The following is a 45,732-nucleotide window of genomic DNA, read 5'->3' on the forward strand; positions in this document are numbered from 1 at the left end:
CCCGATCATAGGACGTACAGCCACAGATGCCTTCTTTGACCTGTTCGCCTACATTATCACCTGCATAATGCGTGAGCAGAGATTCAATGATGGGTTTACATCCACCGCAAGAAGCGGAAGCTTTTGTACAGGATTTAATTGCGCCGAGGGTATTGCAGCCTTTGTTCAAAACAGCGTCTCCGATGGTAGCTTTCGTAACACCATTACAGCCACAGACAATTTCATCATCAGGCATACTTGCCATGCGTTCAGCTACAGAGGGGCCAGCGCCTGAACCACCAGAGGGTACGCCGAGTAAAATTTCTTTTTCGCGGCCGCTAATGTCCTCGCCGCTTTTAATGAGGGAGAAGAGTGAGGCTCCGTCGGTGGTATCTCCGAACAATACTGCACCAATGAGCTTTCCTTCGCGGATGACCATCTTTTTGTAGACACCATCCACGTCATCTTGAATGCGAATGCTGCGTGTATCGGGGGAGTCTTTGAATTGCCCTGCGGAGAATACGTCGACGCCGGACACTTTCAGCTTGGTCGAAGTAACAGAGCCTTCATAACCCTCGGTTGCTGCTCCTGCCAGACGTTTAGCTAGCACCATACCTTGTTCATATAATGGAGCTACCAAGCCATAAGCGATTCCGCGGTGCTCTGCACATTCACCAACAGCAGAGATTCCTGGGATGTTGGTGTTCATATAGTCATCTACAATTACGCCACGATTAACATCCAGTCCAGCTTGACGAGCTAATTCGACCTGAGGACGAATGCCGACAGCCATAACGACCAGATCCGTCTCCAGTACGGTTTGATCTGTGAAGCGCAGTGATTTCACTCGGTTCTTGCCTGTGATTTCTTCGGTGTGTTTGTTCAAAAGGAATTTCATACCTTGCTCTTCTAACTCCCGTTGGAGCATCAAGCCTGCAGGTAGATCCAGGTTTCGATCCATCAAGTGGCCGTTGATGTGAATAACAGTGACATCCATACCGAGGTTGAGTAGACCGCGAGCTGCTTCTAACCCGAGCAATCCGCCCCCGATGACAGCAGCTTTGCGATATTTCTGCGATGCTGCCATCATCGTTTCGCAATCCTTTATGTCACGGAAACCAATAACGCCTTCTTTATTAGCCCCGGGGAGGGGGAGGATGAATGCCGAAGAGCCAGTTGCCATAATAAGCTCATCATACGAGGCGCGAACACCGGACTCCGATACGACCTCTTTGCGCTCAGCATCAATCTGTACGACCGGATCACCAGGGTACACACGAATGTTGTTCTCCTCATACCAGTTCCAGTCATTAATGACGATATCTTCGATGCTTGTGCCGCCTGCCAGCACAGAGGATAGCATGATCCGATTGTAGTTCGGATGCGGCTCTGCGCCAAAGATCGTAATTTCATATGCATGCGGAGCAAGCTTAAGGATATGTTCGATTGTGCGTAAACCTGCCATACCATTTCCGACCAACACCAGTTTTTTTGTTGAACTCATTATGATTAGCCCCCTTAGATCCATTCTGCAAAATACTCACAACAATCATGTCCAGTAATCATGTCCAGAAAAATATAAAAAGCCTGTCATGCCTCGGTGGATTGCGTAAGTACACACGCATCCCTTGCTCCGAGATTGCAAAACAGGCTTCATTGCCGTTTCAACCAGCTACGCCGTTGTAACTGTGATCGATTCAAATATGGAGTTGTTATGGCATAACTATAAAAGATCCTTCTTCTCATGTCAAGATAGTTAACATAAAAAAGTGTTTGAAATTTAAAGTTAATTATGTTTACATGTGTGTAATGGAAGTTGAAATGAACGAAGAGAAGTATTGTCTAAATAGGATCGGTAATTCGATCAAATTGTGAGGTAATGTAACACGAATCCGAAGAAGCAGTCATGCAGGCATTTGATTCTAATGGATTTGTTATAGATGTAATAGGGAGGGATTGATCCATCATGCGATCTTTATTGGTCATCCGTGTACAACCAACGATAGCTGCCTCGTCCGATGCAACAATCCCTCTTACACCGGAGCAGTTACTTACAGCGAACGGATATCATGTGCAGGTGACGGATAGCGAAACCGAGGCGCTGAAGTTGATCAGCAAAGCTGAGGCATCCATTCTTCATCTATCTCTGGCCGACGTAGAGCACTGGGTTCACTGCCTGGGAAAGGGAAGGTCGGATGCGCCATTGCTCTGGTGGTGTGCACCAGATACGGCAGCATCTTCGGTAGAATCATGCGAGGTAGAAACTTCTTTTGACGGAATACTTACGCCATCTATGGCTGGATCGGAGATTCATTGGACGCTGCATTTTGCAGCCAGGCGTTATATGGAACGGAAACAATGGGAGCAAGAACGTAAGCAGCTGCAATCCAGGTTAGAGGATCGGAAATGGATCGATATGGCTAAGGCTATCCTCTGTGATCTGAAGCAGATCTCCGAATCGGAGGCTTATGATCTGTTACGGAAGAAGGCTATGGATGAACGCAAACGGATGGTTGATGTCGCTACAGCTATTGTGAAGGCACATCAGTTACTCCAGTCTTAATTGGAAGGAGGGATCATCATGAATATGTCTGAGATTCTCAGGGAAGTCGGACGGGGTAAACGAGGTTCACGGGATTTAAACTATGCCGAGGCGTTGGCTGTTGCGGAGAAGATTCTGAAGCAGGAGGTATCACCAGCCCAGGCAGGAGCCTTTTTGATGGCTGAGCGAATGAAGATGGAGAATGTTGAAGAACTCGAAGCTTTCATTCATGCATGCCGCAACAGTGCGGACAGAATGTCTCTTTTCGATAATGGACTCGATTGTGCAGGACCTTATGATGGACGAACGAAGTCGTTTATGGCGACGTTTCCGGTTGCCTTTGTATTAGCTGCTGCGGGTGTCCCTGTAACATTGCATGGGAGCGAGCCTTTGCCCCCTAAGTGGGGAGTAACACTGCCAGTGCTGCTAAGAGAAGCGGGAATTCATACGTCTACCATGAATCGGGAAGATGCCACGCGTGCAGCCTCTCGTACCAATGTGATGTTTGTTTCCTCAGAGGACTGGTGTCTTCCATTGAAAGAGCTTCGGCCGCTTCGGGAGGAGCTTGGCTTCCGCACGGTGTTCAACACAGCGGAGAAGTTAATTGATTTTAATCACTCGCCTTATCTTATTTTTGGTGTGTTCCATAATACATTTCTAGATCGGATTGCGAAGCTGCTCACCAAATTTAATTACCGCCGAGCATATGTTGTGCAGGGCATGGAAGGCTCTGAGGATCTGTACATTGACCGACCTACACGGGTATACGCGGTGGAAGCTGGGGAGATGAAGCTTGAGCTGATCGATCCTGCTGCATATGAACTGGATATTCCTGTGCCTGATTTGGTCTGGACGGCTGCGAAGCAGTTGGAAGTAGCAGAAGCGGTGTTAAGTGGTTCAGGGCATACAGCCTTTATGAACCAGGTTCTGTTAAATGCTGGATTCCGTTTATATGCTGCTGAGCGTGTTGGGTCTGTCGAGGAAGGTATCTACACGTGCCAGAGTGTGCTGGATAGCGGAGCGGCATATCGCTTATATCAAGAATGGTGCGTCTCGATGGGTGGAGAGCTACCGGATAGCAGAGCGGTGTCTGCCTATCCGGCATCGTCCGGTTAATCTGTAATATATATCAGTCCCAAGGATAACTAACGGTCAGGAAGTCAGCGAATTTCTTGCTCTCTTCCCGCCGCTGCTTCCGCATGGCCGCCCGAGCTGGAGCGGTCTCATACAGTTTCAGTTCTTCTTCCGTCTCCGGGATCAAGCGTGGAACGATGAGTTTGCGGTTGTTTTCGTCCAGGGCAACAAAGGTCAAGAAAGCAGTCGCAGCGATTTTTTTCTCACCTGTCTTCAGATCTTCGCGGATCACTTTCACAAAAATCTCCATGGAACTGCGTCCTGTCCAAGAAGCGAATGACTCCAGTGTCACGGAATCCGTAGGGTTAATGGGATACAAGAAGTCGACAGAATCGGTTGAAGCGGTCACGGTATTGACTCTGCACAGTTTGGAAGCTGCAATGGATGCAATATCATCAATGTAGGACATCAGCTTGCCGCCAAATAACGTATTATGATTGTTACAGTCGGTCGGAAATACCCTTGCTGTCTTATAACAGCGTGTCTCGCGCGCATACTTTCTCTCCACTTGATCTAGCTCTGTAGGTTTAGGGATCTCTCTCATGTCATTTCCTCCTGACAGTATGGATGGTGCTTGTCTGTAACCTTGCCCTGTACTCTTCTGCTAATACTTATCTCTGTTTGTTTTTTTCTCTTGAAGTGATCGTACTTTTTTAGAAGTCGCACTTAAAGCCGCACTTCTAGGAGTGTCTGAAAACTCCGAAGGACGCAGATTTTGCCGAATTTTCGTTCCAGGCCAGGAAGTTTTCCGCAGGCGTGCCGGGGCACGTCAAGGGAAAGTGACGCAGCAGTAGACGAAAAGGGGGTAAAAGATGCACTTCAGCGATTTTTCAGACACGACTTAGTATAGGTTTCGGTCATTTTGATATACAAATGTAGCGAATTTTCAGACACGACCTAGAGTGTGAATTAAAAAAACCGCCAGGCGCGGACCGGCGCGCGGGCGGTTAGTGTATTGATTGTGCACCACTACGAACCTGATACTCTCAAGATAGAGGCCTTCAAGCACATTGCTTGGAGGCTTCTTCTTCGTGGATGCGGATCGCTTGCATGTATGGCTTGCTGGTATGTTAAGCCTTAGGTTTGAAAATGCCCGAAGGGCCTCCGATTGGCAAGAACTCCCGTCCGAAGTGAGCGTTCAGTACAGAAGCACCTGTGCCATACAATGACACGACTCCGATCGCAAGTTCTGCATAAGCTGCGATGGTATGGAAGATGTGCGGAGCTATGCCGAAAGCATCAAAGGTCAGACCAAGGAACAAGAAGTCAATCAGAATAAAGATAATAAGCAATACTTTGTTGGCTTCCACAGCACCCAGGGTCATGAAGAGGGTGAACACGAGATATCCGGCAAAAGCAAATCCGAGCTGTTTACCATCAGTCTGTTCCGCCAGCGTTGAGCCGAATACGCCCATTTTAATCATCCAGTTTGCTCCCATAGCAAACCAGAAGAAGGCATATGCGCCAAAGGCAGTAGTACCAAAGGTATTGTTGCGTTTGGAGTCTTGAATGCAGGCGAACAACTGAGCGAATGCACCCAGGAAGATTGCCCAAGGAATAGCGTAGCTAAGTCCTTCAGTGATGCCGAGCTTCTGAGAAGAAGCAACAAGTGTAACGATAGCCAACCCAAATAACCCCATTGCGCTGGGATCGGCGTTTATGATTTTAACTTGTGTCCGTGAATCAGTTTGCATGGTGTTGATAAGCCTCCAATAATATCATATCAGGATCATGGGCTTGTATAAGCCGTCCTCTAAACTATATCGTTCGTATCCGCCGGGTCCGGACACACACATCGCCCTATTGTACCCGAATGAATCCGTTATGGAAAGGGATTTTATTACCTTATGATGGCCGTTGTGGACAGTTATTAGACAAATGTTAGCCACATGTATCCAAATAATAGGGTTAGGCAAGCTGAATTGAGGTAACGAAATGGGTTTGTTAAGCTCTAAATATATATAGCGCACCTCTGTTTACTAGGAATTAATCCAGTGGGCGAACTTGTAGGCGGGTGGGGTGCTTTTCTTAAAGGGGTACACAATAATGACACATTTGTTAGTAGAGCAATTGAAGGAGTAAATAGGTAAAATAGGGAAGGCAATAAAGGCGTTAGCTTAGGGGTTTGGGGTAAATATTAACCTAACGATAATTCCTACTATCAAAAAATGGAGTAAGATACAAAACATCCATGGCTCTTATGCCATATGTTAAACCAACTATAGATTGACAGAAAAATCTAGAATATAACACAGAAATAAGGAGGTCTTAGGCAAATGGTTATGAGTTTGGATTTAATTAATCGGATCGAGAAAGCCAGACGTAGCCTTCACATGTTGGTCGAACATCATGGGGGCGGGCTAGGGCATCCCGACGTCATTCGGCAGTCCATGGCTTTGGATGAATTAATCAATGAATACAATCGATTAAATCGGAGTCAGACCAGGGCGAGAATGATATAATTCCAAGCGATATCAATGAACATATTCAACCTTTTTACATATAGATTAATATCGTTGTATCCCATATTTGGAGCTGAGATGCTGGCAGGCATCCTTCGCAATCCAAAGCGGATTTTTTGAATAATCTTTATAAATCGTTTATCCCTATGCGGGCATGAAAAAACTGGAACATACAGCACAAGAACAAAGGGCTGTATCATTCCAGTTCGGTCATGTCCGTATTATTGTGCGCTGGCCTCCTAATGTAGCAAGCGCTTGGCTTCCAGATAGAGAACTTGGACAAATTTCTTTGTGTTAATGCGCGTCTGGGACAAGGAGGGTTCCACATTGTTTTGTAGCTCAAGCATTTTCTTGCGGATCTCTGTAAAGTCGAAAAATTTGGATGCGTAATTCTCAAACTTAGGATGGGTGTAATCCGTCAGTCCTAATGAAACGACATGGCTTAACGTCTGGAAGATCGCTCGACGAACACGTTGCTCTGATGCTTTTACCTCCTTGGTTATTTCAGCGGCTGAAGCATCGGCTCCCAGCTTACGGATGGCCACATTGTGAAAAATATCTTTGAGCGACGGCAGCGTATACGTGGATACCTTCTGGTCTTCCGTCTCGAGCTGTTCCAGATATTCAAGCATATCCAGAAGGTCTCTGCTGCCTGCCTCACCAATCATCCCCATCTCGGATAGGAGGAAGTGTCCTGCCGTTGCAATGGTTTTGTCAGGAGCTTGCGAGGCTGTGCGTTCTGGGGTTTGCAGTCGAGACAAGCCTTGAAGTGTACGCTGAATATCCTGAATCGATTGTTGCATGCGCAAACGCTCCTCGACTAAACGCAGAACAGACATAATCTCCAATCGATTAATGGGCTTCGTAACATAGTATTCTACCCCAAGAGAATAGGCTTCCCCAATCATATTTTTGGACTCAATCTGGGAGATCATGACGACCTTTCCGTCGAATCGTCCTTCTAGTGCGCGCACGGTTTGTATCCCGTCTCGTTGCGGCATGAGTAGATCAATGAGCAGGACGTCTACCTTATGCATCTCTAACAGATCAGCATGAATATGAATTCCGTCCTCGGCTTCTCCAGCAATTTCCCCAAGCCCCTCATCTTCAATAATATCAATCAGCATAGAGCGAACTCCCGCATCATCATCCACAATAAAATAACGCATTCTCAGTCTCCTCCCCTCTTGATAAGGGATGTAATTGGCACATCAATAGATAAAGACGGTATTCCCGTCATCGTTGTCGTTGGTTGAACATCATTATTCTTATCATACTTCGTTCCCTATCCCGATGTGAAGACCATGGAATCCCATTACATCATGTTGAACGTTACAAACTCTTATTGAAGATAGCTTAGTGTATCAGATACGGTTCTTTTTTGAATGGTGATGTTAGGTAACGTAACAGCGTTTGAGCCGAAACTCGATTTTTTATAAAAAAATTAAATGATTCGATGTAGGTATTTGTCGATTTCCGTAGTTGAGATTGTAGTATAGGTAACATCTATAAGAGTATAACCATGCTTATGTGTAATGGTACAAACCATATGCACTTAACGACAAGTGTATCCAGATTCAAGCAGCCCATTCTGGGCGACTCATATTGTGCATGAATCTAGGATTGAAACAACATTTCAGTCGTGCAATTAGAGGGGCTATATAACGAACAAAAAAGTAAAAGGGGTGTTGCCGATGGAGCAAGCAATACAAGATATCGTTGTCAATTTCAACGATTTTCTATGGTCTAAGCTATTAATTATATTGTTGGTCGTATGTGGTGTGTACTTCACAACCAAAACCAAGTTCATGCAGTTCCGTATGATCGGTGATATGGTGAAGGTGCTCGCTGAGCCTCGAAGCAAGGAACCGGGTAAAATCTCGCCGTTCCAGGCTTTCTGTATTAGTATGGCCGCACGTGTAGGCACAGGAAACATCACAGGTATAGCCATTGCTATAGCACTTGGTGGCCCTGGAGCCGTATTCTGGATGTGGATCATCGCCATTATTGGTTCCGCCTCCAGCTTCGTGGAGAGTACGCTTGCTCAGATCTATAAAATCAAAGACAATGGTGGATTTCGCGGAGGTCCTGCCTATTATATGGAGCGGGGGCTTGGTAAGCGCTGGATGGGTGTTCTTTTTGCGATTCTCATTACATTGTCTTTCGGGCTTGTCTTTAACGCTGTGCAGTCAAACACGATTACAGTAGCATTCCAAAATTCATTTGGCATGGATCGGTTGACGGTTGGAATTGTTATGGCCGTGATATTTGCAGCCATCATCATGGGCGGTGTGAAGCGGATAGCCAAGGCATCGGAGTACATCGTTGTGGTTCTAGCTGTCTTGTATATTGGTGTGGCGGCATTTGTTGTGCTGTCGAACATCACACAGCTTCCGGCCATGATTGTCCTCATTGTAAAGAATGCCTTCGGCATTGAACAGGTAGCCGGCGGTACGCTAGGAGCGGCATTAATGAACGGGGTTAAACGTGGTTTGTTCTCCAATGAAGCAGGTATGGGTAGTGCACCGAATGCCGCAGCCACAGCAGATACGTCTCACCCTGTGAAGCAAGGACTTATTCAAGCCTTTGGCGTGCTGACAGACACACTGATCATCTGTACAAGTACTGCGATGATTATTTTATTATCAGGCGTGTATCAAGGCTCAGACTTAGGTGGTATTGAATTGACCCAGGCTGCATTGAGTGTGCATATCGGATCATGGGCTTCTGGTTTTCTCGCGATTATGATATTCCTATTTGCTTTCAGTACACTTATCGGAAACTATTATTACGGCGAAACGAATATTGAATTTATCAAATCCAATAAGGGATGGCTATGGCTGTATCGTGTGAGTGTTATTGCTATGGTTCTGTTCGGAGCAGTAGCTAAAGTACAGCTGGTTTGGGATCTGGCAGACTTGTTCATGGGACTAATGGTTGTCGTGAACCTGATTGCAATTCTAATGTTGTCCAAAGTAACGTTCGCCGCTCTGAAGGATTATAAGAAACAGAAAGCCGAAGGACATAACCCGGTCTTTACACGTGATCGAATTCAGATCCCGGGTGAAGTAGAGTGCTGGGAATCTGAGGCGGAAGTAGTGACTAACCAGAGTAAAGCGTAAAATGTAGCTTTGAAGTGGTTTGTATGGATACTAGACCATGCACACTAATGGAGATAAATGAAAATAAACAGGGCTTCTACAATCCCATAAAGGGATAAGAAGCCCTGTTTGTCACATTCCCTATTATGGGGTAGAGATGGCTCTACCCGGGAAGTGCATTTTCGTTTATTTGGAGATCGAGTAGCTGATCAGTTGCTCGGACAAAGTTTTCATCTGTTCGCCGGTCTGGTTCAGCTTATCAATGACATCGGTGAAGGATTGAACCAGGTTAGCTTGTTCTTGGGAAGAAGCAGCAATCTGGGAAACCTCAACCTCCATCTGTTTGATTACCTGCTGAACATCTTTCAGGCTGGCATCAATATCTGTCGTTGCTTGTTTGGCATCCACAGACAGCTTACGCACTTCAGAAGCGACAACGCCAAATCCTGCGCCTGCTTCACCCACGCGTGCTGCTTCAATCGCAGCATTAAGTCCGAGTAGATTCGTTTGCTCAGAGATCTCACGAATGAATCCAGCGACTTTGTTAATCTGGGAGGAATTTTGCACGGCAAGGCGCGCGTTCTCGAGAATCTGTTCACTGGTCGCTTGCAATTCCTCAGCATGAGCCGCGACATGTTGAACCATATCCACCAGATTTGTATTGATATTGTGGTTTTCCTGTATAATATCCTCAAGTTGATTCTGGTTCGTCTGATCATAGGATACGCAGAAAACCGCTACAACGTTGTTGTGGTCATCAAAGATGGGGATGTTCAGTGTATCAAGCTCACGGCCAAAAACTTCGACGGGAAGCTTTGAAAGTGTAGCCTCACGTCCGTTGGTCAGTACAGCAAAGTTTCTATAACTGTCCAACAGATCCATACCTTTACGGAAACCAAGGTCGACGAAATTCTGCGTTGTAAATACCTCTACGACTTTTTCATGATCATAGAGGGTCAAGCTAGCAGGTTCTCTAAGAATCAGACTAATATAAGGCATAGCTTTCGTAAGAGCATCGATTACATTCATGGGTTAAAGCCACCTTTTCTATATTTATAATTTAAATTGGTATTATCGGACGCACGTAACACTGTATATTTCATCGGACGTAAGGAGATAATCCTGAACGCCTTTTTAGATAAAATAATGACAGTTTTCAGTCTTATTTTTAAATTGTCTTCCATTAAAACTGATTTACTGGATATAAGTGTTAGTTGTAACTGTTTTTATATCAAGATATTTGTAGAGATGCATATCAATTTTGGGACATATGTCCGTTTCTGTACGTTATTAGGGTGAGAAGGAGGCTTGGCTGGATGAGAGAAATTATGGATTTTGAGCGGATGCGTCAGCTTGCGCGTGACCATGAATTAGACCAGGTGTTGGATCCATCTGCATTCGCTGAGCTCAGACTGCTTGAGGCTTCTAAAGGGGAAATCATCTGTGCCAAAGGAGAACGACCCGAGCGTCTCTATTTCCTAGTTCAGGGTAAACTCAAAATCTATACCACGCTACCCAATGGCAAATCTCTGTTGCTTCGCTTCAGCACCCCACTTGCACTTGTATGCGATCTGGAACTGGTGAACGGCAAAGAAGCGAAAAATACAGTCGAATCGGTTAACAAAAGTTTGCTGCTCGCTGTCAGCTATCGTTACCTGCAAAACACGTATGCTGAGAATGCAAAATTCCTACATTTCATGCTTGAACAGGTGACACATAAGCTGTACACGTTCTCTAACCTATCGAGTTTAAATCTGTTGTATCCGGTCGAAAGTCGGTTCGCGAGTTATATGCTGTCTATCATGGAGCAGGAGAACGAGGTGACTGAAGAGATTCAGACCTCCAAGCTGACCGAGCTTGCGGACATGTTAGGTACGAGTTACAGACATCTGAACCGTGTGATTCTGGATCTGAGCGAGCGGAATATTATACGTAAAGAGCAGCGCAAGATTGTGATTAACAATCTAGAAGAGTTGCGCGAAATTGCAGGTGGAAATATGTATGAGTGACAGAAAAAAGCACCCTTCTTGCCAGATGCAATGAGGGTGCTAATTCATTTGAAGCGATCCCTATCGTTGGATCTCTGAACTGTTAAATCTCTCCTCGATCCTCGAACAATTGAGCAATCTCCACAATAACCTGAGTGGCTTTGACCATGTTATCAACCGATACATATTCGAATTTACCATGATAGTTCTCGCCGCCTGTGAAAATATTAGGGGTAGGCATACCCATGTAGGAGAGTTGGGAGCCGTCTGTTCCACCACGGATTGGACGAATGATTGGCTCAATATCAAGGCGCGTCATGGCTTCATGTGCAATATCTACAATCTGACGCACAGGTTCAATTTTCTCACGCATGTTGTAGTACTGATCGTTGATCTCGATGGTTATGCTCTTCTCGCCATATTTGGCTTTGAGTTCATTCGTTACATTCAGAAGGTAGGTTTTACGTTCCTCGAACTTCTCGCGATCAAAGTCACGAATAATATAGCTCATTTTGGTCAGTTCAACGTCGCCTTCGATGGACAAGAGGTGGTAGAAGCCTTCATAACCTTCAGTGAATTCGGGTGCTTCTTCTACTGGCAGACGACGATTCAGTTCCATCGCAATTTTAGCGGAATTGACCATTTTGCCTTTCGCTGTACCAGGATGCACATTGGTGCCCCGCACTGTAATCTTAGCTGCTGCGGCATTGAAGCTCTCATATTCCAGCTCTCCGAGTGGGCCGCCATCAACTGTATAAGCATATTTCGCTCCGAATGCAGCCACGTCAAACTTATGTGGGCCACGACCGATTTCTTCATCAGGGGTGAACGCGACACGGATTGTCCCGTGCTTCAGTTCCGGATGTTCAATCAGGTAGGCCATCGCCGTTATAATCTCAGCAATGCCTGCCTTGTTGTCTGCACCAAGAAGTGTTGTACCATCGGTTGTAATTAAGGTGTGCCCTTTGTATTCACGCAGTTCTGGGAAGTCGGTCGTGGACAGAACAACATCCAGCTCTTTATTCAATGTGATATCTTGTCCATCATAATTGGAGATGACCTGTGGTTTAACATCTTTGCCCGTAAAATCGGTAGCCGTATCCAGATGTGCGAGGAAACCAATCACAGGAACGTCTTTGTCTGTATTGGAAGGGAGCGTTGCCATCACATAACCGTTCTCATCCATGGTAACGTCCTGCAGCCCAATGGACTGACACTCCTTAACAAGTAATTCCCCTAGCGCCAATTGACCTGGAGTGGAAGGGCACGTTTCATTGTTTTCATCAGATTGTGTATCCATCTGCACATAAGTGGTTAATCTTTGGATTAGAATGTCTTTCACCATTAATCGCTCCTTTAGATTTAATCTCTACGGGTATAATATCACGTTTGGCAGGGTATTCGCTGATTGGCGCCTGTTTGAAGAAGTTAGGTATAAAAAAGGGTACTAGGGCACAGAAATGTACGTACTTGTATTCCGGTAGGTAAAGTTCATAATAAAAATGACGCAAGCTAACAGGCTCAATATATATATTAGAAGATTTGAATAGGAGATGTAGCCCATATGTCAGAGACTTTATTTTCTCCCTATCAGTTCAAGGGATTACAGTTAAATAATCGTATTGTTATGGCGCCAATGTGCCAGTATTCCGTAGATGCTAAGGATGGTACTCCTAATGAGTGGCACCAGGTGCACTATGTGAGTCGCGCTGTTGGAGGCACGGGTCTGATTGTCATTGAGATGACAGACGTTGACCCAGATGGACGCATTACCGATAATGACCTCGGGATATGGTCAGACGATCACATTCCAGCTTTTCGCAAGCTGATTGATAGCATACATGCCCACGGTTCCAAAGTTGCGATCCAGATCGCTCACGCAGGACGAAAAGCACAGGATGCTGAGCAGCCTGTTGCACCTTCTGTTGTAACGTTCCCTGGAGAGAACTTCAAGACGCCACGAGCGTTAACGACAGAAGAAGTGGAAGAAATGGTACAGAAATACGCAGACGGTGTCCGCCGTGCGGTTCAAGCAGGTGTAGATGCAATCGAGCTACATGGGGCACACGGATATCTGATGCATCAATTCCACTCCAAGCTGATGAACCATCGGGAAGATAAATATGGTCAGAACTTATCCCAGTTTGGCGTTGAAGTGATTCGTGCGGTGAAAAAGGAAATGCCATCAGATATGCCACTTATTCTGCGGATTTCGGCAGTAGAATATGCTGATGGTGGATATGATATAGATCATACCCTTGAGATGTCTCGTGCCTATCAGGAGGCGGGTGTAGATATGTTCCACATCAGCTCAGGTGGTGAAGGGCCTACAGGACAGAGAAAACCAGGTAACTATCCGGGATATCAGGTTCCTTTTGCACGCCGTTTCCGTGAGGAATTGAACGTTCCTGTCATTGCGGTAGGGTTGCTTGATGAGTATGCCTTAGCCGAAGCGGTTATTGGAAACGGTGATGCTGACTTGGTCGCTATAGGTAGAGGTATGCTGCGTGACCCGTATTGGGCAAACCATGCAGCGCTGGCACTTGGCATTACGAAGGATCAGGCAGGAATTGCGGAGCAATATTCTCGCGGGTACTGAGATTTCTAAGGAGGAAATTGAATGGATTCAGCAAGTGCATTGCCGGATATTCGGCAGCAGGTACTACTTCATGCGCCAGTAAATAAGGTGTGGGAGATCGTGTCCACAGCACAAGGTATGGGACGTTGGTTCATGCCTAGTGACCTTGAAGCAACCGTGGGACATGAATTCATACTGGAGGCTGGACCTTTTGGGCAATCCCCATGCAAGGTGATTGAAGTTAAGCCAGAGCATAAGCTTTCTTTTCGTTGGGGAAAGGACTGGACGCTTACATTTGAACTAGAAGATCAGCCTGAAGGCACTCAATTTACGTTAATTCATAGTGGTTGGGATGCGGATCAATTGACCGAATTCGGACAAGCGCATGCCATCGTACGTGAGCGTATGGAGCAAGGCTGGATAGGAATTGTACAGAAACTTGCGCAAGAGGTTCAATAATTTATTTACTGTAATTCCAATGGAATTATAGTAAATAACAGTGAAATAACAGCGTGAATAGAGCCAGAAAGCTGCAAATTCGATGCGGGCGCGCATGCCGGTAGACGAGTTTGTGGCTTTTTGTTTTGCAAAAATAGCTGCCCCAACTATTTCCGTCAACACGAGAAACGTGTAACATGGATTTATAGAGGTAGGTTGTTCAATAAGATCGCCCTTTTTGAACATGGATTCATGATGGTTAAACGACAAATTTAGACGTTCTTCTCTAGAGACGGAAGGATTTAGGATGAAAAAACACTGGATTATGCTCACGATCAGCTTTATATGCATTGTGATATTTCCGCTGGGTTGGGTAGCACATACCTTAATATCCGATCGCACCAATCCAACCGTCCAGGATGGATTCATAGATCTAACGCAATGGGACTTTGACCAAAAAGGTTCTGCAACGCTTGACGGTGACTGGGATTTCTATCCCAATCAATTGTTGACGCCCGTTGATTTGGAAGCTGATCGATCTGGACGTAAGGCGTTATCGCCTCATTCACAGGTGAAGGTTCCCTCACAGTGGAATAAGACACTTGGTCAAGCACATGGATTCGGTACATATCACGTACGCATGAAGATTAATCCTAATCTCATTAAGAACGATTATGGAATACGCTCTCAGAATATTCGCATGGCTCATCGCATTTTTTTGGACGGCAAAGAAATTGGAGGTAAAGGTCTGCCTGGAATAAATCCAGATATTGATATCCAGCTCAATCTGCCTTTCACCGGTTTTACATCGATAGATGGAGAGAGTGCGGATATTCTTATTCAAGTATCTAACTATAGCTACTCCTCCGGCGGGATTGTTGCCTCAATCTTATTCGGGGATGAACGCAGCATCCAGAATAGTCAGCAATGGAGCTGGCTTACCGATCTTATGGCTCTATTCGGTTTTCTATTTCCTGCGGCATTTTTCTTACTCTTATTCCGATTAAGGCAGAACGAGAGAGAACTCCGGTATCTCGGCTTGTTCAGTCTCGCCGGTGCGATGTATGCATTGACCCATGGAGAGAAATTATTAGGTACACTTCTCCCCTTTCTTCCGAATAACGAGATCCTGCGGATTCAATTCCTTAGTGCAGCCCTTGCGTATTATTATCTGCTTCGGTATATCGATGTTATTGTTCCGGGCGCGGTGCATCAATGGTTTGTTCGACTAGGTGTCATATTGGTCATTCTTCAGTGTGTGATCGGGCTTGTGTTACCACCAGCCGTGTTCTCGCGTCTGACGCCGTATATGTTACTTATTTCTCTCATTGTCATCCTATACTCGCTTAGAGCAATGGTATTTTGGTTGAAAAGGAGAGCTGATGATAGCCATTTTGCATTACTTAGCATGATGAGCCTGATGATGGTTGTGGTGCTGCATACCGTGGGTGCCTTTACCACATGGGATACATCGTTTCTAGCATTGTATGAGCTATTATTATTTATTTTCATACAGATGATTTTAACGGCCATTCGATTTGCGGAATCCTTTCGTGAGGTTGAGGCATTATCTGAGCGGTTGCTTGTTATTGATAGTCTCAAAGATGAATTTATGGCTAATACCTCTCATGAGCTGCGCACGCCACTACACGGCATCATCAATATCGCCCAATCCATGCTGGAGGGAGCGGCAGGTGAGGTTACGAAGAAACAGGCCAAAAACCTATCTATGATCACCTCTACAGGCAAACGCCTCTCCTTGTTAATTAACGATATTCTTGATTTTGCCAAGCTCAAAAATAGTGAAATTGAACTGAAACGAGAAGCTGTCGATCTGGAATCCATTGCGCGTACAGTCGTGGAGGTATCCGACTTCACCTTTGGAGACAAACCGATCGTGTTGCTCCAGCAGTGGCCGCAGGCTATGCCGCTTGTGGAGGCGGATGAGGATCGTCTACGACAGATTCTGTACAATCTGCTTGGAAATGCATACAAGTATACGCATCAAGGTGAGATTCGCCTATTTGCGACGGTTGAGGGTGAACAAGTGACCGTCTCCGTTGCAGATACGGGTGTGGGTATCGCTGAAGATAAGCTGGAAGATATTTTTCAATCCTATGAGCAGGGGAATGGGACAAGTGAAAATGTCATGGGAGGTACGGGGCTAGGGCTGAGTATCACACGTAAGCTTGTTGAATTAAGCGGAGGAACGATATGGGTTGAATCCGTTCCCGGCGAAGGCTCAGTATTCCACTTTACATTGCCTGTCGCACAGACCCACCTGCTTCGAGCGAGCTATAAACCCTCAGCCGCACAATATGTAGCTGCCACCCAGAGTGCTGAGAAGACCAATGGATTCGTTGATGAGCTGGATGAGAACGATCATGCTTTTGAGGCTGATCACACGATTCTAGTTGTGGATGATGATCCGGTTAATCGCCAGGTATTGATTAACTTGTTATCGACGCAGCGCTATCGCGTTATTGCTGCCGATAGCGGAGCCGCTGCTCTGAAGCTGCGAGAGAAACACCCTGACATTGATCTGGTGGTAACGGATTGGATGATGCCTGGCATGTCAGGGATTGAACTGTCCCGTAGATTAAGGGAGCGTAGTTCATTGTCTGAGCTACCTATTCTGATGTTGACGGCGCGTGGCTTGCCTGAGGATATTAAGCTAGGTTTCCAAGCCGGAGCGAATGATTTCCTGAGTAAACCTGTAGATGCAGGCGAACTCCGCGCCCGGGTCAGAACACTGATCGAGATGAAAGTGTCCGTACAAGGAGCAATTCGTACGGAGATGGCCTTCTTACAAGCGCAGATTAAGCCGCATTTTCTCTATAATGCACTCAATGTCATCATTGCCACATGTGCGGTTAATCCAGATAAAGCAACCGACTTGCTGATTGAGTTAAGTCAGTATCTGCGAGGGAGTTTCGACTTCCAGAATAGAGACCAGCTCGTTCCGCTGCACAAGGAGATGGAGCTTGTTGAATCCTATGTGCATTTGGAAAAGGCTCGATTCGAGGAAAGACTGGTTGTTCACTACGAAGTAGAGCCTGGCATTCATCTCTATATCCCTCCACTGAGTATCCAGCCTCTGGTGGAGAATGCTATTCGCCATGGTGTAATGGAGCGTGCGGCCGGAGGAATGGTATCTCTGAAGATTGCTAGGATAGGGACGCGTATCCTGGTACAGGTCGAAGATGATGGTGTGGGCATATCGCCAGAGCGGCTAGCACAGGTTCAATCAGGAAGAACCGAAGGGCCAGGGGGCGTAGGCTTGAAAAATATTAATCGGCGCTTGACCTCACTGTATGGCACAGGATTAGAGATTCAGAGTCATTTGGGGAAAGGGTCAGTTATTCGGTTTTATATACCCCTAGAATAGTTAATTAATATAAAATAATAACTATATATTGGACTTTATATGTACATGTACACCAAACCAGTGTTTGGAAGGTTGTTCGGCATTAAAATGTTCCGTGTAAGTCGTCTTTAGCCATTGTATATAGTTAGGAGGTTAGAGGAGCGGTGAGAGCGATTGTAATCGATGACGAGAAACCCGCGCAGTTGCATTTGGAGCGCCTGTTATTGTCGGACGGACGGATTACACCTGTGCAGTGTTTTTCGACAGCTCGTGAAGGTATTGATTTTCTGGCTAAGAATCGTGTAGATGTCGTATTTCTGGACATCGGCATGCCTGAGATGAATGGATTGGAAGCGGCTGAATATATACAGCAATTGGATTATCAGGTTCAGATTATATTTGTAACGGCATATGCGGACCATGCCGTCGAGGCATTTGAATTACATGCCCTGGATTACGTCTTGAAGCCGTTAAGCTCTGCCAGATTAGCGAAGACAGTAGACCGAATTATGAATGTTGGTGCGGCTCATTCCCAGGTTGCTGTCGCGGCCGAGATCGTAGAGCTCGATGGTAAGGATACACAGGCTCACACAGATATTCCTGGGTTACTCACCTTTAAGCATCTGGATATTTACAGAAGCCTAGCGCCTGAAGCGAAGAAGCATAAGTGGCGTACGACGAAGTCGCAGGAGCTGTTTGCTTTTCTGTTTCATCACCGGGGTGAGTGGGTAAGTAAAGAGGTCATACTGGACAAGTTATGGGCGGACGTCTCTCAAGAGAAGGGTCTGACTCATCTACATACATCGGTGTATCAGATTCGCAAGCTTCTGAAGGAATGGCATATGACGGGCAAATTAGAATACAATATGAACCGCTATCGTCTTCTTGCGGGTAATCTCGTAAGTGACATAGAACAGTTCGAACAGGGAACGAGCTATAGTGAAGTCACCGAAGAGAATGTAGAGCAATTACGGGAATTCGCCGCTCTCTATCGAGGAGACTATCTTGAAGAGCATGATTATCAGTGGTCTCAAGCCAAAGCGCGTGAGCTTAAACGGAAATATATGCAGCTCGTCATGGATATCGCCAAGTGGAATATGCATCATGGACGAGGTAAAGAATCGATTGAGCAGTTAATACAACTACAAGAACGTGAGCCATATGCCGAGGAAATCTGCCGTCTTATGATGGAGGTGTATGCATCTATGGATGATCAACAAGCCATACTCAAATTGTATACCTCGTTCAGACTTACGATATTTGAGGATCTTGGTCACCAACCTGAGCTGGAGACCAGTCAACTTTATCATAAGCTGACGACGAAGTAGTGTAGGCACAGCAGGAGGATATCAATGAAATTGTTCATACATCGTAAAGATCTGCGAATAGATGACCTGGTGGGATTCGATTATTTGCGAGATCAGGGAGTAGAGGGTCTGCACGTGTTTATCTATGACCCATTTTTGCTGCGCCAGGGTCGTGATGAGGAGCACAGTGGTGTAAATTTTCTACAACATGCAGCAGAGCTTGGCAATCAGTACCATGAAGTAGGACAGCATTTACATGTTGCATACGGTAAGCCAGCTGAAGTGGTGGAATACATCTTAGAGCAGATGGAAGGCTGTATTGATGAGGTTGTTGCCCATCGGGATATGACCCCTTATGCGATGGAGCGAGACCGTAGTATACGCAAAGTTACGGATGAACGGAAGGTCACGTTCACCCTTCTAACAGATCATCTATTAATGGATCTTGCAGGTTTTGCGGCATTTACAGGTAAGTCTGAGCCTTATAAGGTGTTTGCTGCATTCCATCGGCGCTGGGTCGAGTTCATGAATGAGCATCCGAACCCACCGTCAGCAACCACTGTTGCAGATCTGAAGGTAAGTGAGCGCAAGATCGAATTTCCTGAATCCATGTCTGTGCCTGAGCATCTATTAACAGATACTATGGTGGAAGATCCATTCCCATTGATGAACGACTTCTTGGCAGAGCGAGTGGTAGACTATGGGGATCATCGGGATGAGTATGAGGCATATGAGCCCAGTCATCTAAGCTCCTATGTGGCTGTTGGTGCGATATCAATCCGTAAAATGTATGATGCTGCCAATCGAGCAGCGGATTCCTACGAATGGATTAGACAGTTATGCTTCCGAGACTTCTATTTGTATCGTGCAGTGTATGAGAGTCACTATTTTACGTATGAGAAGGTATACGATCTCTCGGCATTACACGATGAGCATTTTGAGAAATGGTGTAAGGCGGAGACAGGCATACCAATTATCGATGCAGCCATGACAGAACTGAATGAGACTGGGCGTATGCCGAATAGGCTTCGTATTCTGACAGCGATGTTTCTGACCAAAAATCTGCAGTGTCCCTTTACGTTAGGCGAAGCCTATTTCAGACGGAAACTGCGAGATTATGACAATATCCAGAATCGGGGGAATTGGTTGTGGTGTGCTTCGCTGGGCGAGAACGCTGCTCCCTATTTCAGGGTGAATAATCCAGTAACACAGTCTGAGAAGTATGACCCTCAAGGGGACTATATTCGCAAATGGCAGCCTGATCTGAAGGATATGCACAGTAAAGATATCCATCAGCCGCGAGAACATGCCATTGTCGATCTGAAAGCTTCGCGTCAGGCTGCCATTGAGGTTTATAAAACGATTCTAGCTAGTCGTCCAAAAGAGAACTGAGTTGTTATACTAGGGATTCTTAGAGCTCTTTAGAGAAATACAGTCCCGCAAAAAGCTTGGTGAGACAGGCGATATATAAACTTTACTCCGTAATGATCTCTTGTGATCTTACGGTTTTTTTTGTTTTTAAGATGAATCGTGATAGTGGTTTTATAGTCTTCTGACAGGCGCCAGATTATTTTGAAAGTTAACAAAAATTACAGTTATTTCAACTATATTTGATGTATAATTGTGGAGTGAATTACTAATTACTGGCTGAAAGTGAATTATAAATCGTGAAAGGATGAATGTTCATGGAGCAGGTAAATAGTGTGTTTGAATTGGTGCATAAAGAGGCAAGTGTTGTGGTGGGTATGAAGTGGGAAGGGACTTTTGGCGAGGCAGGAGCCGGTGGCATTCGTGTGGTGCAGTCGGAATTTAAACGTCGGTTGGGCGAGATTCAGCATGTGCTGTATCCTGACGAACTTCTCGGATTATCTTATCACATGACGGAGACAGGGTTCACCCATTATGTTGGCGTTGAGGTCGATCCTAGTGCTACACGGGAGATTCCCGAGGGAATGGAGCGTATTGAGGTTGCTTCAAGCCATTACGCTAAGCGTAACCACAGGAAAGGCCAGAATATCGAAGCTTCATATAACGAGTTATATGTGGGGATTGAAGCTAGTGAATATCAGTTAGCCGGAGGTGCGCTTACGCATTACGAAGTGTACCCTATGACTCAGAAGACGGATGAGTCTGATCCTGAGTTTACCATTTTCATCCCGGTCATCCATAAATCATAATACATATACTATCGGACCCTAAAGACCGCACTGTTGCGGTCTTTTTGCTATGGATGGACATGAAAAACATGTGAAATCTGCTTGAAAATTTAAAAAATGTTAAGAAAATGGACTATCCATATTAAGTTTTATGCTTTTTAATAGAGAGAGTGTGTTTATTATAATAAGTCATATCTAACATATCGACGAACAAAATGAAGGAGAAACGCTAAACATGAGTGAGACAATCAAAAGAGAGCGGATTCCAGAGCTAAATCTGGTACGTGCCATGGCTATTATCGGCGTGCTAAGTGTGCACTCCACTTCATACGCCACCGTAGACATGACCGGCTCAGGATACTACTGGCTGTATAATTTTATTAATATTTTTATGAAATATGGTACGCCGACCTTTATCTTTATGAGTAGCTTTGTGCTGTTCTACAACTATTATTCTCGTCCGCTAGATAAGAAGTTAGTAAGTAATTTTTACAAGAAAAGATTCGTGTATATTTTACTGCCTTATTTCCTGTTTTCGTTGATGTACTTTGTATTGCTGCATTACATCCATTATCAAGGTCGTCCATTTGGAGAGTCAGCCCTTAGCTTCGTCACCAAGCTCTTCACGGGTAAGGCATATACGCATCTGTACTTTGTGTTTATCAATATGCAATTCTATCTGTTATTCCCGTTTGTGCTCTGGTTGCTCAAGAAGTATCCTTCCGTTGTGAAGTGGTCCGTGCTGATTGGGTTACTTATTCAGTGGGCTTTCATTGTGAGTAATAAGTATGGATTCCAAGTTCCTAACAAAGGTAGCTGGGCGTTCTCCTACTTCTCCTACTTTATGTTAGGTGCCTTCATTGGGGTGTACTTCCCTAAGATCAAACAGTGGTTTGTCATTAGTCGAGCCAATGCAACCAAAGGACGAGTCGCTTCATGGGTACTGCTCTGGGCTGTATGGATCGTTGCTGGTCTTGGGCATGTGTACATTTATTATCTACTGCGTCTGAAGATCGCAACCTATAACACACTATGGTACGAATTCTTCTGGAATCTGCATACCTTCGCTTGTGCGCTGGTTCTGATCCAGATCTCTTATCTGCTCTATCGCAAAGGGCCAGCATTCATCGTTAAGCCATTTAATCGACTGGGTGCGCTGTCTTTCGGCATTTATCTGATTCATCCGTTCTTCTTGCTCGTTTATCGGAACTTCCCTCCACAAACGGGTACGTCTTGGCTGCTTCACCTCTGGTATGCTGGGGGGTTCGGGGTTGCCTTGATCGCATCGTGGATTGTCGTAGGTTTGACAGCGAGATTCATTCCATTCGCATGGGTCTTCTTCGGTAATCTGCCTAAGCCTAAACCACGCCTTGTGCCACAGCAAAAGTCAGGACAACTGGATGCATAATTATATTTATTTTCCATCATAGGAATATAGAGCTGTTTCTTGGACGACCTTAGGGTTGAGCGGGAAACGGCTCTTTCGTATGTCGTACGGGTATTCGCCATGGGGAACGAATGTTTCTTTTTCGCGTACGAAGGGTAATGAGACATCGGAACACGATTACCAATTCTTTTTGATGAACAGGAACAAGGTGAGATAAATGACAACATGTCAACAATGCGGGAGACCGATGCAAGATATATTAGAATACGTAGAACATATCCTTCATGAATGTGAGCAGCCGCAGGAGTTTGGCACTGAGGAATATCAATCAGGAGCTCATGAGGGTGTTCGTGAGCAGATGTGATACAATAGAAAGAAACCGGATTCATAAGGAACCGAGGTGACGACATGGAGATGGGCACGGCCCCTTTCCGGCAACATATGACTGAACATGAAGCGCAGCAGACGAAGACATGTATGTATTGCGGGCAAAAGCGTCCGTTGTCCGAATTTCGGCGCAGAACCGGGAAACGCGCCGTCCCTGGCGCCAGAAGAGGAGCCTGCCGAAGCTGTCGGAAGTCTGATGTGCAGGCAGCCGACAGTAACATCTCCATGCCACATGTAAGGCATTCCGAACGAGCGAATAGCGAGAAGCGCGTTATATCATCTGTGACTGTATCAGCAGATTCTGCCGTGCGTTCAGTATCCGTGCAAGCGAGCAAGGATAGCTCTGCTTCGTCTGTGATTGAATCCACTTCGGACAAGCAGTCCTTATCATTGAGTGAGTCTTCCTCTGGACAACGTAAGAAGAGAAGAAGGAAAAGAAAAGCGAAACGACCTGATACTCTCCTGGAAAAAGGACAAACAAAATCAGAGCCTGACCAACTGTCGGATCAGAAGCTGACTGTAGCAAATCCGGAGCCGAAGAGTTCAAACGAAGACTCATCTCGTGTGACGATACCGACACATCGGACAAGCTCACATGGGACTCGCAATCGTGGGTTAAGTACAGATCGTCGTCAGCGCCGTCAGAATTCAGCAGAGCCTGTCGCTATTGATCCGGAAGATCCTTCTTCCCTTCGAACCAACAGACAGGGACTCATCCGAATGCGTGGCAAAACGGACAAGGGACGCCGCTGGCATCAGGAGATTGATATGGAGCTTGCTGTCACGCTGGTGAAGGAAAAGGCTGCAGTGGTGGTCAACCGATATACCATTCGCAGATTATTCAGCAATAAGGATTTTAAACGGTTTATTCTGAATCGTGATCAGTATACGTGTCACTTCTGTGGATCGTATGGAGACACGATTGACCATCTGCTTCCCCGAGCCAAAGGTGGACATACAACACCGCTCAATTGTGTATGTGCCTGCAATCTATGCAATCAATCGAAGGCTGCTATGGATGCGGATGAATTCATGCGATCCGGCATTCCGGAGTGGAATGCAGCACATCAGGAGGAATTGATTCAGATACAGCTACAAGAGGCGCAGTTGGATTAGAGCGTTAATCGATCTTAATCAAATAGGCGCTTTGAAATATGCATTATGGAGAGCACACCCGAACTTGTGTTGGGGTGTGCTCTTTGTGATGTCAGGATTTGATGGGATGTCCATAGTGAACTGTGAATATTTCTTCAAATTAACAACGGTGGGAAGTACATCTGTACGTTATACTGGGAGTAGTGTTTGGTGAGAGCTTTCCGAAATGAAATAGAACAGTTGTTACTTATTATAGATTGGAAGGATGCAGATGAGCTTGGTACCCTTGGACATAATGTCCTATATCACGGAAGAAAATATACGTTATTGGTTAGAGCAGTTTCGCTCGCTTGGGCCATTACCAGGGATTCTGCTCACCTTTATGAAGTCATTTGTACCACCGCTGCCCACATTGCTTATTGTTGGAGTGAATGGTGCGGTGTATGGACTATGGGCAGGATTTATATATTCATGGATCGGCATGGTGTTAGGCTGTACGGTTACGTTTCTACTTGTAAGAGAAATAGGTAAGTCTGCTTTTGTAGAGCGATGGGCGAATAAACCCCGTGTACAACGTAGCATGGTGTGGATTAGGCGGAATGCGTTTAGTTATGTTTTTTTGCTTAGTATATTTCCGGTTGGGCCGTTTGTGATTATTAATGTAGCGGCAGGTATCGCCCGTATGCGGTTGCTATCCTTCTTGCTCGTCGTTGGCTGTGGTAAGGCCATTATGATTTTCTGTGTAACGTACATCGGTTCTAACGTCGAGCAGTTCCTGGAGCATCCTATTCGTTGGGGTGGCGTATTGTTGTTTATCGCTGCATCTCTATGGGCGAGTCGTAAGTTAGAGCGTCATTTTACTCGTTCATCGTCCAATATGGATGGTGCAGATGAACTTGGTGCATCTGGGGGCAAGTCCATCTCCTCTTGAGCCTTGTGGGGTGGGAGAATGATGTGCATGGTAGAGTAGGCTGGTGTTTACTTGTGAATGGCTAATGGTGAATGACTAACGATAAAGGAGAATCCGTATGATTGAGAGCATTTTTGATTTTGATCAAGAGTTGCATCACATGAATGAGGATGAGCTGCGTATGTTGTTACGTGAGCTGTATCTTCGTGCAGATCGGGCAGTTAGTCAAGAAGTAGATACAGGTCGTACGGATGAATTTGCCGCTAAAGTTCAGTCGATATTTAAGCGATTGGATGACCGGCGAAATCGGGATCAGGCTGAGAAACAGGCATTGGAAGCACAGAAAACGCATGAAATACACATTGCATTTGGAGACTCACCGTTAGGCAGTATTAAGGTGGCGATGGGCAACGTTCCTGGACGTTCAGGGCGACGGTTTTTCTCGATGAGTGACTACTATGCAATTGGACCATTAGGTGATCTAACGAACAAATTAAATGTGCAACGCAGACATCTGTGGCTGCTTGAGCGATTTCACATGAGTGAACATGGTAGGTATGCGGCTCAAGGGGTAGACGAACTGCTTCACATCAATCAAGTGGTTAGCTCCATTGACGAAGAGACCCGAATTACGATCTGGTACGCTAATAATGGCCATGAGCGAACCGGGCTCGTATATGCCATGCATTTGCTGCGTGACAGGAAAAGCCCCATCTATGTCATCGAAACGAAAGAGTTATATCCACAATTGTTTAATACACCGGAAGTACAATACGAAATACGTGGTACGGGTGAGATCCCTCCCGAGAAATTACTGAAAATGTGGCATCACTGCGAGCATGATGAACCGTTATCTTCCGAGGAGCGCAGACAAATGGAGCAAGAGTGGCTGCATCTGTCTGCACAGCCTGGACATTTGCGCTTAATGCAAGATGGGATCATCCAAAGTTTCTCTGAGGACGCCATTGATGAGTTCATTATGCAGAAGTTTACCGAGGTGGCGTCAACAAGACAGCCTGGGGAATTCATTAAGTCAGCTCGTATTGTAGGTGAAGTGCTGGGTCATCTGGAACAAGCTGTCGGCGATACTTTTATTGAGTACCGTATACGTCAGCTTATTCTACAGGGACGACTCGATATGGAGGGCATGCCTCATGCAATGCGATTTTATAGTATAAGACTTGCCAACAGCTAGTCGAAAGAGAAATACTTTTGATATCCAAGGAAGCTGGGTATCACCACGTTTGTTTATTTGGAAGTTCGGGAGTTCTTCAGTCTTGATAAGCTTCTGTACGTTTACCCCATAGTTTCAGCAGTGGTCCATCTTCTCCATACACCGGATCGGTATCAGGTAAAGGAACCTCCTGAATCTCACGCAGGGCTTGGGGACGTTCGTTTGGATCACCGGTGCGCGTATTATAATTCATCCCAGCAGGATAAGCGCCTGCGATACGGAAATCGAGGCTGGCATGCAGCCGTTTGTGCCCTGTTCCTGCAGGAAGTACAACAACATCACCCGCTTGTAAAGTAACAACGTGACCATGTTCACCGCCGAGAATGACCTGAACGGAGCCGCTAATGACGGCTAAGGCTTCATGTGCATTACTGTGATAGTGGTGATAATCAAACACGCCATTAACCCAGCTGTTGCCCCAGTGATGATCATTCATCTTCTGTTCTGCCGAGGATGGATTGTCTGCCCACACCCCGTGGTATATAAGCACAGGAAGTGTGGGATGGTTAGGGATTACCCCATCGTCATGTAGAAATAACGTCTGTACCTGTGGATCGGTTCGCTCCATGTATAACACACCCTTCTGCGATTCATTCTACGTTACTATACGATTCAATCGTGATGATCAATCTATATCGCCCGAGCAAAATCGTAACAAAAAAAGCCAGGGAAGGGGTAGTACGAACACACCTTCCTCGGCTTTTTTGCACCTCTGTCCTAAGACTGACCTGATGATCGTTATTAATGGACAGGGGAGTTATGCTATATCTGTTCCCGATCTAGTATTGAAGCCCATGAAATGTCTTGTCATGGGTCTGCTCATCAACTAGATTACAGGAATCAGATGTATTAGTTATGTTTTTTTACATCAGCAATTTTGTCCTGAACAGCACCTTTGGCTTTATCCTTTTTACCTTCAGCCTGAAGGGATCTGTTATTTGTTGCATTACCGATCTGATCCTTCACTTCGCCTTTAGCTTTGTTCACGCCTGCTTTGATTTTATCGCCAGTTGAATTACTCATATCGAACATCTCCTTCGTTATCTGGTGTAGTCCTTATTAACCGGTTTGCTGGAATTCTAAACGATGACTTGTTCATAAGGAGCCAAACTACAATCCTTAATTCAAGCTAAATAAAGATGTTCATATCGGGAATAAGGGTGGCTTCCTCGCCGCATAATAACAGGAGTGACCAATTCGTTGCATAAAAAACGAGGTTTTGGGAATCTTTTCCTTTAAAAACAAATGAATAGTTCCTTCGCTGCGTACATATCGCACATATAGCCATATGTGATCTCGTCTTCATACCACATGTGGTAGAAATGCGGATCTTGGACTGGAGGAAAGATCCTTTTGACGAGGCCGTAAACCTTGACAAAAATATCGATTTTGTTACAATGTTCACAATATCTTCACATGTGTAAAAAATTTCTTTTTCATGTTGCTGTGTAAGAGGTGTAATATAGGGGTATAGAGTTCGGTTTCGGCCTGCTTGTCGTTTTGTGCGTCAACACATGTTGCACGCAATAGATCCTAGATACAATACATCATGTGAGAGCGGCTTTCGGGATTCGCTCATTCTATTGTGTGAAATTTGGTACATTTAGTTGTATTGATGTATTTGTGGTTCGGCTCTGCTTGACAGGCATCATGAAAAGTTGCGGACTTCTATCCCAAAGTAAAGGAGGACTTTCTCTTATGTCACAATCGCCTACTCAACAAGAGGTGCCGGGTACAGAAGGTGCCGACGTTTCCCAACGCCAGTCCTTGGATGTACTGGATCAACTGATGAAGCCTGAGGTACAGGAGTCTTTGACCGTTCTGGTGGAGAACCTGCCTAAATTGGCTGAAATGGTTACTGCAATGACGAAAGCTTATGACTTTGCTCAAGGCATCGCTACAGACAAAGTTCTGATCAGCGACACAATGAGTGCAATGGGTGAATTCGCTAAGCCAGTTGTAGACAAAGCTAAAGGTGTAGCTTCCGCTGCAATCGAAGCAAATGATCGTGCGCAAACAGAGCAAACTTCGGTTGGCTTGTTCGCTATGCTCAAAATGCTTAAAGATCCAAACGTACAACAAACGCTTCGTTTTGCTCAATCATTCTTGAGTGTCCTGAACGAGCGTCAACAACAGCAACGTTAAGATTAGAAGAACGGAGGATGGATATGTCGAAGCAAATTTTGATCTTGGGCGGAGGTTACGGCGGTCTTTTGACTGCGCTGACTGCGCGTCAACACTTGACCCCGGAAGAAGCGACTATTACAGTCGTGAACCGTTACCCTACGCACCAAATTATTACGGAACTGCACCGTCTTGCAGCGGGAAGCATTGCTGAAAAGGCAGTTGCACTTCCACTGGAGAAATTGCTGCGTGGCAAAAATGTGAACTTGAAAATCGATACGGTGGATACAATTAAGCCGGACGAGAAGAAAGTTCTGATGACTAGCGGCTCCACATACTCTTACGATGCACTGGTTGTAGCTCTGGGTAGCGAAACAGCTTACTTCGGAATTCCGGGATTGCAAGAGTACAGCTTCACACTGAAATCTGTTAGTGATGCAAACCGTATCCGTGCTCATGTTGAAGCACGTCTGGATGCATACAAACAATCCGGCAACAAAGCAGACGCTACGTTTGTTATTGGTGGCGGCGGCTTGACAGGTATCGAGCTTGTCGGCGAATTCGTTGACCTTCTTCCTGGCGTATGTAAGGAAAAAGGCATCGACTTCAACGATATCTCCCTGTACACCGTTGAAGCAGGTCCTTCGATCCTGGCTGGTTTCCCGCCAGAGCTGGTTGATCGTGCGAAATCCAGTCTCGAAAAACGTGGCGTTAACTTCATCGTTGGCGTAGCGATTACAGAGATGAAAGAAAACGAAGTTCTGTTGAAAGACGGCAGCTCCATCCCTACGAACACACTCGTATGGACTGGTGGCGTTCAAGGTAATGCGGTTGTTGCTAACAGCGGAATTGAAGTGGATCGTGGCCGTGCTAAAGTTACGGAAGTTCTGCAATCCACATCCCACAAAGATGTGTTCGTTGCTGGTGACAGCGCGGTGGTCTTCCCTAGCGAAGGCGCTCGTCCTTACCCTCCAACAGCACAACTCGCTTGGCAAATGGGTGAGACTATTGGTCACAACTTGGGCGTAATGTTCAAAGGTGGCGCAATGGAATCCTTCTCCCCAATCTTCTCAGGTACACTGGGAAGCCTTGGACGTAAAGATGCTGTCGGAATGATCGGTGGCAACCAAACTCGTCTGAAAGGTCTGCCTGCAACAATGATGAAAGAAGCAAGTAACATCCGTTACCTGTCTCACATTCATGGTTTGTTCGCACTGGCTTACTAATCAACATATCTTTAAAATGCAAAAGGACGCTCTTACGGGAGCGTCCTTTTTGACTTATTCCTTAAGGAAGAACCTTCATTTTGATGTAGTGAACTTTGGGATACGCTGTCGTATCGGCAATCTGTTCAGGAACAATGCCGATGTTAATAGATGCATCTGAATAGGCCGAAGCGGAAATCATATATTCTTTCTCAGAGAGGGTCTGGTCAAATAATTTAACGAGCCCTTTATGAGCAACGGATTTCTTTTGAGGTAACGGACGGTATATCGTCTTTTTCGAAATGACCCCTCCATTGGAATACATGAACGTATAATAACCATTCCCTCGATCTACATCGCTAACAACGGTAATAACCATGTAAGGGGGGATATCGTCCGAATTGTCCACAATCTTATATCTACCCAAATCCTCCTGATGCGTAAGCTCCCCATAGGTGTACTCTTCAAATGAAAGTTCAACGGCTTGATTAACGCTGTTGAACTCAATGATCGAGTGGTTATCCGTCGTATTACTTAAAATCTGATTGACTGAATCCTGCGAAGATATGTATGCCGTATCATCTGGTATGAAAGAACATCCTTGTTGCAGTATCAACACTAGAGAAAAGTTGATAAGCATAATTAACTTTCGATCACTTCTTTTTACCATAATTATGTACCCTTCTGTTTGAAGAATGTAGAAATTCAGACACTTAGAAAAATATTACATCTAATTACTAATTTTACATGAAATATATGCTAAGCAAAAGTGATTTTGAGTCGTCTTTTATACCTTTTTATGATCTGGAAATGAACTGTACATAGTGATATCCGGAAGTGGTTTATGTCGAGTGTGCTTTCAATCTAATAACTGATAGCGTGTAACTTGGAATGACGTAGAAATGATAAGGGTACTTATGCAGCAGGTTAAATTTTTCGACTTTCGTTTAAATTAGAGATATATCGTATGACTGATAAATTACTAAAGGAGCGTGTGACATGATGAACGTATTAGTAGTTGGAGCAAATGGACAGATTGGTAAGCTGTTGGTGGAACAGCTAGTGCAGGAAGGCAAGCATCAAGTCACGGCGATGATCCGCAAACCCGAGCAGGCAGATGCGCTGAAGGAGATCGGTGCGAATGTCGTCATGGGCGACCTAGAGGGAAGTGTTGATGATCTAGCTCAGGCGATGAAAGATCAGAACGCGATTGTGTTTACAGCGGGATCAGGCGGCTCCACGGGACCGGACAAAACACTGCTGATTGACCTTGATGGTGCGGTGAAAACGATGGAGGCTGCTGAGCAACAAGGAATCTCCAGATACATTCTGGTCAGTGCATATGGTGCGGATCAGCGTGATAAATGGCCAGATGAGATCAAGCCGTATTACGTGGCGAAGCACTATGCGGATCGTGCGTTGTTTGCAAGTGAGCTGAATTACACCATTATCCGCCCCGGCGGTCTGAAGAACGAATCAGGTACAGGCCAAGTTGCCGTTGGCACAGATCTCAAACCGGGAAGCATTGCGCGTAAAGATGTAGCTCGTGTCATTGCCGCTTCCTTGCAGGAAGAAAAGACATACCGCAGAGCCTTTGATCTGATTGCAGGAAATGATTCCGTTCAGGATGCGTTAAGTACGTTATAAAGCGATACGGAAGGTTGTTCTGTTATCGGGGTGCTAAGTGAAAATAAATATAGTTCAATCAGTTCAACTACATTTTTTACACGGGAACGGAGAGGACAGAAATAACATGAAGAAGCGGAGCGCTCGCCTTTATCACCGGATTTTCCCTTTGAAGAAGGGAATCAAAAAAATCTGGGGATAACAGCGATCGGAAGGTTATTCTGTCATCGGAGTGGTAAGTGTAACTATACTTTAGTTGAACGTGGATATGTTGTATTATACGGGAAAAGGAATATGGGAAGTGAGGGGGAGCTCTGTATGAATGAAGCTGTATTGGTGATTGAGGATGAACCGAAAATATCGCGCCTGCTTGAACTGGAACTGCAATATGAGGGGTACCAGGTAGGTAAGGCGGGCAGTGGAACAGAGGGACTCGCAATGTATGCGGACAGGCAGTGGGATCTTATCCTGCTGGATATTATGTTGCCTGGTCTGAGCGGGATGGAAGTGCTGCGCCGTATTCGTGCGAAGGATGCGAGAATTCCAATTCTCATGCTTACCGCTAAAGATTCGGTAGAGGACAAAGTGTCTGGGCTCGATCTCGGAGCCAATGACTACATCACTAAACCATTTCGAATTGAAGAGCTGCTTGCTCGTGTGCGGGCAGCACTGCGATTAAGTGCGGCAGCATCAACCGTCTCATCTACCTCTGCATCGACATCACCGGACATGAATCATGTTTCTTCTGCGAGCTCCCCTGAGCTTACTTCAGGCTGGCTTACTGCAGCTGGACTGAAATTAAATGAAGGTACACGGGAAGTATCCCGGGATGGCACACAGATTGAACTTACCCCGCGTGAGTTCGACTTACTTGTATATTTGCTTCAGAATCAGCGTCAGGTACTTAGTCGGGAGCAGATTGTACAGGCTGTCTGGGGATACGACTATTATGGAGATACAAATGTGGTAGATGTATATATCCGATATGTGCGCAAAAAAGTAGATAACGGCTTCACACCGCCACTAATACATACCGTTCGGGGCGTCGGGTACGTCCTGAAAGAACAGTTATGAGCTTGAGAAGTAAGATTTACGGATACTCCTCCGTACTGTTTGCTGTGCTGTTAATTGCCGTTAATCTGTCCGTATATATTGTATTTGAGCGAATGTCGATGAATAACGAGATGAAGCGGATTGAAGGAGAAGCGGAGTCTATTGTAAAAGGAGTGCGTCAGTCTGCCGGATCGATTCCGCCGGACGACTTGTTGCGTGCCTACGCGCCGCTGGACGGCATGCTGCGGATCGTAAATGAGGACGGCACTAGCTCCGCACCGGTAACGACAGAGTCAGGAGAGCAGCTCAGCAAGCTCTCCTATACATATGAAAGTGAGAAGAGATCCGAGCACCTCCAGATTGGAGAGATCGGTTATGTGTGGGTATCACTACCTGTTATCTGGCCGGACGGTGAAGTGGTGAATGTGCAAGTCACCGAGAGCATTGCCGAGACCGAGCGCGGTTTATCTGTGCTTCGAACTGTTCTAGTTGCTGTGACAATCATTGCGCTCATTCCCGCCATCATCTCCAGCCGGATTCTAGCTAACCGGATGACTAGGCCAATCCAACAAATGACACATACGATGGGAGACATCCAGTCTAGTGGTCAGTTCAAGCGTCTTCCGCTAGATGCCAAATCCAAGGATGAATTGAATACGATGGGACAAACGTTTAATCGCATGATGGATCTGCTGGAATCGAACTTCGAGCGGCAAGAACGATTCGTCTCAGATGCCTCTCATGAATTAAAAACACCGCTGACCATTATTGAAAGCTACGCGAGTTTGCTCCAGCGACGAGGAAAGGAACGCCCTGAGGTGTTTGACGAAGCGGTTGAAGCTATTCTGTCCGAGTCCATTCGTATGCGGGAGATGACGGAGCAACTGTTATTGCTAGCGAAGCAGCCAGAGCAGTGGAATGTGCAACTAGAGAGAGTGGATATTAACCGACTCGTGCAGGACTCCACGAGAGCATTCCGTGAAGCCTACCATCGTGAGGTGATCTGTCACGATGCTGGACAGACATGGGCTATCAGCGATGAGAGTAAGCTGAAGCAGCTCTTGTTTATTTTGCTGGATAACGCCCGAAAGTATAGTGAGGAACAGATTGAAATTCATGTTAAGACGCATCAGCAGGAACGCTGGATCCAGATTGTAGACGCAGGGATTGGGATGAGCGAAGCGGATCTTGCCAAAGTATTTGACCGATTCTATCGCGTGGACACCGCAAGAACGCGTGGTAGCGGCGAGGGCGGATCGGGTCTGGGATTGTCTTTGGCTAAGGATATTGCCGGAGCGGTTGGTGCACGTATTGAGTTGACCAGCACAGAGGGTGTTGGGACGACAGCTACGATTATTTTGCCATCTTCTGTACAGCGTGGCTCACTCTCATGAAATTCTCATTCTTCTCTTATATACTGATGACAGGATCACTTTGTCGGATCAATAGAGCGTATTGAAGGAGGGAAGAGCATGGAGGAACATCGGGAGCAGGCTGAAATGAAACGGGAGGAACATCGTGGTTCCAACTCTTCAAGATTCAGTCGTCGGGTATGGTGGAGCTTGGCGGCACTGGTGCTGTTGTTGATATTCGCAGTTAGTTGGTGGAAGCCGTGGCAATCTGGGCGTGTAATGTTGACGGCAGATGCCGCTGAGCAATCGGTGCTAGCCCAATATCCCGGGGGAGAGATTGTCAACTCTACGTTGAAGGATGGAACGTATCTCATGCAGCTTCGAACCGAAACCGGGTTATACGATATTCAGCTTGATGCGGTAACTTCTACGGTGAACTCCATTAAACGACTGGAATCTAACCCGGAAGCCGAAGAGAAAACGTTGTGGAGCCGTGAGCAAATCAAGACCGAATTACAGAAACAAACGGATGGCGAATTAGAGTCGCTTGAACTGGTTGAACAAGAAGGTAGCCCGGTATATAACGCTATATTGATTATGAAGGACAATAGCCGTGAGCAGTGGACGGTTGATCCCTATAACGGGCAGAAGCAGTCCTCGAAAGTATTGGATGCTCCTGCGGTAAACGAGCCAGCCCTAGAAAACAACAAGCCGCAGTTCTTGAGCGAGAAGCAGGCTGAGCAGAAGGCACTTGCCAGAGTGCCAGGGGAAGTGGATGATATTGAACTTCGCGGCACGAATAGCGGTAATCCATATTATCTGGTTGAAATTGATCTGGAGGATGGCAGGGAAGCGATTGTTCAGGTGAATGCAATCTCGGGTGCAATCCGTTCCGTAACATGGGACGAGGATGAAGATTAACGGGTTCTCCTCATTTTCTCATCAAATTCTAATGTGTCTCTCGCTGAGCTCTCATTCGCACAGGTTATTCTATAACTGTAGACGAGAACGAGAACAACACAACCGAGGAGATGAATGATGATGAACAAAACTAAACTATGGATTGGAAGCTTATCAGCAGCCGTATTGTTGGGAGGATCAGCGGTAGCTGCGAGTGGAAGTGTGAATGGACAATCGGTACAGACGATACCAACATCTACTTCGCAATCGACAACCCAGAACCAAACTAACACTGGAAAATTACTGACGGTGACACAAGCCAAAGCGGCGGCGCTCAAAGCAGCCGATGGCAATGGTAAAGTGGACGATGTGGATCTGGAACGCCGTAATGGACAGATTATCTATGAAGTAGAGATCGACAGAAGAGGGAGCGATGACGTTATCGTTCGTTTAGATGCTTACACAGGCAAAGTTCTTGCAGTCGTAAATGACGACGACGATGATGACGATGATTATAACGGTGCTGTAACCAACAATTCATCTAGCACATCTGCATCGGATCAGGTTAAATTAACGGTAGCTCAGGCTTCTGACATCGCATTAAAACAAGTGACAGGTGGCAAAGTAACCAAAGTCGAGCTGGATCATGACGATGGTCGCTATGTCTATGAAATCGAGTTGAGAACTGCACAAGGTGAAGCTGATGTGGATATCGATGCAAACACAGGTAAAGTGCTATCATTCGATCAAGACTTTGATGACGAAGATTAAGAACTTTGATTCATTTTGATTCTTAGTTGAGAATAAAAGATTACAATAAAAAAGATACACTTGCAGAGGGCGCTTCGATGAAGCGTCTTTTTGCTGTGTAGCGGCAGTAGCGTATGTCCACTCCCATTGTGTAGCATGTTGTGCAATAAGATATTGGGTTCACGGTGAACGACTACCTGTCTATACATTATAGTATCGAGTATGTAGTGCAAACGCACATCGGTCTGATCATTTCTGCAATTAGATGTGCATTCGTACATGTTCCACAGAATTGTTCACTATTCAGCAACAAGCAATATGGATACAATTGGAAACAGGAGGTGAGTGCTGAACCAAAAGTATGGAGTAAGCTACGACATACTGAATTGAGGAATTGCACAGGAAGAGGAGGCATCTTAATCTCTTTTGTAAGCGCTTCACTAAAATCATTGGAGGTGTAGCTGTATGCATATTGCTCATTATCAACATAGTGATCACATGAATAAGAAAGGTCGTCGTTTTTCACGCCATTTATGTTATCTTCTCGCTCTAATTCTAGCCTTCCAGGCATTAGGGGCGCTCCTTGTTCCGGGATCGTCTGCTTCAGCCGCTCCAGTCAACATAACAAATGGGATTCAGTTCAAGGATACCAATGGTAACGTGATCCACGCTCATGGCGGCGGGATGATCCAAGCAGATGGCTTTTATTATTGGTTCGGAGAAAATCGCAATCCCAATGGAACATTTAAGGCGGTGTCCGTCTATCGTTCATCGGATCTGAAAAACTGGGAATATCGCAATGATGTGTTAACAAGTCAATCGGCAACAGAGCTGAACATATCCAACATTGAACGTCCCAAAGTGATTTACAATAGTGCGACAGGAAAATACGTGCTCTGGATGCACAAAGAGAATGGTCTCGATTACGGCGAAGCCAAGGTAGCTGTTGCTACCTCAAGCAAAGTGGATGGGGACTACACGTATATAGGAAGCTACCGTCCACTTGGTTATGATTCCAGAGACATGACCGTATATAACGATAATGGAACAGCATATCTCATCTCAGCTACTCGTGTGAATGCAGATCTGAATATATACAAGCTCACCCCTGATTTCCTCGGTGTGGAGTCATTAGTGACCACATTATGGCCTGGGCAATATCGAGAGGCACCAGCCATTTTCAAGAAAGATGGCGTGTACTTCCTCATTACGTCGGGAGCAACCGGCTGGAATCCGAATCAGGCTAAATATGCAACAGCAACAAGCATTACCGGTACATGGAGCGGACTGAGCAACTTTGGGGATAGTACCACTTATGGATCTCAATCGACGTATGTGCTTCCGGTGGAAGGTTCTCAAGGCACGTCGTATCTCTATATGGGTGATCGTTGGGCTGGTGCGTGGAGCGGCCCTGTACAGGATTCCAAATATGTGTGGTTGCCGCTATCCTTCCCAAGTGCAACGAGTCTAGCGATGAATTGGGCAAGTAGCATTACGATTGATACAGCCACAGGAACGATCACAGGTAATAATGCTCCCGACGTTTGGGATGCGAATGCTTCCTACCAGTTCGTCAGTCGGAAGAGCAATAAATTGCTGAATGTCATCGGCGGATCATCTGATAATGGTGCCGATCTGGAGCAGCGTGCAGATCAAGGCAGTACAAGTCAGCAGTGGCAGATCACGGATGCAGGAGGTGGGTATGTCAAAATCATCAATCGTGCCAGTGGCAAACTCATTGGTGTTGAGAATGGTTCCACAGCCGATGGTGCTGTCATTGAGCAATGGAATGACGGAGGCTGGGCGAGCCAGCAGTGGCAGCTCGTCAGCGTTGGTGGAGGATATTATAAATTGAAAAACCGGAGCACAGGCAAGCTGCTCGACATATCAGGGCAATCGCTCGCCGATGGTGCAGCCGCAATCCAGTGGACTGATAATGGCGGTACGAATCAACATTTCCAAATTATTAAGGTGCAATAAATCATCTAACCTACCACCAAATTGTCAAATGAGAATTAACCAATGCCAGCCTCCTTATCCCTATTCATGTATAGGTTACGGAGGCTGGCATACAAGTATAACTATGTTATTAACGCACGATCACTTCCGCTATGGTGAGGTAGGACGACTGCGATTATATTAGATGGTACCGCACCTCTGCGATGACCATTCACTTGCGCTCTCTGCGAATCCAGAACTGGAATACATCACTTCTCAAGTAATCAAAGGAATATAATACTTCTCGATTCTGCTGATCATAATGCAATTGTTTCATGAGAAGCACAGGCGTCTCTTCCATATGATTCTGCAACCGTCCTACATACTTGTCTTTCTTCGGGGGAACCACCAACTCCGTGTCTGCTCTAGCGATCTGAATCTTACACGTATCCTCTAGAAACTTGAATAATGACCCCGAAAAGTCCGTACGTTCAAAAGCATCTCCTACCAATGCCTTAGGCATGATATTAATGGAGTAGGTTACAGCCTCTCCATCTGCATATCGGACTCGCTCTACCTTGATTACTGTAGAACCTTCTTCGATATTTAGCGCCTCAGCCCATTCTTGCGTACACGTTACCTCTCCGATCATTTCCTTCGTATCCGTTTCGGTTAAACCTGCCAGCTTAATCATCGTACCAATACTTTGTAAGAACTCCAACCGGCTAGGAATTCCCGGGAGGGGTTTAATGACAAAGGTACCTACACCATGCCTCACCAGCAGCTTTCCCTCTTGCTCTAATAGCTTGATTGCTGCACGAAGGGTCTCTCTGCTAACGCTGAAATGTTTAGCCAGTTCATACTCGGAAGGCAATTTTTCTCCAACATGCCATACCTTGTTCTCGATCATCATTTCAAGTTCATGCTTGATGTGCTGGTAACCACTCAATAATCAAACCTCATCTCCAATAGTTTTATGTCGCCGCTACTACGACTTAACAAGTTCTACCGTTCCGTCCGTCACGTCTAATCGAACGATCCGATGTGTGGTGGATAGCCCTTCCGTGTAATACAGGTGTGCATTGGAATGCTCACGAATTAACGGCTCCATCTCTGCGTGAGGAAGCTGATAGGTTCCTTGATCATCCGCGCTAATAATGACGGCGTGTGGTGCCCACGCCTTAAGGTTATCTACGGATAGTTGGCTCGAGTCACCATGGTGCGGGGCTTGCAGGGTGTGTACCTTTCCGATCTCATCGGCATAAGGCTCCCAATAATCTAGTCCTACATCTGAGGTGAGCAGTGCTACAGAGTTGTCGTTATTTTTAATGAGTACCGCTAATGATGCGTGATTGAGCATCCGGTCAATGGCGGTTAATCGTTCTTTCTCTTGATCTAGCTTGGTTATATCTAATTTGTCGATTTCCTCAGTGAGCCGCGTCCATCTGTGCTGGCTAGGCGTGAGAATGCGGAACTCCATATCTTGCTCAACAATCGTATGACGCTTATTGATTGCGGTCTTCTTGATGCCCAGTTCCTCAATACGATTCAAAATGGCAGCATATAGCGAGAACGAGCCTAGAATTGGTGTGGAATAATCGTTTATTGCACTATGTTGAACGTGCTCAGGCAGAGGTAGATGCAGAATGACCTCCCCAATAGCGACATGACCGAGAATAGGAAGTACACCGCCAATATGATCTCTGTGAAAATGCGATAGAACGAGTACATCAATCTTCGTAATTTCATATTCTCGAAGATACTGCTCCAGACTACAACGACGCGGATTGGTCATCGGGTTCACGTCCCCACCATCTACTACGAGGCAGTAGGTGCAGTGCTCCTCCATCCGCCGAATAACCGTGGCTTCACCGAAGCCAACATTAAGGAAATCAATGAACCATTTCACGCTGTTCCTCCCATCGAACGTTTGATATAGAACACAGAGAACACCAGTACCAGCATCACCATGATCACCGATGCAGCCGCACCATATCCAATCTGGAGATTGTACACGCCTTGTTTGTAAATATACTGGGTGATGGTCGTTGTTGAATTGGCCGGCCCACCACCGGTCAGAATGTTAACTTTATCGAATAACCGGAACGTATCTATGGTGCGAAGCAAAATGACCATGAATAAGGTCGGCATAATGTTCGGCAATGTAATGTGGAAAAAGATGCGCAGCTTACCTGCCCCGTCTACTTTGGCTGCCTCGAATTGTGATCGAGGAACGGACTGTAGTCCTGCATATAACAATAGGAAGGCAAACGGTGTCCATTGCCAAATATCAATGAACAAGATGGCATTGAAGGCAATGTTGATGTCCATCAGGAAGTTAAATGGCCCCACACCGAACCAGTGAAGCAGATGGTTGACGATACCGTTGTGATTGCTCAGCATCATCTGCCAGATCAGAGCCACCGTAACCGGCGGTAATAAAGATGGGATAAGCATCGTGATCCGCAATACTTTCTGCCCGCGTCTCATGCTCTCGATGAGCACGGCAATGCCAAGCCCTAGAGCCGTTTCAATTGAAACGGCCAGGAACATGAATTTGAGCGTATTCCAGACGGCTTGACGGAACTGTTCGTCCTGAATGATTTTGACATAATTGCTGAATCCAATGAACTGCTTCGCATCACTTGTCAAATAATAATAGTCAGTGAAGCTGTTGGTCACGGTATAGATAAATGGGAATACGGTCACGCAGATTAACAGCAACGTTACAGGTGCCAGCATCGCCCATTGAAAGACTCGTTTACTTGCCAAGTTCATTGCACTCCTTTCCGATGAATGAACCTTATTGCATAATGTCATCCATTGCCTTATTGGCGTCTGTTAGAGCCTGTTCCACTGTCTTCGTTCCAGCAATAGCTGCGGACAATTCAGCACCGAGAGCTTCTTCAACTTGAGACCATTTGGCTGTTCTTGGTCTTGCTACCGAGTTTTGCAATGCTTCTAACATCACAGGGAAATGTTTATATTTTGCAGCAAGCTCTGCGTCCTGATAGACACTTTTGCGAGTAGGCACGCCGCCGTGTTCAACCATCTGCTTCTGTGTGTCACTGCTGGTGATGAATGTTAAGAACTCAGCAGCAAGCTCCGGATTTTGTGAGTTAGCAGCTACTCCCATCATCCAGTTACCGATCATCCCTGTGGAGACGGATTCAGCGTCAGATGCAGCTTTGGACGGAATCGCAGTATAATCTGCACTAGCTGTTTCACCTTTGATGAACCAAGACGGCCAACCGAGTGCCATTGCAGCACGACCTTCTGAGACGGAGCCGACAATATCAGTATTTTCATAGTTTTCTCCAACAGCAAGCAAGCCAACATATGTGTCTAATGCTTTACGGCCTGCCTCAGAGTTAATCTGTGCTTTCCAATTATCATCGAAGATCTGTCCGCCATATGCCCAGAACAGAGGCAAGAAGTCAGAAACGATAGGGTTACCCTGCTGACCACGAATCACGTAGCCGGCAGAACCATCTTCTGCTTTAACTGCTTTGGCGGTCTCAAGCACATCTGTCCAGTTCGTTGGAACTTCATGGTTATGACGTTCAAGCAGCTCTTTATTATAGAAGAACAACTGCACATTACCTGAGAAAGGCAAGGCATATAGATCTCCTGTCGCATATGGAGACTTACCCAGAGCAAGAGAGGACTCTTCAAAGTCAGAATCTTCTTGGATTCCAAGGTCGGATAGCTTAGCGAAAATTCCGGCTTCACTGAATTGAGGCATCCAAGGATCGTCCGCCATAATCAGGTCATATGCACCTTTACTGTTCTTCGCATCAAGAGAGATTTTCTGCTTCAAATCTGCCGCTTCCAGTCCAATAATATCTACCTTCACATTGTGTTCCTTCTCAAAGGACTCCTTCACGGCATTCATCGCATCCACATGAGAGCCACCTCTGGCGGCAATGACGAGCTTGTCTGTTCCCTGACTTGAACCTTCTCCCGAAGCCTGACCCTGAGACTGACATCCCGTGAATAGTACTGTGGTGGTTAACAATAAGCTCAGCATATACGACATCTTTTTTCTCATTTTCTCTCATCTCCTATTCTTTAACTGCACCGGCGGTTAAGCCGCTAATAAGATGTTTCTGTAGAAAGATTGCTGTAAGTAGTACGGGCAGTACGGATACGAGACCGCCACCCGCCACCTTACCCCACTCCGTTAATTCCTGCTCACTGTTCAGAGTGGCGAGTTTGAGTGGAATGGTGAAGCTATCAGGGCTTTGAATGAAAATGACGCTGTACAAATATTCGTTCCATGAAGCCATGAAGGATAAGATGGTTACAGCAGCAATGCCCGGTACAACCAGCGGCAGCATCACTTTGGTAAAAATCATGAACTCGGATGCACCATCGATACGTGCACTTTCCTCAATCTCACCTGGCACACCGTAGAAGAATGCCATCATGAACCAAATGACGAGCGGCAAATTCACCAGGACATGTGCGACAATAATCGGAATCTTGGTGTTCAGCAATCCAGCATCATTCATCATGATGTATAACGGGAGTGCAAATGTAATTGGTGGTAGGACACGAACGAGCAAAATCCAGATCATCAGCGAGCTTTTGAATATTCGGTAATGGCTTCGGAACGTTCTGCGCCCAAGCACATACGCCGAGGACAATCCGAACACAAGGACAATCAACAACGAGCTGACGGTGATGATAAAGCTATTGATTAACGGACCCATGTACTGGTCTTGCACAAAAATGTTAACGATATGTTCCAAGGTGAATGATCTTGGAAATATGGATACTTTTGTGAACAAATCAGAAGATTCTTGCGTAGTAATGACGAGCATCCAATAGATTGGAAACAGCGTCCATAGGAGTAGAGTGATGAAAGTTCCATATTTTAGACCTGCGCTTAATCTGTTCAATCTGTTCTCCTTCCCCCTTATATGTCTAGACGTCTATACGACTACTATAAATTTGATTTATTTGCTGAATATCATCGAAATATTAAGCAGTGTTAATTTACGGTGGATTTCTTGCGCATCTGTGCCATAATCCAAACTGTGGTAAACTAGTAGAATTGTAGAAACGAATGTAAAAGTGAACGTTCAAAAAGGACGGTTTTCAGTACCGCCCTCTAAAAGACGATACCAATCTAGATGGGAGCGAGTAACTAGATGAGAGAAGAACAAGTGCTATCCATTGAAGGCTTACGAATGAGATATGATGGACGATATGTATTGAACGGGATTGACCTTGAAGTGAAGCGTGGCGAGATGATTGGATACATAGGTCCGAATGGTGCGGGCAAAAGCACAACCGTTAAGATACTGCTTGGGCTGGTCGAAGGGTATGTGGGGACGGTACGTATTTTCGGCAAAAATATTGAAGATAGTGGTGTGGAGTATAAACGTAGAATAGGGTATGTCCCAGAAGTTGCCGAGTTATATGAACAGCTTACACCAGCAGAATATCTAACCTTTACAGGAGAACTGTATGGGTTGTCCTATGAAGACGCGGATTACAAAGCGAAGCAGTTAATGGAATGTTTCGGTCTAGCCCAGTCGTACAATGCTCGTATTGCCTCATTCTCCAAAGGAATGCGCCAGAAGGTGCTGCTTATTTCGGCATTACTGCATGATCCGGATCTATTATTCCTTGATGAACCACTTAGCGGACTTGATGCAAATAGTGTGATGGTGGTGAAGGAAATCTTGTCTCAGTTATCGGCAAAAGGGACAACCATCTTCTATTCATCACACATTATGGATGTCGTTGAGAAAATCAGTAGCCGAATTGTGCTCATTGCGGAAGGCCGCGTGATGGCAGATGGCACGTTCCAGCAATTGCAGCAGCAGTCGATGGAGGGCTCACTGGAGGAAGTATTCAATCAACTGACTGGCTTCAATGAGCATAAGGCGATAGCAGAGCGGTTCGTCTCGATCGTGCAGGAGGTGTACTGATATGGCGGAATCCTCCGATTTCCGCTCGCTCAAGGTTCTGGATCGTTTCCGGCATGTGATCGCGCGAACCGGAGCGGATTACGATGTGTTGCGACTTATTTTGCGAGTGAAGTTCCAGATGGATCAGCGCCGTGTACCTACCGTTTTGGCAGGTAATTATGGGAACAAGAAACAAAAGGAGGGGAATCTATACCTTCGTTCGTTATGGTTATATGCCTTAATGGGATTGATTATGGTGCCCTTTATTGTCTGGGATACGGGACATTACATGCTTCAGATGAGTATTGTTACGGCGATGTTGATGTTCATGATTATGACATCTATGGTCTCTGATTTCTCTTCCGTGCTACTCGATATCCGGGATCGGAATATCATCATGACTAAGCCAGTCAATGCTCGTACCATCGGCATGGCTCGCGCCATTCACGCCGGAATCTACCTTTTGTTATTAACAGGCTCGCTTTCTATTCTTCCACTGGTGGCAACGCTCATTCGTTATGGGATTGGATTCTTCCTATTGTTTGCCGTGGCGCTTATCCTGATTAATATGCTGATTCTGGTGACCACCTCACTGGTCTATCTGTTCATGATGAAGTTCCTGGATGGCGAGAAGCTGAAGGATATGATCAACATGGTGCAGATTCTATTATCTGTCGGCATTGCCGTGGGGTATCAACTGGTCATTCGCTCATTTAGCATCGTTGACTTCAACATGGTATTTACTCCGGAATGGTGGCAGTTATTCCTTCCTCCAGTATGGTATGCGGCTCTGTTCGAGTGGATTTTCGGCGGGGGTGGGAACGCATGGTTGTATGTCTTCTCGGCGTTAGCCATAGTCGTTCCAATTATCAGTCTGATAATCTACGTGAAGCTTATGCCGTCCTTTGAATTATATCTTGAGAAAATGGCTCACGCCGGTCAGACCTCAGGTCGCAGACGTGGAGGCTGGGATCGGGTCATGGCTAGAATGTTCTGTAGGACGCGGGAGGAGCAAGCGTGCTTTCGATTGTCTGCCAACATGATGCGTAACGAGCGTGAGTTCAAGCTTAAGGTGTATCCTAGCATTGGCTTGTCTCTCGTATTGCCATATATATTTTGGTTTACGTTTATGCAGGACTCTTCATGGGCTGAATTACGGGAGAGCGCACTCTTTTATACCTTATATATTATGTTGTTTGTCGTAGTAACTGTGGTGATGATGCTGAAATTTTCAGGGCACTACAAGGCGTTCTGGACGTTCCGCGCGGCGCCACTTGCCAATGATCATGCACTTTATAGTGGGACGTTAAAAGCCTTTTTGTGCAATATGTTTATGCCTGTCTTTATGATCAATGCGGCCATATTCCTCTGGGCGTTTGGCTTGAGAATTTTACCGGACATTGTGATCATCCTGTTGATAGGAACAGCGCTCATTCCGTTAACTAGCAAACTGTTATTACGTAAGCCTCCGTTTTCGGAGTCGTTCAGTATGGCACAGCAAAGTGATGGATGGCTTGTGTTGCTGGCTTTGCCAGTGCTGGGTTTGTTTGCGGGGATACATTTCTACGTTCAATCCTTACCCGCAGGAATCTGGATTTACATTGCGTTGCTCGTTATAGCAAATGCGATGCTCTGGACGCTGTTATATCCGGTGAAAGGTGTTCGTAAAGTGGTAGCTCATTGAGATGGGATTTGTATATAAAAAAGAAGAAGCCAAGGATGGATCGTCCGAATCCGCTTGGCTTCTCTTTGTTATATGCTGTGCTGTGGCCGACGTAGCGTATGTGATGGATTTCCGACGGATAAAATCGATGTAACTTCCCTCCTTAAAGGAGTGATTTATTGATAAGAGATTGAGAATGATAAATGATAAATATTAAATACTAAATGATATTTGGGCGGCTTTCCGTTTGTGAGTATACTCTGATCGTTTGACCATTGAGTATTCGGGGAAACTTCAACACAGTCGAACGAACCTCACACACCTTATTCAGCCTAATGTAGCCTCTTTTAAAATCTAACGAATCTCACACACGCTATCGAGTTGAAAACAAACGTTTCTCACCCATTTCAAGGGCATTTTAGTAAAATAGCGTGCCTAGGATTCGTTAGCCTTCAATCGGAAGCTATTCTCTCTATATAAGAGGTCTCAGGTTCGTTAGAGTTGTAGTAATCCTAAAGTTGTAATGCAAAACTACAACTCTAATGTACCAAACTACTGTCATGCTACTACTGTGATGTTACTTACTGTAATGCTATTACTATAATGCAAATGCTCTGACTTAAGATCTCAGGTCAGCTGGTCGTCGAGCAAAATAGGAGTGCTGATGAGCTCAATTCTGTTTTCACTTGATCCTGTATTAACAAAAGAAATGCTGAGATTATTTCCCAAAGAGGAAGCTTCATGGAATTAGATGGATGATAACAGGGGTAGGCGATGCCATGGATATTATTAAAAGAACAAGAGAAGCCCATCGACAATTCGTTGGAATCCGAGTGGCTTCTCCTTGTTTAGTACGACAAGTAATACTTATCAGCGGCACCCGCCACACACAAAATATCTGAGTCAGCATCTATGAGCTCACGTTGTAGAGCTTTCCTAAGATGTATTGCTCTTGCTAGAGAAAGCTACAACAGTAAAGGGATGGCTGCCGTGAACGGAACCTTACAACGTTGATCACCTTTAATATAAAACAAAGCGCCGTGTGGTATTATCCCCTTTAAGTAGACACTTAAAAAAACCTTCATGTTATCATGAGGGTTCAAGTGAGACTTGGAGGGGATATTTTTTTATGGCG

39 protein-coding genes (1 of these 39 cut by a window edge) are annotated in these 45,732 nt (G+C 45.7%); 25 read left to right on the forward strand and 14 right to left on the reverse strand.

Going from position 1 to position 45,732, the window contains the following annotated elements:
• Nucleotides 1-1,483: the 5' portion of a nitrite reductase large subunit NirB gene (gene nirB / locus J2T19_RS23655; RefSeq protein WP_307220188.1), read on the reverse strand. 959 nt of this gene lie to the left of the window's left edge; 1,483 of the gene's 2,442 nt are visible here — the first part of the coding sequence; it begins with the start codon at nt 1,481-1,483; the stop codon falls past the left edge of the window.
• 462 nt (nt 1,484-1,945) lie between these two features.
• On the opposite strand from nirB, the gene J2T19_RS23660 reads away from it, so the two are divergent.
• Nucleotides 1,946-2,542 carry an ANTAR domain-containing response regulator gene (locus J2T19_RS23660; RefSeq protein ID WP_145044800.1) on the forward strand — a complete coding sequence of 199 codons (597 nt, stop codon included), beginning with the start codon at nt 1,946-1,948 and terminating at the stop codon, nt 2,540-2,542.
• A gap of 18 nt (nt 2,543-2,560) precedes the next feature.
• On the forward strand, nt 2,561-3,637 hold the full coding sequence (locus tag J2T19_RS23665) for an anthranilate phosphoribosyltransferase (protein ID WP_307220192.1): 1,077 nt from the start codon (nt 2,561-2,563) through the stop codon (nt 3,635-3,637).
• A 13-nt stretch (nt 3,638-3,650) separates the two neighbouring features.
• Here the strand turns inward: J2T19_RS23665 and J2T19_RS23670 are convergent, their stop codons facing one another.
• Nucleotides 3,651-4,199, reverse strand: coding sequence for an acyl-CoA thioesterase (locus tag J2T19_RS23670; RefSeq protein ID WP_370874940.1), 549 nt, complete (start codon nt 4,197-4,199; stop codon nt 3,651-3,653).
• 526 nt (nt 4,200-4,725) lie between these two features.
• Complete coding sequence (locus J2T19_RS23675) at nt 4,726-5,349, reverse strand: acetate uptake transporter (RefSeq protein ID WP_307220194.1); 624 nt, start codon at nt 5,347-5,349, stop codon at nt 4,726-4,728.
• A 582-nt stretch (nt 5,350-5,931) separates the two neighbouring features.
• Here J2T19_RS23675 and J2T19_RS23680 point away from each other — a divergent pair.
• Complete coding sequence (locus tag J2T19_RS23680) at nt 5,932-6,117, forward strand: aspartyl-phosphate phosphatase Spo0E family protein (protein ID WP_056703391.1); 186 nt, start codon at nt 5,932-5,934, stop codon at nt 6,115-6,117.
• A 239-nt stretch (nt 6,118-6,356) separates the two neighbouring features.
• On the opposite strand, the gene J2T19_RS23685 is transcribed toward J2T19_RS23680, so the two are convergent.
• Nucleotides 6,357-7,286 carry a response regulator gene (locus tag J2T19_RS23685; RefSeq protein WP_307220197.1) on the reverse strand — a complete coding sequence of 310 codons (930 nt, stop codon included), beginning with the start codon at nt 7,284-7,286 and terminating at the stop codon, nt 6,357-6,359.
• A 525-nt stretch (nt 7,287-7,811) separates the two neighbouring features.
• Between J2T19_RS23685 and J2T19_RS23690 the strand changes: the two genes are divergently transcribed.
• The gene (locus J2T19_RS23690) at nt 7,812-9,239 is read left to right on the forward strand and encodes an alanine/glycine:cation symporter family protein (protein WP_307220199.1); all 1,428 of its coding nucleotides are present in this window, start codon (nt 7,812-7,814) and stop codon (nt 9,237-9,239) included.
• A 165-nt stretch (nt 9,240-9,404) separates the two neighbouring features.
• On the opposite strand, the gene J2T19_RS23695 is transcribed toward J2T19_RS23690, so the two are convergent.
• Complete coding sequence (locus J2T19_RS23695) at nt 9,405-10,247, reverse strand: methyl-accepting chemotaxis protein (protein ID WP_307220201.1); 843 nt, start codon at nt 10,245-10,247, stop codon at nt 9,405-9,407.
• Between the two features lie 287 nt (nt 10,248-10,534).
• Here J2T19_RS23695 and J2T19_RS23700 point away from each other — a divergent pair, with 287 nt between their 5' ends.
• Nucleotides 10,535-11,227, forward strand: a complete 693-nt coding sequence (locus J2T19_RS23700) for a Crp/Fnr family transcriptional regulator (RefSeq protein ID WP_307220203.1) — start codon at nt 10,535-10,537, stop codon at nt 11,225-11,227.
• 82 nt (nt 11,228-11,309) lie between these two features.
• Here the strand turns inward: J2T19_RS23700 and pepT are convergent, their stop codons facing one another.
• The gene (gene pepT, locus J2T19_RS23705; protein WP_307220205.1) at nt 11,310-12,548 is read right to left on the reverse strand and encodes a peptidase T; all 1,239 of its coding nucleotides are present in this window, start codon (nt 12,546-12,548) and stop codon (nt 11,310-11,312) included.
• Nucleotides 12,549-12,770: 222 nt separating this feature from the next.
• On the opposite strand from pepT, the gene J2T19_RS23710 reads away from it, so the two are divergent.
• The 10 genes from J2T19_RS23710 to J2T19_RS23755 all read left to right on the forward strand — a co-directional run bounded on the left by J2T19_RS23710 (nt 12,771) and on the right by J2T19_RS23755 (nt 26,026).
• The gene (locus tag J2T19_RS23710) at nt 12,771-13,805 is read left to right on the forward strand and encodes an NADH:flavin oxidoreductase/NADH oxidase (RefSeq protein ID WP_307220207.1); all 1,035 of its coding nucleotides are present in this window, start codon (nt 12,771-12,773) and stop codon (nt 13,803-13,805) included.
• Nucleotides 13,806-13,826: 21 nt separating this feature from the next.
• Nucleotides 13,827-14,243 carry an SRPBCC family protein gene (locus J2T19_RS23715; protein ID WP_307220209.1) on the forward strand — a complete coding sequence of 139 codons (417 nt, stop codon included), beginning with the start codon at nt 13,827-13,829 and terminating at the stop codon, nt 14,241-14,243.
• Nucleotides 14,244-14,529: 286 nt separating this feature from the next.
• Complete coding sequence (locus tag J2T19_RS23720; RefSeq protein ID WP_307220211.1) at nt 14,530-17,610, forward strand: hybrid sensor histidine kinase/response regulator; 3,081 nt, start codon at nt 14,530-14,532, stop codon at nt 17,608-17,610.
• A gap of 143 nt (nt 17,611-17,753) precedes the next feature.
• The gene (locus tag J2T19_RS23725; RefSeq protein ID WP_307220213.1) at nt 17,754-18,917 is read left to right on the forward strand and encodes a response regulator; all 1,164 of its coding nucleotides are present in this window, start codon (nt 17,754-17,756) and stop codon (nt 18,915-18,917) included.
• A gap of 24 nt (nt 18,918-18,941) precedes the next feature.
• Nucleotides 18,942-20,288 carry a cryptochrome/photolyase family protein gene (locus tag J2T19_RS23730; RefSeq protein WP_307220215.1) on the forward strand — a complete coding sequence of 449 codons (1,347 nt, stop codon included), beginning with the start codon at nt 18,942-18,944 and terminating at the stop codon, nt 20,286-20,288.
• A gap of 293 nt (nt 20,289-20,581) precedes the next feature.
• Nucleotides 20,582-21,073, forward strand: coding sequence for a GyrI-like domain-containing protein (locus J2T19_RS23735; RefSeq protein WP_307220217.1), 492 nt, complete (start codon nt 20,582-20,584; stop codon nt 21,071-21,073).
• Nucleotides 21,074-21,287: 214 nt separating this feature from the next.
• A complete protein-coding gene (locus J2T19_RS23740) occupies nt 21,288-22,460 on the forward strand; it encodes an acyltransferase (RefSeq protein ID WP_307220218.1) in 1,173 nt (390 codons plus the stop codon).
• 393 nt (nt 22,461-22,853) lie between these two features.
• Nucleotides 22,854-23,942 (forward strand): HNH endonuclease, encoded by a 1,089-nt coding sequence (locus tag J2T19_RS23745; RefSeq protein WP_307220221.1) that lies wholly within the window; start codon nt 22,854-22,856, stop codon nt 23,940-23,942.
• Nucleotides 23,943-24,216: 274 nt separating this feature from the next.
• Nucleotides 24,217-24,852 (forward strand): TVP38/TMEM64 family protein, encoded by a 636-nt coding sequence (locus J2T19_RS23750; RefSeq protein WP_307220223.1) that lies wholly within the window; start codon nt 24,217-24,219, stop codon nt 24,850-24,852.
• Nucleotides 24,853-24,949: 97 nt separating this feature from the next.
• Complete coding sequence (locus J2T19_RS23755; RefSeq protein ID WP_307220225.1) at nt 24,950-26,026, forward strand: DUF1835 domain-containing protein; 1,077 nt, start codon at nt 24,950-24,952, stop codon at nt 26,024-26,026.
• A 76-nt stretch (nt 26,027-26,102) separates the two neighbouring features.
• On the opposite strand, the gene J2T19_RS23760 is transcribed toward J2T19_RS23755, so the two are convergent.
• Both J2T19_RS23760 and J2T19_RS23765 read right to left on the reverse strand, forming a co-directional pair.
• Nucleotides 26,103-26,633 carry a cupin domain-containing protein gene (locus J2T19_RS23760; RefSeq protein WP_307220227.1) on the reverse strand — a complete coding sequence of 177 codons (531 nt, stop codon included), beginning with the start codon at nt 26,631-26,633 and terminating at the stop codon, nt 26,103-26,105.
• A gap of 281 nt (nt 26,634-26,914) precedes the next feature.
• Nucleotides 26,915-27,088: a CsbD family protein gene (locus tag J2T19_RS23765; RefSeq protein WP_307220228.1), complete on the reverse strand. Its 174-nt coding sequence runs from the start codon at nt 27,086-27,088 to the stop codon at nt 26,915-26,917.
• A gap of 675 nt (nt 27,089-27,763) precedes the next feature.
• Between J2T19_RS23765 and J2T19_RS23770 the strand changes: the two genes are divergently transcribed.
• Nucleotides 27,764-28,210 carry a DUF1641 domain-containing protein gene (locus tag J2T19_RS23770; RefSeq protein WP_307220230.1) on the forward strand — a complete coding sequence of 149 codons (447 nt, stop codon included), beginning with the start codon at nt 27,764-27,766 and terminating at the stop codon, nt 28,208-28,210.
• Between the two features lie 23 nt (nt 28,211-28,233).
• The gene (locus J2T19_RS23775) at nt 28,234-29,415 is read left to right on the forward strand and encodes an NAD(P)/FAD-dependent oxidoreductase (RefSeq protein ID WP_307220232.1); all 1,182 of its coding nucleotides are present in this window, start codon (nt 28,234-28,236) and stop codon (nt 29,413-29,415) included.
• A 61-nt stretch (nt 29,416-29,476) separates the two neighbouring features.
• Here the strand turns inward: J2T19_RS23775 and J2T19_RS23780 are convergent, their stop codons facing one another.
• Nucleotides 29,477-30,064 (reverse strand): hypothetical protein, encoded by a 588-nt coding sequence (locus J2T19_RS23780; protein ID WP_307220234.1) that lies wholly within the window; start codon nt 30,062-30,064, stop codon nt 29,477-29,479.
• A gap of 332 nt (nt 30,065-30,396) precedes the next feature.
• Here J2T19_RS23780 and J2T19_RS23785 point away from each other — a divergent pair, with 332 nt between their 5' ends.
• From J2T19_RS23785 to J2T19_RS23810, 6 genes are all read left to right on the forward strand, one after another.
• Nucleotides 30,397-31,041, forward strand: coding sequence for an SDR family oxidoreductase (locus J2T19_RS23785; protein ID WP_307220270.1), 645 nt, complete (start codon nt 30,397-30,399; stop codon nt 31,039-31,041).
• Between the two features lie 297 nt (nt 31,042-31,338).
• Nucleotides 31,339-32,094: a response regulator transcription factor gene (locus J2T19_RS23790; protein ID WP_307220236.1), complete on the forward strand. Its 756-nt coding sequence runs from the start codon at nt 31,339-31,341 to the stop codon at nt 32,092-32,094.
• Nucleotides 32,091-33,467, forward strand: coding sequence for a sensor histidine kinase (locus J2T19_RS23795; protein WP_307220238.1), 1,377 nt, complete (start codon nt 32,091-32,093; stop codon nt 33,465-33,467). The genes J2T19_RS23790 and J2T19_RS23795 overlap by 4 nt, the downstream gene beginning before the upstream one ends.
• A 78-nt stretch (nt 33,468-33,545) precedes the next feature.
• Complete coding sequence (locus J2T19_RS23800) at nt 33,546-34,346, forward strand: PepSY domain-containing protein (protein ID WP_307220240.1); 801 nt, start codon at nt 33,546-33,548, stop codon at nt 34,344-34,346.
• A gap of 120 nt (nt 34,347-34,466) precedes the next feature.
• The gene (locus J2T19_RS23805) at nt 34,467-35,096 is read left to right on the forward strand and encodes a PepSY domain-containing protein (protein WP_307220243.1); all 630 of its coding nucleotides are present in this window, start codon (nt 34,467-34,469) and stop codon (nt 35,094-35,096) included.
• A 444-nt stretch (nt 35,097-35,540) separates the two neighbouring features.
• Complete coding sequence (locus J2T19_RS23810) at nt 35,541-37,055, forward strand: RICIN domain-containing protein (protein WP_307220245.1); 1,515 nt, start codon at nt 35,541-35,543, stop codon at nt 37,053-37,055.
• A 190-nt stretch (nt 37,056-37,245) separates the two neighbouring features.
• Here the strand turns inward: J2T19_RS23810 and J2T19_RS23815 are convergent, their stop codons facing one another.
• From J2T19_RS23815 to J2T19_RS23835, 5 genes are read right to left on the reverse strand one after another with little or no spacing between them, the layout of a single operon-like run.
• Complete coding sequence (locus J2T19_RS23815; RefSeq protein WP_307220248.1) at nt 37,246-37,962, reverse strand: GntR family transcriptional regulator; 717 nt, start codon at nt 37,960-37,962, stop codon at nt 37,246-37,248.
• Between the two features lie 39 nt (nt 37,963-38,001).
• Nucleotides 38,002-38,922 (reverse strand): ComEC/Rec2 family competence protein, encoded by a 921-nt coding sequence (locus J2T19_RS23820; protein WP_307220250.1) that lies wholly within the window; start codon nt 38,920-38,922, stop codon nt 38,002-38,004.
• A complete protein-coding gene (locus J2T19_RS23825) occupies nt 38,919-39,785 on the reverse strand; it encodes a carbohydrate ABC transporter permease (RefSeq protein ID WP_307220252.1) in 867 nt (288 codons plus the stop codon). Before J2T19_RS23825 ends, J2T19_RS23820 begins: the two co-directional genes overlap by 4 nt.
• 31 nt (nt 39,786-39,816) lie before the next feature.
• Nucleotides 39,817-41,064, reverse strand: a complete 1,248-nt coding sequence (locus J2T19_RS23830; protein ID WP_307220254.1) for an extracellular solute-binding protein — start codon at nt 41,062-41,064, stop codon at nt 39,817-39,819.
• A 13-nt stretch (nt 41,065-41,077) separates the two neighbouring features.
• Nucleotides 41,078-41,917 (reverse strand): carbohydrate ABC transporter permease, encoded by an 840-nt coding sequence (locus J2T19_RS23835; RefSeq protein WP_307220256.1) that lies wholly within the window; start codon nt 41,915-41,917, stop codon nt 41,078-41,080.
• A gap of 252 nt (nt 41,918-42,169) precedes the next feature.
• Here J2T19_RS23835 and J2T19_RS23840 point away from each other — a divergent pair, with 252 nt between their 5' ends.
• Together J2T19_RS23840 and J2T19_RS23845 are read left to right on the forward strand one after the other, a co-directional pair.
• The gene (locus tag J2T19_RS23840; RefSeq protein ID WP_307220258.1) at nt 42,170-42,955 is read left to right on the forward strand and encodes an ABC transporter ATP-binding protein; all 786 of its coding nucleotides are present in this window, start codon (nt 42,170-42,172) and stop codon (nt 42,953-42,955) included.
• Between the two features lies 1 nt (nt 42,956).
• Nucleotides 42,957-44,618 carry a hypothetical protein gene (locus tag J2T19_RS23845; RefSeq protein WP_307220260.1) on the forward strand — a complete coding sequence of 554 codons (1,662 nt, stop codon included), beginning with the start codon at nt 42,957-42,959 and terminating at the stop codon, nt 44,616-44,618.
• The last annotated feature ends 1,114 nt before the right edge of the window (nt 44,619-45,732 follow it).

The sequence above is a fragment of the Paenibacillus tundrae genome, from assembly GCF_030812775.1.
In the GTDB taxonomy this organism is placed as follows: Bacteria; Bacillota; Bacilli; order Paenibacillales; family Paenibacillaceae; genus Paenibacillus; species Paenibacillus tundrae_A.

Coding starts and splice junctions, on each gene's coding strand:
- J2T19_RS23695 (WP_307220201.1), bottom strand. CDS start 10,247: ATGAATGTAATCGATGCTCTTACGAAAGCTATGCCTTATATTAGTCTG.
- J2T19_RS23685 (WP_307220197.1), bottom strand. CDS start 7,286: ATGCGTTATTTTATTGTGGATGATGATGCGGGAGTTCGCTCTATGCTG.
- J2T19_RS23845 (WP_307220260.1), top strand. CDS start 42,957: ATGGCGGAATCCTCCGATTTCCGCTCGCTCAAGGTTCTGGATCGTTTC.
- J2T19_RS23760 (WP_307220227.1), bottom strand. CDS start 26,633: ATGGAGCGAACCGATCCACAGGTACAGACGTTATTTCTACATGACGAT.
- J2T19_RS23805 (WP_307220243.1), top strand. CDS start 34,467: ATGAACAAAACTAAACTATGGATTGGAAGCTTATCAGCAGCCGTATTG.
- J2T19_RS23715 (WP_307220209.1), top strand. CDS start 13,827: ATGGATTCAGCAAGTGCATTGCCGGATATTCGGCAGCAGGTACTACTT.
- J2T19_RS23780 (WP_307220234.1), bottom strand. CDS start 30,064: ATGGTAAAAAGAAGTGATCGAAAGTTAATTATGCTTATCAACTTTTCT.
- J2T19_RS23755 (WP_307220225.1), top strand. CDS start 24,950: ATGATTGAGAGCATTTTTGATTTTGATCAAGAGTTGCATCACATGAAT.
- J2T19_RS23670 (WP_370874940.1), bottom strand. CDS start 4,199: ATGAGAGAGATCCCTAAACCTACAGAGCTAGATCAAGTGGAGAGAAAG.
- J2T19_RS23810 (WP_307220245.1), top strand. CDS start 35,541: ATGCATATTGCTCATTATCAACATAGTGATCACATGAATAAGAAAGGT.
- J2T19_RS23660 (WP_145044800.1), top strand. CDS start 1,946: ATGCGATCTTTATTGGTCATCCGTGTACAACCAACGATAGCTGCCTCG.
- J2T19_RS23765 (WP_307220228.1), bottom strand. CDS start 27,088: ATGAGTAATTCAACTGGCGATAAAATCAAAGCAGGCGTGAACAAAGCT.
- J2T19_RS23800 (WP_307220240.1), top strand. CDS start 33,546: ATGGAGGAACATCGGGAGCAGGCTGAAATGAAACGGGAGGAACATCGT.
- J2T19_RS23745 (WP_307220221.1), top strand. CDS start 22,854: ATGGGCACGGCCCCTTTCCGGCAACATATGACTGAACATGAAGCGCAG.
- J2T19_RS23675 (WP_307220194.1), bottom strand. CDS start 5,349: ATGCAAACTGATTCACGGACACAAGTTAAAATCATAAACGCCGATCCC.
- J2T19_RS23770 (WP_307220230.1), top strand. CDS start 27,764: ATGTCACAATCGCCTACTCAACAAGAGGTGCCGGGTACAGAAGGTGCC.
- J2T19_RS23680 (WP_056703391.1), top strand. CDS start 5,932: ATGGTTATGAGTTTGGATTTAATTAATCGGATCGAGAAAGCCAGACGT.
- J2T19_RS23700 (WP_307220203.1), top strand. CDS start 10,535: ATGAGAGAAATTATGGATTTTGAGCGGATGCGTCAGCTTGCGCGTGAC.
- J2T19_RS23830 (WP_307220254.1), bottom strand. CDS start 41,064: ATGAGAAAAAAGATGTCGTATATGCTGAGCTTATTGTTAACCACCACA.
- J2T19_RS23775 (WP_307220232.1), top strand. CDS start 28,234: ATGTCGAAGCAAATTTTGATCTTGGGCGGAGGTTACGGCGGTCTTTTG.
- J2T19_RS23690 (WP_307220199.1), top strand. CDS start 7,812: ATGGAGCAAGCAATACAAGATATCGTTGTCAATTTCAACGATTTTCTA.
- J2T19_RS23785 (WP_307220270.1), top strand. CDS start 30,397: ATGAACGTATTAGTAGTTGGAGCAAATGGACAGATTGGTAAGCTGTTG.
- J2T19_RS23790 (WP_307220236.1), top strand. CDS start 31,339: ATGAATGAAGCTGTATTGGTGATTGAGGATGAACCGAAAATATCGCGC.
- J2T19_RS23665 (WP_307220192.1), top strand. CDS start 2,561: ATGAATATGTCTGAGATTCTCAGGGAAGTCGGACGGGGTAAACGAGGT.
- J2T19_RS23710 (WP_307220207.1), top strand. CDS start 12,771: ATGTCAGAGACTTTATTTTCTCCCTATCAGTTCAAGGGATTACAGTTA.
- J2T19_RS23720 (WP_307220211.1), top strand. CDS start 14,530: ATGAAAAAACACTGGATTATGCTCACGATCAGCTTTATATGCATTGTG.
- J2T19_RS23735 (WP_307220217.1), top strand. CDS start 20,582: ATGGAGCAGGTAAATAGTGTGTTTGAATTGGTGCATAAAGAGGCAAGT.
- J2T19_RS23750 (WP_307220223.1), top strand. CDS start 24,217: ATGTCCTATATCACGGAAGAAAATATACGTTATTGGTTAGAGCAGTTT.
- J2T19_RS23840 (WP_307220258.1), top strand. CDS start 42,170: ATGAGAGAAGAACAAGTGCTATCCATTGAAGGCTTACGAATGAGATAT.
- J2T19_RS23730 (WP_307220215.1), top strand. CDS start 18,942: ATGAAATTGTTCATACATCGTAAAGATCTGCGAATAGATGACCTGGTG.
- J2T19_RS23740 (WP_307220218.1), top strand. CDS start 21,288: ATGAGTGAGACAATCAAAAGAGAGCGGATTCCAGAGCTAAATCTGGTA.
- J2T19_RS23795 (WP_307220238.1), top strand. CDS start 32,091: ATGAGCTTGAGAAGTAAGATTTACGGATACTCCTCCGTACTGTTTGCT.